The following is a 56,578-nucleotide window of genomic DNA, read 5'->3' on the forward strand; positions in this document are numbered from 1 at the left end:
TCAGACAAACCTGAGATCTTCAACGTATGTTTCGCCGCAAACACAGTCGCAAAAATCGACTTAACATAATAACATAACCGTCACCCATGTCCCCGAACAAACGTCAACCATCTCTCCAGGACAAACACGTAGACCCGGGATCCATACCCACAAACCTGCCGTCTAATGATTGAACCGCAAGTACAAATCATCCCACTTCGGGTTCAGACCTTCAATCGCATCAATCTTCCAAACCCGGCGCCACCGCTTCACTTGCTTCTCCCGGCGGATCGCGTCACTCACATCCCTGAACTGCTCAGAATAAACCAGCTTCAAAACATCAAATTTCGCGGTAAAGCGACACCTAACCTTGCTCTTATGCTCATAAACCCGACGCGCAAGGTCATTCGTCACACCAGTATAAAGCACTCCACGCGGCTTACTCGCCAATATGTACATGAAGTAAGACATGGAAGCAGTTTGACCATCACAACACGCCCCCACAATCACCCAAACACACCATCATCATTTGAGGGACCACCCCATAGATCCCGGCTCAATGGCAGGGAAGATAACGGTGTTGCGGCGGCGGCCAGTGACCAACCAACCGAGACACTTTTACGTGGTGTCCATCAACAGTCCCATTCAATTGCTGCCACCTCGGCGAAGCAAAACTCCGGAATCCCATGTAACATAGGTAATAACCTAAAGATTGCAGGGAGTAAGTCTCATATCCGTCTCACTCATTTCGCAATATCAACTATGTCAGCTTCAATAATGGCAAAAGCTATATTCTTTGCTATGGGTTGCCATTTTACCTGATACTCGCCTTCAATGTTTAACAAGACATCTTTGCTGCCAGTTGGTTTGCAAACTGTTCCAGTCAAACATCGGTCAGACCGAAAAAAGCTATAGATACCATTGCTCAAACCGCTGTAGAACAACGGATCATCAACAACAATGACTAAATATGCACTCTGAACCCCAGCTTTCTTAAGCTGTTCAAGGAAAACTAAGTCCTTGCAAAAACTAAACATCTGTTCAGGGTACTGACCATTACGTGGAAACTTGAGCTCAATTGCAACCAGCAACTCACGCGTTTCACTTAGTACGCAGATATCTAGCTCTTTTTTAAAGAAGGCACTTTTATCAAAACCAAAATAACTAATATTTCGCTCAAACTGTACCACACTGTCGGGAAGTTGTTGCCTTAAGAAGATGCCCAACTCATGCTGAAGGCTAAACTCATTGTAGATTTCAACTTCAGCATTTTTTACAAGATTAAAAAATTCCGAGACATAAGTTTTCATCACCCTCCAATACTCTCACTACCGGATACTATCGAGCTATTGCTAGGATTAAGACCTGCCTTAACTTCCCGAATATCATTGAGTATCCTCAAGCCAATCTGTAGAGCTTCTTCTGCATATCCCTCTGGCACCTGCTGTGCATGAATTGCTGAGTTAGCAACATCATTTGCAAAACGAAATCCATCAGAAAGGTATTCCTTTTCAGGGTACCTCTTTAGGTACTCTGCCCATAGGTTGCGCAGTGATCTGAATTTAATGCTAGTCTTACGATTGATCGACGTGCGAGCTCCTAAGAGTTCACGCAACTCACTTTCCAAATTCATCCTGAGTTTAGCCAGAGCAAGGTGGCGATCATTTTCGCTCTCAGATAGAAATTCTCCGAACAAACTATCTGCATTTTTGTCCATTTCCGCAGAGTGTTCAGATATTTTCTCATAAGCTTGCTGTCCAACAGACAACGGCGGTAAATTGATTGTTGTATGTTGTGATATTTGGCTTGTTAAGGCCAGCAAATTAGAAGATTGAAGACTAAAATTACTTCTAGTCTCTTCTTTAAAAGTATCGATCTCTTTCTTCACTTCCGCTAGATTAGTCTCAAACTTAAAGAGTCCACCTAACGATAATGACTTAGAAAAAGGTAGCAAGAAGAGGAAAATAGAAAGCAAGGCTTGGAAAAATACGTGAGTATCAGAGCTTAAAGGGAAGCCGCCAGCTAAAAAAACAGACGCCCCCAAGATTGCAGCTAAGCTCCAGCAAATTACAAAAAAAAGAAATATCATACGCCGCCCCAATTTCCAAAAAAAAGCAATATACAGAACATCCCTACAGCAACTTATGGGAGAGTGCACGACCAATACGACTCCCCCACCATGACCACATCCCGCCCAAAACACGGCAGCACGCGCGCAAAAATGCGACTTATTTAAAAACTTACGCTTTTCTTGCCCAATCGCAGCGATTTGCGGTTTCCTATTAACCGGAAATCGCGTTATCTAAAGACATCATTAACTTTAAAGCGGGTTCTGCTTGATTGGTCTGACCAGACAAAGAGAAGCCGCTTTGCTTTAGATGTACGCAGGATAATGGCACGCGACTACGATCCCTACAGTCTGTCGAGCCCACAGGTTTACCTGTGGCGCATGATTATTTTTCTGGTTCTGGCAGGCTTCATCGCCTTTGTCCTGATCGGGCAAATCACCGCAGCCTTCATGGCAAACCCCGCATTGAACGGCCTGATCGTAGGCGTCGCAGCACTGGGTATACTTCTGTCGTTCAGGCAGGTCCTGCGAATTTTCCCGGAAGTATCATGGGTTAACGGCTTCCGCCTCGGCGATCCCCGCCTTGAGGTGCGCCGCCCGCCTATCCTTCTGGCGCCAATGGCAACCCTGCTTGGCAACAAAGCAGGCGACATGACCATCTCGCCAACCACCATGCGCTCTATGCTCGATTCCATAGGCATGCGCCTGGATGAATCCCGCGAGATCTCACGCTACCTCACCCGCTTGCTCATTTTCCTCGGTCTGGTCGGTACCTTCTGGGGGCTGATGCAAACCGTGAGCGCCGTGGCAACCACCGTCAGCACGCTGAATGCAGCAGGCGGCGATGCCAACGTGCTGTTTGAAGATCTGGTCTCCGGCATCACCGCACAGATGACCGGCCTCGGCATCGCGTTCTCCTCCTCCTTGCTTGGTCTGACCGGTTCCCTCGTTCTGGGCTTCCTCGACTTGCAGGCAGGACAGGCCCAAAACCGCTTCTATCAGGAGCTGGAAGACTGGCTCTCCACCTTGACGGATATCGATCCGGACGAACTGGGCAACGGCACATCTGCCGATATGGCTGCAGATCTGCGCATCACGCTCGACAAGCTGCGCAAATCCATGGAAACAAAAGGCGCTGAGCCGGATGACAATTCCAACGCCGCCATGAGCAAACTGGCAGAAGGCATTCAGGGCCTTGTCCAGCACGTGCGCTCCGAGCAGAAGATGATGCGCGAATGGGCCGAGGCCCAGTCCATGCAACAGCGCCGGATTGAACGCTTCCTGAAAACGCTCACCGCAGAGGTAGAGCGGGAGAAGGAATAAAGCATGGCTGGTGTACGCACACGCAGGTCTCAAAACAGCTCAGAGGATTACTGGCCGGGTTTCGTGGACGCCATGTCCGCGCTCCTGCTGGTGTTCATCTTCCTGCTCTCCATCTTCATGATCGCGCAGTTTTTCCTCAGCCAACAGCTGTCTGGCCGGGATAAGGTGCTCAACCGCCTCAACCACCAAATCGCAGAGCTCACAGAGTTGCTGGCGCTGGAAAAGGCGAGTGTTGGAGATCTGGAGTCCACCATCTCCTCCCTGCAATTGGGGTTGGATCAGACAGCAAATGAACGGGATCGTCTTCAGGGCCTGCTCAACGAACGCTCCGGCCAGATTGACGAGGCAGGTGGCGCACTGGCATCCCTGCGTGCAAAGTTGGAAGGCGAACAGCAGATCAGCGATAAGGCTCTGGCACAGGTAGAACTGCTCAACCAGCAGATCAGCGCCCTGCGCCGCCAGATCGCCGTGCTGGAAGACGCACTGGACGCCTCTGAAACACGCGACAGAGAAAGCCAGACCCGCATTGCGGACCTTGGCAAACGGCTCAACGTCGCCCTCGCCCAGCGGGTGCAGGAACTCTCACGTTACCGCTCAGACTTCTTTGGCCGCCTGCGCGAAATCCTCGCCCAGCGTTCTGATATTGAAGTTGTTGGCGACCGCTTTGTGTTCCAGTCCGAGGTGCTGTTCTCCTCCGGTGATGATGAGGTCAACCCGCAGGGCAAAAACCAGCTAGATATCCTCGCAAGCGCCATTTTGGAACTTGAGGGACAAATCCCATCAGAGATCAACTGGGTCCTGCGCGTGGATGGCCACACAGATGCCCGCCCCCTCTCCGGCACCGGCCGCCTGCGCGACAACTGGGAACTCTCAGCCGCCCGTGCAATCTCGGTGGTCAAATACCTCATTGCCAGAGGCGTAGAACCAGACCGCCTGGTCGCCGCCGGCTTCGGCGAGTTCCAACCCCTCAAAGAAGGCACCACCAATGAGGCCAACGCCAAAAACCGCCGCATCGAGCTAAAGCTGACACAGCGGTAAAGGGCGATACAGATAGATCAAAAACAGGCGTTTGAGCATCCCTCAAGCGCCTGTTTTTTTGTGCACGTGGAAATAGGTTTTATTGATGCAAAACTGCCGCCCCTCAGGGCCACTGAACAACCGATGTGCGAATAACGCCGACATTCGCTGCATCCTAATAGTTCTGCTACGCAAGTTGAAACTGTAACGTGAGGGCCTAAGCGGCCATCCAAGTACTTCTCACTGAGGTTGAAACAGGCACACCCAAAGGCTTTTACAGTCACCCTTATGAGAGATCTGGAATTACCTAGCTGACCAAAAACGACTTGTTACACCCGCTAAGACCGGTGGTATTGCGTATGGCCACTAAGCCATTTTGGTTGGAATTACCCAACTGACCAGAAGGAACTGACGGCACCCCTCTTGTGGAGAGATGCCGTAAAGAGAATGTTCTAAACTAGATTTCGGCACAGGCAGAAAAGTGAGCATTCGCTGTCTCTAGATCAGCCAGAGGCGTGAACATTTCAAAATCAAACGGACGCCGTGCTTCGTTCTTTTGCACTTTCACAGGCCAATTCTGCGTAACAAGCGCGTCTTTACCAATCGCCACAAAATCACACTCATCTTGTATGATCATTTTTTGTGCGATTGCAGGATCACCCAGGCCGCCATTCGCTATGACAGGTAAACCGGTAAGATTTTTTGCATGTGCAGCTAAAGACGCTCCATGTTGAAATGCCGAGGCCTGAGCAGCAAATTCTGTAGTGTGCACGTAATCAGCACCACTCGCTTCAACCGCCTCGAAGATAACCTTTGCGTCGTCTTCTTGTCCTGCCCATTTGTGCTCGAAGTCGTTGACCTTGCTCTGTGATAGACGTACGCCAACCGTAAAGTCGCCCCCGACAGCATCACGAACAGCTTCTAGAACCTCGCATGTCAGTCGGGCGCGTTCAAACATGCCTTGGCCGTATTGGTCACCACGCTGGTTTGCGTAATCGGTTAGGAACTGATCCAAAAGATAGCCGTTGGCACTGTGAATCTCGACCCCATCTGCACCAGCTTCCTGAGCACGTTTAGCCGAGTCTGCAAAACCGCAAATTGCAGTCTTAATCTCAGAAACCGTCATTTCGGAAGGGGTAGGATACATACCAGAACCCCGATAAAACTCCATTTGATGACCTTTAGGCTGTACGGGGGAAGGGCCACGTGTCTCATTAGAGAAGCGATTAAATTGTGACAGGGCACCAGCATGCATTAATTGCATAATTATTTTTGCGCCTGTTGCCTTCACGCCTTTGATTAACTCAGCCCAACTTGCAGCTTGCGTTTTATCAGTGATCCCCGGCTGGAACTCGTATCCCTGACTAAAGTGTTGGTCAGTGTAGACACCCTCGGTAATGATTGCTCCAAAGCCACCCTTGCCAAATCTCTCATAATACGGCTGCATAAGAGGGCCAACGCAGCCTGAAGCACTTGCACTGACGCGCGTCATTGGAGCGACAAGAGTTCGGTTGCGTAGCTCTAGCTTCCCAAGTTTTGCGCTTTCGAATAACTGAGAGTAGGTCATGGTATCTCCGTTTGCTGGTAGTCAATCGGGTATACCTCTTCCTGCTAGTATGTTAATTGGATGCAATGACTAATCACCTTTTCCAATTCGTTATATAATGACAAGCGAGAACCTATCAGATCTACTCGGTATTTTTCGGGTTGTTGTTGACTCTGGAAGCTTTTCAGCTGCCGGACGCATTCTCAATATCTCACCTGCCTGGGTTGCCAAGCAGGTTACCCGGTTAGAGGCTGTTTTAGGCGCTAGCTTATTGATCCGATCAACCCGTGCTTTGCGTCTTACAGACGCCGGGCAGGAATGCTACCGAACCGCAAGTATTGTTGCTGATGAGCTGACATGGTTGAAGGACAAGCTTTGTGCAGACTCGAAGGCCATCACGGGCGTTGTACGGCTCAATGTGCCCTCAATAATTGCTCAAAATGTTATAGCTGAGCACATTTCTGAGTTTCAGATGAAATATCCGAGCATAAAACTGGACATAGTTGTATCTGATAGCTTTTCTGATGTCTTGAATGAGGATGTAGATATCATTTTTAGGGTCTCCAGAGCCCTTGAAGACAGTACAGCTGTTACACAGCAAGTTGCGTTTGTGCCACGAGTACTTTGCGCCTCAAAAGACTACCTTTCCCGTACTCCAAAAATTGAATCAAGCCATGACGTGAAAGGCCATAAAGCTCTTGTGTTCGATAGCCCGCAGAGTTCTTCTGAGTGGTTTTTGCGCTGTCGCGAGGGGCAGGAGTGGATTGCGCCAAACGTCGTGCTGCGTGCCAATAATAGTTTTGTTTTAAAACGAGCAGCGATCAGCGGCGCGGGTATCGCTTTTCTGCCTAAAGTGATTGTAGAAAGTGAACTAAGAACTGGTCAGCTGATCCATTTAGACCAAATAGAAGATGCTGACCCCTTTAAATTGTTCTTACTGCGCGCGCCCAGAAAACATCTTCCCAAGCGTGTTCAAATTGCATGGCGCTTTTTTGCCCAAGCTTGCAAAGACAAAACATAATGGGTGTAGCGCAGCAGTTGTGATGGAATGGCTGCCTCACCTACAACACTCTCAGGTCAAATTGACTTATTTATCCCTTAAGTACTGACGTCACACACTCATTGATCGTTTTTGTACTAGCACCATAAGCACGACAATGCTTTATGTTAGCTTCAACACAATGATAAGGTAGACCAAATCAATGGCAGATCGTTTTGAACGCCACCGCCAAGCGTGGACCCCTGAGGAAATTCGGAAGCTGCATTTGCTGGCGACAAAGGGGATGAGTTTAAAGGCCATAGCCAAAGCTCTCACGCGTTCTGAAGAATCCACCAAGAATAGAGCGAAGCAAGAAAAACTGAAGATCTCAAAAGCCCGCTGACTTCTTACGCTCAGGCTTTCACAAAAGATACTTTCTTGCCAGCCTCCGCTTAATTGATACTCAAAGCCCACCTCACCACACTCACGGACACTTTCTTCCCTCAATCCGGCTATCACACACCTTCACACCGGACAGATAACGCGACCACTTCACAATCTCCGCCTTACCCACCTTTGAGCGCCAGGACTTGATGACAAAGTAGGTACTGTCGTTACCCAGCAAAGCTTTGGTCAGCACTGTCTCACTTTTGGAAGCTGGCGTGGTGGTGCAGCTGGTAAGGAAGAGGCCAAACTCGTAGCCATTCTCACGCCCCTTTCTCACGAGACGCCCATCTTGCTGCTTGCAGATAGGACTCTTCACCTGCGTATATTGCTTCTCCAGTACCTTCATTGGTACTCGCCGGGAAAAATGAATCTGAACGGTCACCATGTCCTTCCAGCTCTTCAGAGATTGTCCGCGAGGGATCATCTCAGAAACCAGCAGACCATTCTTGTTTTGTGAAAAGGCGACCTTGTAGCCCTCAGGCATCCCCACCAGAAGGTTTTCGTTCTTCAGGTCAGAGGCAAACGACAAACCGCTCGCAATAAGCAATGAAAATACAGCACCAAGCAATCTACGCATAAGAGCAGTTATCCAATCAATCAGGAAATGAAGTGATGCTACATCATAGCCTCAAACCTCAACAAGGGGAGTAACTTCCCTGATGGAGGAGGCCAGCGTTCAGCCAACGAATGTACGCCATCCCGACCTGTATAGCGCAATCAACACAGCAACGCGGCCAGAACGTAAAAAACGCAGAATAACGCAAAGTTTCACATAGCAGCGCAAACACGAAAAAAGCCGCTCCCCAGCAGGCAGCGGCTTTTCATGTTATCCAACAAAGGCAGGGCAAGCTCTTTTAGAGTTATGCCCCTTCCAAGCGCGTTCCGTTTGATTGAGTTCAATCAAATGATAAGAATTCGCTCTAAAGGCGCTCTTAGCGCTCGTCTTCGTCCTCATCGCTGTCACCAGTGGATTTGAAGTTCGCGAACACAGCATCTGCATCCACAGCTTCTTCAACTTCACGGGTCTTCGGCGCAGGTGTCGCAAACGCAGCAGCCATCGCTTCTTCGCTTGTTGTTTCATCAACAGGCAGAAGGGATTGCGGCTCTTCACCTTCAACCGGTTTCGGAGCGTTCTTCGCAGCTTTCTCAACTTCGATGTCCAGCTCAATCTGAGAACTCAAACCCAGAGTGACCGGATCCATCGGATCAAGATGCGCAGAGTTCCAATGCGTTCTCGTACGAATTGCTTCAATCGTTGGCTTGGTTGTGCCAACAAGACGCATGATCTGAGCATCAAGCAGCTCAGGATGGTAACGTACAAGCCACAAAATTGCGTTCGGACGATCCTGACGACGCGAAACAGGGGTGTAACGAGGACCTTTGCGCTTGTTCTCTGGAACACGCACTTTGGACTCGAAAATCTGCATACGGTAGCGCGGATCGTTTGACGCTTTTTCAATTTCGTCACGGGTCAGCTGACCTGCCAGAACAGGGTCCATACCCTTGATGCCCTGAGCAGCTTCACCATCAGCGATCGCCTTCACTTCAAGCGGATGCAGCTTACAAAACGCAGCAATCTGATCAAAGCCAAGAGCGGTGTTATCTACCAACCATACGGCTGTTGCCTTTGGCATAAGCGGCGCGTTGGACATTGTATAAATCCCTCCTGAGTGCTCCACAGCCTAATCAAAGGTGGCGAAGCCGAATTCCATAAGAGTTTTTGGGAAACTTGAGCGCACTATACGCTCACATTTTCCCAAAAGCAAACCAGATCAACACGGGCCTCCACCATCTTTAGGAAACCTGTGAGAATTCAAAACCGGCCTATGCACTTTCCCTAGCCAACCTTGAGGATGATCTTTCCGATATGGCCGGAACCTTCCATCCTGTCATGCGCGGCCTTTACATCGCTGATATCAAAGACCTTATCCAAAACCACTTTGACGCGGCTGGTTTCCAGCAATGGCCAGACCTTCTCACGAAGAGCCTCAGCGATCTGACCTTTATACGCGTTGGTCCGTGGCCGCAGTGTTGAACCGGTGTGCGTCAGCCGCTTCATCATTAATCGGCTAAAGTTGACATTTTCCGAAGGCCCATGAAGCGTCGCAATCTGGCAGATACGCCCGTCAACTGCTGCAACAATCCAGTTCTTCTCAACGTAATCACCGCCAACCATATCAAGGATCACTTCAACCCCCTGCTTAGATGTGATGTTACCAATCTCTTTCACAAAATCGGTCGTCCGGTAGTTGATCACATAGTCCGCCCCAAGCTCGCGAACCGCCTGTGCCTTCTCATCAGACCCAACCGTCGTAAACACCTCAGCGCCGAAGGCCTTTGCCAATTGAATGGCTGTTGTCCCGATCCCGGAAGACCCGCCATGAACAAGGAACTTCTCACCAGACTGAAGCCCCAAACGGTCAAACACATTGGACCACACCGTAAAGAAAGTCTCCGGAATGCCGGCAGCTTCCTCCATAGATATCCCCGCAGGCACATGCAGAACATGCGCAGCAGGCGCAACACAATACTGCGCATACCCACCACCCGGCGTCAGCGCACAAACCCGCTCCCCTAAGCTGTGAGAAGCAACCCCTTCTCCCAACTCCACAATTTCACCGGAAACTTCCAATCCCAGCAAAGGAGAAGCCCCGGGAGGAGGCGGATATGCTCCCGTCCGCTGAATGACATCCGGACGATTTACCCCCGCCGCATGAACCTTGATCAGCACCTCGCCGACACCAGGCCTGGGCACATCTACCTCTGCAATTTCAAGGACTTCCGAACCCCCGACACCGTTCATTACAACGGCTTTCATTTGTGCTGAACGATCATCTATTGTCATAAGTTGCCTCGATTTTTGCAAATAGCGAAACTGCTGCTTGCTCACCTTCTCAATTAGGTAAAGAATAGTAGCCAACAAGTGCCCGTCTACCCCACCAAAGGTGAATTCTCGCTTTTTTGATATCGAGAATTCCCCAAGGCAAACACAAGGAGTACATAACGCTATGGGTTTATTCGATGATGATGACACACCTCACCCAGCAACCTCCGGGGTAATGGTGGGAGAGCCCCTCACGAACCTTTCAATCCACGAATTAAATGAGCGTCTTGAGCAGCTTAAGGCAGAGATCGTGCGCGTTGAGAATGAGATCGAAACAAAATCAAGCGCAAACTCATCAGCCGAAAGCTTCTTTAAGTAATCAAACAAAGTTTAAAACAAAAACTTACTCAAATTCATATAAATGCAAGCTACAAATTGCAAATAAATGAATTGGATACTTATAGTTTACCTATCATTAACCATTTTAAATTAGAACTTAGTTATTCCAGTTGATCTGGAGCCAGAGTGAACATTCACTCTGCTTGACGCCTCCCTGTTAAAACACCTCAGAGCCGCACCGATGCGGCTCTTTTTTTCTGCTCAGGCAACACCCAGTCCCGGTTTAATCACTCTATTCACAACCATGAGTTGGCACGGGCTTTGCTCCGCTCAGATTGAAGTAAGATCTCTTGCTCCATTTCGAGACAGTTTTATTCTTTCTAAAAGGCTCACTTCAATTTTCGAGCCGTAATTGTTTCAGACTGGGATTTTAAAGGACGCGAGTGAGAGAAACCTAACGCAGTTATTGAAGGGATTTTTAAGATGGGTGAATTCAAAACTGAAACAGGGCCAGAGAACACCTTCAACTTCGCTCAACGGCTCATGTCCTCCCATCCCTTCACGGAGCTTTTCCGCGAAGGGATGGGCCTTATTGAAGACACTGCATCCTATCTTGATGGTCCGGGCAGGAAACAGAGCAAAGCTCTTGGCTCCGCCGCGTCTCTCGCTTACGCAACCGAGTCCATGCGCCTCACCACACGCCTCATGCAGATGGCCTCCTGGCTTCTGCTGCAACGGGCAGTCAATGACGGTGAGATTGTACAAGCAGAAGCTCAGAATGAGAAAAACAAGATCCGCGTCGATAATGCGACCAAGGAAATGCAGAACCCGGCCTGGCCAGACCTGCCTGAAACACTTCGCACCCTGATCGAAACCTCATTCCACCTGCAAAGACGCATCAAGCACGTCGATAGCATGCTCAAGGAGGAGCTCCTGCGCGAGCAAGCGGCAAACACCTCCAATCCAGTAGGTGATCAGCTCTCTCAAATCACAGCAGCTTTTAAATAGCCTGAGAAGTTTCGCTAGCGTCAAACTCCGCTAGCAACCCTGCGCACTCCTCAAACGCGCACAAAAAAAACCCGAAGCAAACGCTTCGGGTTTTTTAATTTCGCAAACTTCAGAGCAATTATTTGCCCAGGAAGCCACCAAACTTGTTGGTGAAGCGGGACACGCGACCGCCACGGTCCATGAGCTGACGGTCACCACCAGTCCATGCTGGGTGGGAGCTCGGATCGATGTCGAGCTGCAGGGTGTCACCTTCTTTACCGTAAGTAGAACGGGTGGTGAATTCGGAACCATCAACGAGCTTTACAGTGATGGTGTGGTAATCTGGATGAATGTCCTGTTTCATGACTAAACTGTCCTGTCAGCAACGGCTGAGCCGCCTCAATCAAAAGATGGGCTTAGGGCTGGCCTGAAGCATCGGTAGAAAGAAGCCGCACTTTTCCAAGAACGGCACAATTGTGAAGGGGTCTATACCCCATCCAAACCGAGGAAACAAGAGGGTACAGCCCGCAGAAAACCAGAGAAAGCGCTTGCAATTAAAACTATCGGGACACATCTACTGCATCATACGATAAACTTAAATGATTTCGCAGATATCCGGGGGTGGCATGAGCCAGCGGGACTCAAACAATCGGGAAAAGACCTTGCGTCCACTCGCAACACTTTTCCCTTATCTTTTAAGGCACAAAGCCCGTCTGGTTCTGGCAACCTTTGCTCTGCTGGCGGCAGCTGGCCTTACTTTGGTACTGCCAATTGCCGTCCGCTACATGGTTGACTACGGTTTTACCGGCGACAACCCCAACTTGATTGATGATTATTTCATTGTCATTATTTTTGTAATCGCGCTACTCGCCCTCACCAGCTCTCTTCGTTACTACATGGTCATGATGATTGGTGAGCGAGTCGTAGCGGACTTACGCTCTGACGTGTTCCGTCACCTCACTTATTTATCCCCCTCATTCTACGACAAAACAAAGTCCGGTGAGATCATTTCGCGCCTGACAGCCGATACAACCCTCATTCAGTCAGCATTCGGAGCCAGCGCATCTATTGCTCTTCGACACCTGCTGATGTTCGCTGGTTCGACAACCCTGATGGTCATCACCAGCCCGCGCCTCTCATTATTTGTGCTGCTTGCGATCCCACTCATTGTCTTGCCTCTGCTTGGCTTTGGCCGTGCGGTTCGCAACAGAACCAGCCATGCACAATCCACTCTGGCAAACGCAATTGCTTACGCAACAGAAGCACTTGGTTCCATTCGCACGCTGCAGGCTTTCACCAATGAAAAGAGCGTTTCAGATCGCTTTGCAGGAGATATCGAGACAACCTATGAAGTTGCTCTCATTGCCACCCGCGCCCGCGCATTCCTGATCGCTACAATCATCCTGATCATCGCCTCAAGCATTGTGGCAGTACTCTGGGTTGGCGCACTGGACGTGATTGATGGCCGTATGAGTGGCGGTCAGCTCACACAGTTCCTCATCTATTCCATCATTGCTGCCGGGGCTATGAGCGAACTCTCTCAGGTATGGGGCGAACTGGCAAAAGCCGCTGGCGCAGCAGACCGCATTACAGGACTGTTGCATGTCCCATCCGAAATCAATGCACCAGCCAATCCAGTCACTCTCCCCTCTCCTGCCATTGGCGAGCTTGAGTTTGATGATGTCGACTTCCATTACCCAACAGCAAAAGAAGCTGGCGTTCTGGAAGGTTTGAACCTCTCCGTCAAAAAGGGCGAAACAGTTGCGATTGTCGGCCCAAGTGGCGCAGGCAAGTCCACTCTGTTCCAGCTCTTGATGCGATATTACGATCCGGTTGCAGGTAAGGTCACACTCGACGGCATCGAACTGAACTCTGCTGATCCACGAGACTTACGCGAGCACATCGCTCTGGTCCCTCAGGACACCGCTATTTTCGGCAGCTCAATTGCAGAAAACATCGCATTTGGCAAAGAGGTCGCGTCCAGAGAGCAAATTGTTGAAGCTGCAAAGTTCGCGTTGGCTGATGACTTCATCAACAACATGAAAAACGGCTATGACACACTCATTGGCGAGCGTGGGGTAACTCTCTCAGGAGGCCAACGACAGCGCATCGCGATCGCTCGTGCCATTCTGAAAGACGCCCCTGTTTTGCTGCTGGACGAAGCCACCAGCGCACTGGATGCCGAAAGCGAGACCATTGTCCAAAAAGCCCTCGATAAGCTTATGGAAGGCCGGACCACACTGATTATCGCACACCGTCTGGCAACGGTCCTCAAAGCAGATCGTATCGTTGTGATGGACGGTGGGAAGATCGTGGAAGAAGGCACCCACGACACACTGGTCGCTCAAAACGGCCTTTATGCAAAACTCGCCAGAATGCAGTTTGAGATTGGAGCAGAAGCGCTCAACTCTCAGGAAAAAGCAAGCTAGAGCGCACTCCAGAAAAGCGTATCTGGCTTTCAGACAAAACACTCATAAAAAAAGCCGCGCTTGCATCAAGCGCGGCTTTTTCAATTCTATTTGCGAAGCTTACTCAGGCTCACTCACATCCACTGTATAGTTCAGCGGCATGCGCGCACCATCAGCAAAAATGGTCTGCCCGGAAACATAACTTGCATCTTCTGAAGCGAGGAACGCAGCAATGCTGGCCACTTCAGCAGGTTGTCCCAAACGACCAAGCGGCGTCCGGGAAAGAACCGTTTCCATCTTGCTCGCATCCTGCACAACGCTCTTGAGCATCTGTGTCTCAATGGAACCAGGCCCAATACCGTTTACACGAATGCCGTGCTTTGCCAACGCCACAGCCGAAACATGCGTCAGCTGGTTCAAGCCACCCTTGGAGATCGTATAAGGAACCTGATCAGGGATCGCCAAAACACTGTTTACGGAGCTGATATTGATGATTGAGCCAGCAGAACCGCCCTCTTCAACTTTCTCGACCATATGCCGTGCAACAGCTTGAGAGCACAGGAATGCCCCCTTCAAGTTGACACGTAAAACCCGGTCAAAATCATCTTCAGAAAGCTGAAGAAAATCACCAGCTGCTGTAATGCCAGCGTTATTAACCAGCACATCAATGTCGCCAAACTCATCCAGAGTGTTTGCAACCATATTGCGCACATCAAGGCGAACGCTGACGTCGCAATGGCAGAACGCCACATGCCCAAACTCGGAAAGAGCTTCCTGAGCCGCTTCACCGGCCCGCTCATCGGAGTCGGAGATCATGACTTTGGCGCCATCTTCCAAAAAACGCTGCGCAATAGCGTAACCGATGCCTTGAGCGCCACCGGTTACAATCGCAACTTTCTTCTCTAGTTTCACTTTGAAGATACCTCTGGCAATGCCGAAATTTCGCCGACCATAATCTCAAAGCCTAAACATGTCGATGCACTTCTCCAGTAAAACTGCTTAGTTCCTCTGAATTTAGCTAACAGATGCCACCCCACGAACAGAGATCGCTTCAGCAATTTCCTCGAGAATAGCAGGGTCATCAATTGTTGCTGGCATCTTGAACTCTTCACCATCTGCAATCTTCCGCATAGTCGCTCGAAGGATCTTGCCAGACCGTGTTTTTGGAAGGCGCTCAACGGTGATCGCCAGCTTAAAGGCAGCAACAGGACCAACCTTTTCACGCACCAGAGCAACCAGCTCTTTCTCAATCACAGCAGTCTGTTTTTCAACGCCACTCTTCAAAACGACAAAACCACATGGCAACTGGCCCTTGAGATTGTCGGCAATCCCAATCACGGCACACTCAGCCACATCCGGGTGCTCAGAAAGAACTTCCTCCATGCCACCCGTAGACAAGCGGTGCCCAGCCACGTTGATGATGTCATCGGTACGAGCCATGATGAAGAGATAGCCGTCATCATCCATAAGACCAGCATCTGCCGTCTTGTAATAGCCGGGGAACTCTGTGAGATACGCTTCCTTGAACCGGTCATCAGCATTCCAAAGCGTTGGCAGCGATCCCGGCGGCATCGGTAGCTTCACAACAATGTTGCCCAGCTCACCCGCTCCAAGCTCATTCCCTTCATCATCAAGCACGCGCATATCATATCCCGGCATCGGGACAGTGGAACTACCCAGCTTGATAGGCAGCTTACCAAGGCCAAGAGGATTACCAGCAATGCACCAGCCAGTCTCTGTCTGCCACCAATGATCGATGACAGGTACACCGAGCAGGTTTTCTGCCCATAAAATTGTATCCGGATCAGCTCGCTCTCCTGCAAGGAACAGCGAACGCAGCCCAGCAATGCTGTACTTCGCCAGCTCCTTACCTTCCGGATCTTCTTTCTTGATCGCCCGGAAAGCGGTCGGTGCGGTAAACAGTGAAACCACGGAATGCTCTGAGATCACCCGCCAGAACGCGCCAGCATCCGGCGTTCCAACCGGCTTACCTTCATAAAGAATAGTCGCGGCCCCATGAAGCAGCGGCGCATAAACGATGTAAGAGTGACCAACCACCCAGCCCACATCAGAAGCAGCCCAGAACACTTCACCCGGATCAATACCGTAAAGGTTTTCCATGGACCACTTGAGCGCAACCATATGCCCGCCATTGTCACGCACCACGCCTTTCGGCTGTCCGGTCGTACCAGAAGTGTAGAGCACGTAAAGTGGATCAGTCGCAGCAACAGGAACACATTCAGTGGTCATCTTCTCGGCCACCGCAGTTTCCATCAGCGCGCCCAAATCAAAGTCACGGCCTTCAATGAGGCCAGCAACCTTTTGCTCGCGTTGCTGAATAAAACAGAAATCAGGTTTATGGGAGGACAGTTCAATGGCGCGGTCCAGCAGCGGCTTATACTCAACCACACGCCCCGGCTCGATGCCACAGGACGCGCTGATGATAGCCTGAGGTTTGCAATCTTCAATACGAACAGCAAGCTCTTGAGCCGCAAAACCGCCAAATACAACAGAGTGGATCGCACCAAGCCGCGCGCAGGCGAGCATCGCAAACGTCGCTTCAGGGATCATCGGCATATAGATCAGCACCATGGTGCCTTTTTCAACGCCCTTCTCACGCAGCAGCGCTGCCATAGCTCCCACTTGCTCTTGCACATCAAGATACGTGTAGGTGCGCTTCTCACCAGTAACAGCACTGTCGTAAATGATCGCTGGCTGTCCCGGACGGCCATGCTCTACGTGGCGATCAACACAGTTGTAGCAGGTGTTGCACTCACCGCCGACAAACCATCGTCCATATGCGCCTTGCGAAGCATCGAATGTCTTGGTGTAGGGCGAGAACCAGTCAATGCCCTTAGCAGCTTCATCCCAGAAGGCTTCTTTGTTTTCTTTCCATCCATTGTAGATGTCGTGGTATCGGCTTGTCATAGCTGCTCTCCTCCCATGCACCCCTGCATAGTACCTGTCCACAGGTTCGGCTAAGACTGGGCCCTGAATGCCCTAAAGGCAAGTTTTGCTATATTAGAAAATCGGCTTATAACTAAAGATGACCATATAGTTTTCAACCCGCCTATTTCTTAGTTTCCTCTTAAATAAAAAGGACTTGCCTGCACTCCTGCGGGAAACAAATCATGCTGCCAATTACTGATCCCTTCTTCTACCTCTGTGCAATACCTGCTGTTTTCATTGTTGGCATGGCCAAAGGAGGATTCGGAGGCGGCCTCGCCCTTGTCGGTGTGCCGCTTATGTCATTGGCAATTCCACCTGTGCAGGCAGCAGGAATACTCCTCCCAATCCTGCTGGTCATGGACGCAGTCGGACTTTTCTCATACAGGGCAATCTTTTGCAGGAAAACACTGGCCATTCTTATACCAGCTGGCCTGACAGGAACTCTGATCGGCTATTTTGCGGCAGCCTACATCTCTGAAACCCACATCAGACTGGTCACTGGCGCAATCGCTTTGGTCTTTGTGCTCGATTATTGGTTCAACAATAAAGCCAACAAACCGCCAAAGCCGCAGAATGTTCTTTTAGGAGGGTTCTGGGGCACAGTTTCTGGCGTCACCAGTTTCATCGCACATGCAGGCGGAGCCCCATTTCAAATGTATGTCTTGCCGCTCAGACTGGCACCACCAGTCATGGCAGGTACCGCAGTCATCTTCTTTTCGGTCGTAAATTTCTCAAAAGTGCTGCCTTACTTCGCCCTTGGACAGTTTGACGCCAAAAACATCGCGACATCTCTTGTATTGCTACCGCTCGCCCCTCTGGCGACACTGGCAGGAATCAAGATCGTAAAACACATCAACAAAGAGCTGTTCTACAAGATCACGTATGCAGCCCTGTTTGTTATCGCACTCAAACTGATTTGGGATGGCGCATCAGGCTTTTAAGACATGTTATACTATGCAGAGATAGGGCGTAGATAAGCCATCAGCTACTTGAGTTATCAGTCGCGCTCACCCAAGCCATCATAAAGCACACGCTTGATCAGACCAAACGGCCCGTCGACCTCAAAAGCAGCATCCGGCATTGTCTTCCAGGTCACTCGGTTATGAAAGAAACCAGAAGGATCAGTCAGATCCAGATCTCCACGCGCGGGCGAAACAATCCGATACCGAACTTGCTTTGCATTATAGGCATCTGATGGATTGCCTGCATATTCCGAGCTTGGCGGCTGCCCTTCGACCCACGAGAAGAAGTAGGTACGCAGCTGATCTGCCATACTGCCTGTCGAATTGAGCTGACCGAAGTTGAGTTGGAGCCCGACAACCAGACAAACAGCTGTCGATATGGCCCAAAGATACCAATGATCACGGAAGTGATTCAAAATGACTGCACGATTGAGATACAGCTGGATCAGAACAGGGAACGCCACCAACAAAACAAACCACTGCGCATCCTGTGATCGCTGTGGTCCGAGGGTGAAAATATAACCCGTCAGAGCCACGGTAATCGCGCAGAAAACCACGCCAAAGAATAAGGCGATCTTCCCCTGTCGATTTGGTGTCACTACGGTCATGCGAGCCCTGCTTGTTCATCACTCGCCGTATCAAACGGGTCGCGATTTATTCTTTTATCAGACAGGTCTACATTACAAATCGAAAGGCAAACGGGGAAGACTTCTGAGGTGTTGCAAATTGTCGCGAGCGTTTGTCTTGCCCAAAAACGCAACAAGATTTCACCTTTGCCGTTAAGTTAAGGCACCAGTTGCAACCACCGCATTTAAAATCGCCGAATATATCGACACCAATCCACAAAACATCTCAAAAATACTTATAGATGAAAGTCTAATAACAAGAAGATCCTCAGACTAACATCTAAGTCATCTGAACTACCCCCTACGCCTATACTCAGATATATCAAAATATGCGACACTCTTAATTCCAAGCTCTTCATCGGAGCCAATAACTATCTTGGGAAAGCTGATAGCCAGTTCAACGGATCTTCGCAGTTCTCTTGAGCGGAAGTTGAATGCCTGGGGAATTTCATGAAAAACAGTAGTCCAAACACATCATATTTCGACAAAGACCTCCCAAAAACTGAAGCAAATTACACGCCATTAAGCCCACTCAGTTTTTTGGAGAGAGCTGCAAAAGTTTTTCCAAGCCACACAGCCATCATTCACGGCAAGATTCGCAGGTCCTATAAGGAGTTCTATGAGCGCTCTATTAAACTCGCGAGCGCCCTGGAAAAGCGTGGTATCGGCAAGAATGACTGCGTGTCTGTTATGCTGCCCAACACACCGCCCATGCTTGAAGCTCATTACGGCGTACCAATGGCTGGAGCCGTTCTCCACGCACTCAACACCCGCCTCGATGCCGCTATCATCGCATTCCAGCTAGACCATGCAGAGAGCAAGCTCGTAATCGTTGATCGTGAGTTCTCGAAAGTCATGGCCGAAGCATTGGAACTGGCAGCGGTGAAGCCGGAAGTGGTGCTTTACGACGACAAAGAATTCCCTCAATCAACGCCCGCAATTGGAGAGTTGGAGTACGAGGAACTGATCGCCAGCGGTTCCGCTGATTTTGACTGGCAACTTCCCGCGGATGAATGGGATGCAATCACGCTCAACTACACGTCGGGTACAACAGGAAACCCGAAAGGCGTCGTTTATCATCATCGTGGTGCCTATCTTCTCGCGCAAGCAAACATCATCACAGCAGCCATGGGCAAAAAACCGGTTTATCTCTGGACACTGCCAATGTTCCACTGCAATGGCTGGTGTTTCCCATGGGCCTTATCCCTCGTTGCCGGAACGCATGTCTGCCTTCGTCAAGTACGACAAGCCCATATCTGGAATGCCTTGGCAGATGAGAAAGTCACGCACCTCTGCGGTGCTCCAATCGTGATGTCCACGCTGCTCAACACCCCCGAGGACCAAAAGCGTAACCTCACCCATGATGTCGAGTTTTTCACCGCCGCCGCACCACCACCTGAAGCTGTTCTTGCAGCGATGGCAGAGGAAGGTTTCAATGTTACCCATCTCTATGGGCTGACAGAAGTCTACGGCCCAGCCGTCGTCAACGAATGGCATGATCATTGGAATGAACTTCCGGCATCAGAACAAGCTGCATTGAAAGCCAGACAAGGCGTCAATTACGTCGCTTTGCAGGATCTCGCTGTTCTCGACCCCGAAACCATGAAGCCAGTCCCTGCTGATGGAGAAACCATTGGTGAGGTCATGTTTAAGGGCAATGTGGTAATGAAAGGGTATCTGAAGAACCCCTCCGCAACACAGGAAGCCTTCAACGGCGGTTGGTTTCACTCTGGAGATTTGGGCGTTCAGCATGAAGACGGATACGTCCAGCTCAAAGACCGCTCCAAAGACATCATCATCTCAGGAGGTGAAAACATCTCATCCATTGAGATCGAGGAAGTCCTCTACAAACACCCGGAAATCTCATCAGCAGCAGTGGTTGCCCGTCCCGATGACAAGTGGGGCGAAACTCCCTGTGCATTTGTGGAGCTGAAAGAGAACAGCAGTGTGACGGAAGACGATATCGTAACCTACTGCAAACAGCATCTGGCCAGCTTCAAATCACCAAGAACTGTTGTCTTCACAGACCTGCCGAAAACCTCAACAGGCAAGATCCAGAAGTTCGTACTGCGCGAAGAAGCAAAAAAGATCGGCTGACCCTAAACAAAAAATGCGCCGCTAAAAGCGACGCATTCTCTATTCGGTTAAGAAAAAGGAAGCTACCCTGTCACTCGTATTCGCGAGATCTCATCCTTAAGCTTCAACTTTTGCCTTTTTAGATTGCCTAGTTCGATCTCATCCATCGAAGGATGGTGCTTGGCTGTTTCCAGCTCCCTCTCAATGGTAGCATGGCGGCGTTCCAGCTCAGTCAAATGCTCACGGATGGACATAGGTTTTGATCCTCCTACATTGTCTCTGTTACAGGTGGATGATGGCACCATTTTATTGAGTTGTCGAACTATGATTAGCTGTTTTTTTGGGGCCTCTACAACGCGAGATCGCTAATTCATGAAAAACTTAGGGAACTTATAAATGACCCAGTAAATTTAATGGGTTTCATATTCCACTCAAAAGAGAACTTCACTAAGTATTCAACCCTATATATACGCTGCGTAAATCCGTCATGAGACAACACTTCCTGTAAAAATCGAGAGACTCTTGTTCATCACCGCTGCACATTCGGTATACTGTTGCCGAGCGGTGAATTGCGACAACGCGCCCCACCAGATTTGATCAATGATGGGTCTCGTTGCACACAGACCGATATGTGTCATGTGAGGACAAAACGATGACGGAAGATACTCTCGATCAGGATAGCAAGCGTTCCGAGCTCGCTGAGTTGCGACAGGAGCATCGGGATCTTGATCATTCCATCGAAGCGCTCATTGAAACGGGACGGGCAGATGTTCTCCAGCTGCAACGCTTAAAGAAGAAAAAACTGATGCTAAGAGACCAGATTCAGGTACTGGAAACACAGCTCTTACCTGACATTATTGCCTAAATTAGAGGCAGAGCTCTAACCTTCGTATACTATTGGCATTTCTTGTTGTAATTGGCTTGAAACACGCCGTGTTATTTCTATAATCCGCGCTTTCTTCCCAGACGCTCAGAGGGTGCCCGTTTTATGAACCGCACAGACCAGCCAGAAGTCGCTATCATCATGGGAAGCCAATCCGATTGGCCAACCATGAAAAATGCTGCAGATACGCTAGAAGCACTGGGAGTTTCCTATGATGCTCGCATCGTCTCAGCTCACCGCACCCCGGACCGTCTGGTAGAGTTTTCCAAAACAGCAAAAGAGAACGGCTTCAAGGTTGTTATCGCTGGCGCTGGCGGAGCAGCCCACCTTCCGGGCATGGCTGCATCCATGACACCGCTGCCAGTGTTTGGTGTTCCAATTGAGTCGCGCGCCCTTAAGGGACAGGACAGTCTCCTTTCCATCGTTCAAATGCCAGCAGGCATTCCGGTCGGCACTCTTGCCATTGGTCGTGCAGGTGCTGTCAACGCAGCATTAATGGCAGCTGCTGTTTTGGCACTCAACAATCCGGAGATCGCTGCCAATTTGGATGACTGGCGCGAGAAGCAAAGTCAGGCAGTGGCAGAGAAGCCAGTCAACCCGGAAGAGTAAGAGTTTCAGAGGCGCCCACTTGCAGGCGCCTCATTTGTATCAAGCCGCCCCTAACATCTGGCCCCTAACATCTGGAAAGTTTTCGAAATGGGTTCCACACTAAGTCCTGGCGACACGATTGGTATTTTGGGTGGAGGCCAGCTTGGCCGCATGATCGCGCAAGCTGCCAGCAGGATGGGCCTGAAGTGCCATATCTATTGCCCGGATGAAAACAGCCCCGCTTTTGAGGTCTCAGAAAAGAAGACCGTTGCGACCTACGAAGACGAACAAGCACTCACCCAGTTTGCGAAAAGTGTTTCAGTCGTCACTTATGAGTTCGAAAATGTCCCCGGCGAGACAGCCCGCATTCTGGAGCAGTTTGTTCCAGTTCGCCCCGGCCCACATGCACTGAAAGTTTCCCAGGATCGCCTGGCAGAAAAGACATTCCTCTCAGAAGAAGCGGCAACGCAGGTCGCTCCCTTTATAAAAGTCGACACGCAGGCAGAGCTGGAAGCTGCGCTCATGGAGTTGGGCGGCCAGGGTGTACTGAAAACGCGCCGTTTTGGATATGATGGCAAAGGCCAGATCATGATCCGTACACCTGAGGATATCGAAGGCGCCATGAGCAAGCTTGGCAATCAGCCATCTATCCTTGAAGGTATCGTCCCGTTTGAAAAAGAGATTTCCATCATCGTCGCGCGTGGCGTGGATGGAACGGTCAAATGCTATGATCCGGCGGACAATTACCACAAGAACCACATTCTGAAGACCTCCAGCGTGCCTGCAGACATCCCGGCAGAAACCGCTCAGAAAGCCATCGATATGGCAACCCGCATCGCTGTTGCGCTCGATTATATCGGAGTGATGGGTGTAGAACTGTTTGTCGTCAGAGACGGCGAGGCTACAGAGTTGAAGGTCAACGAAATAGCGCCACGCGTTCACAATTCAGGTCACTGGACAGAAGACGCTTGTCCGGTTTCTCAATTTGAACAGCATGTTCGCGCTGTTGCAGGCTGGCCGCTTGGCAGGCCAACCCGAGCACACAACGTCATTATGGAAAACCTGATTGGTGATGATGTGAACTCATGGGAATCAGCACTGCTGGAGCCAAACGCTCGCCTGACGCTCTACGGTAAAGCAGAGACACGGGAAGGCCGCAAGATGGGCCACATCAACCGCCTCTCCCCAAAATCCTGATCGCGTTATCCTACAAAGAAAAAGCCCCGAAGATCTATTCATCTTCGGGGCTTTTTTCTTATTTCAACCAGACTATCCTAGCCTCACCAGACCAAGTTGATCGCGTTTTTGGAACCGGATCAACAACAGGATGCCGGTGATAAAGAGACCACTGGCCAAACCAACCCAGATCCCTTCTGGACCCCAGTTAAAGGTGAACGCCATCACGTAGGAAAGCGGCACACCGATAATCCAGTAACCAATCACCGCAATCACCATTGGTATTCGCGTATCGGAAAGACCGCGCAGAACACCACCAGCAACCACCTGAATACCATCAACAACCATGTACACTGCTGCAATAAAGACCAGCGGCACGCCAAGGCGGATCACATCAACTGCGTCTGGATTGCTGGTGTCCAGATAGAAGGAAATCAGTGTGTCAGGGATCGCAACAAACAACACTGCACCAAGCAGGCCAATCACAATAGACCAGATCAGTGCGACCCAACCGGCTCGCGTAATAGCATCAGCATCACTACGGCCAGATGCGATACCAACACGCACCACAGCAGCGTTTGCAAAGCCAAGCGGAATCATGAACGCAATACCAGAGAGCTGAACTGCAATACCGTGAGCAGCAAGCTCAAGTGTCCCGATCCACCCCATCATCAAAGCGGCAGCTGCAAACAGCCCCACTTCAGCAACCAACATGAGGGAGATCGGCCAGCCAAGGCGCAGAATTTCGAAGAACGCTGGCCAGTCAGCACGCCAGAAGCGAACGAACACCTCATACTTGCGAGATTTCTCTTCCCACAACACATAGGCAATCAAAATCACACAGGATGCCAACGCAGTCACTACAGACGCAATCCCGGCACCTAGAATGCCAAGTTGAGGAAAGCCGTAATAGCCAAAGATCAACACATAATCGAGAAGCGCATTGACCACAGCACTCACCACGGTCGCCCACAAAACAATCTGCGAACGTTCAATACTGGTAAGGAAGCTACGCAGCGCCGCCACAAAAAGGGATGGATACATCGACCACTGCACAATGCGCAGATAATCCGCAGCAATGGCAGAAACTTCTGCGTCCTGCCCAAGAGCCAGCAAGAGGCTCTCACCGTTCCACAGCACGACCATCGCAAAAGTCGTATAAATGAGCGAAATCCAAAGGCCCATGCGCGAAGCACGCCGCACATTCCGCACGTCGCCTTTACCTTCGGCTCTGGATGCCAATGGCATAACGGCTTGCAAGAACCCAAGTCCTGCCAGCCATGTCAGAAAGAACAACTGCAAAGCCAGCACAGATGCTGCCAGCTCTGTTGCGCCAAGCCAACCGATCATCAATGCATCGGTGGCATTAATTGCCATCTGCGCAAGCTGCGCACCGATCAAAGGCAATCCCAAAATAAGCGTTGCATTGGACTCCCCCCACCATGCAGACATGGATGTGGGTTTGGCAACGCTGGTGCTTTCAACCCGCGTCATCATAAGCTCCTGAAGAAAAGGGCATGGAGCCCCTCCAGAACTTGAGCCTCTCAAGAACATAAACAAGGCTGGGTCGTGCAATTGACCGCAGTGCCTCGCTGGGAGGAAACTTCCTATCATAGAAACAGACCGACAAAGTCCCAGTGGCTTCTTGCCTAAGCAATACCGCTAGTGAAAATGTCGATTACGCTACTTTGCAAAACTCTTCAGGAATGTCCAGAGGAATAAAGCAAGGCGCATTATCACCGCCATAGACCATGATGTGTCCGCAAGGCACTTCATACCAACCTTGCCCGCCCTTTTCCAAAGGCTCGGAGACAACACTCAAGTTGCTGTTATGTAAGCGGTAATACAGGCTTGGAACGATCTTATCGCTAGAGCAACGCACAGCATAAAGACGCTCGCCATCAGTCAAGGCCATCGCTACACGCAATGGAGCAATGACATCATTGCAACGCATAATCTCAAGTGTTTTCGTGAACACCTGTTGCACAGCCCCCACAGGATCAACATCCAGACCATGACTTAACATGGCAAGAAACAGTGCTTCACTGTCCGTTGTACCCTGCCGGTAACGATAAAAGTCGTCGCTGATCAAGCTCTCAATTTGGCGGCGGATATCATCATACCCTCCAATCTGCCCGTTATGCATGAACATCCATTTGCCGACAGCAAACGGATGACAGTTTGAACGGGAGGTCGCAGTGCCCGTAGATGCGCGCACATGAGCAAAGAACAAAGAGGACTTGAGGTGCTTGGTGATACTCAGAAGGTTCTCATCACCCCACGCAGGCTGCGTATCACGATAAAGACCCGGCTCTGACTTGTGACCGTACCAACCAATCCCAAAGCCATCACCATTGGTGTTCACCTTGGCTTCCGCACAATGCAGGCTCTGCGCAATCAGAGAATGATTGGGCATTGAAATCAGCTCTTCCATGAAAATGGGAGCTCCACGGTACGCAAGCCAGCGGCACATTACATTATTCTTTCTTCTGGTCGATTACCCAAATGAGGTCATTAGAGTATGCATGATCCATCAGCACGTATAAACCCCTTCCCTATAACTAGAGTAACGAGTTTTCTCAGGGATCGTTCCGTGGACCTAAAGAGAGCCCTCCACTCACAGCTCTCGCGAGTAGGATGGCCTCTCTCGACTCAGTTTCGAAGTCGGACATGACGAACGACGTTTGAAGCAAATTCCATTCAAATTTCCACCTCGATTTCCACTGTTCAGAAAAGCTCCTGTGACTTTTTTCAGCAGCAAAAGAGAGACTCAACCATACGCAATCAAAGGTTGCATTTTTTCAAAATAATTTCACACGTGAAGTTACAATGCATTTTGAAAGCATTTTTTACTTATCTTTTACTTCACGGACGAGCGTGCCAATGCGCCATTTTGAAGAAAATGAGCGTACGCTGCTGAGATTGCCTTGTCCCACAAGAGGTATTCCCCCCTTTCCCATCTATAAATTAACATAGATTCTCAAGTAAGGAGGTAGACAGCCCCCACGCAGTCTGTTAGTTACCCCGTCAAGAAGCGACGCATCAGCGGCGACGGTGTTCTTGTGACCCGTGCATATGCGCTAAGTGTTGCTATCAATCATTTCATCTATGTCGTTCTGGATACGTAATCCAGAATGCTCGAAGGTAAGGATAAACGCGTGCAGGTTCTCGTTCGCGATAATAACGTCGATCAGGCGCTTAAAGCGCTTAAGAAAAAGATGCAGCGTGAAGGCATCTTCCGTGAAATGAAGCTTCGTGGCCACTACGAAAAGCCATCTGAAAAGAAGGCTCGCGAAAAGGCAGAAGCAATCCGCCGCACTCGCAAACTGGCTCGCAAGCGCGCACAGCGTGAAGGCCTGTTGGTCGGCAAAGGTCGTCGTTAATCCGGCGGCACTCGGGACATCACGCAGCTAAGGCTCAACTATGTTTGACGAAAAGCGTGTGAGCGGACCGAAGCTAGAATTCAGAACGGACTAACCGGCAAACCGGTTGGTCCGTTTGTTGTTTTTGCTGGTTCATTTGACCTTTTTTTGCCACACTAAAGTGTAGGCTATCGTGTCATTGCAAGGACTCTTTTAGAATGGGGCACATTCTCGTGAACAATAAACTGGCTAAAGGCATTTGTGCGTGTCTGCTCGCACTTGGCGTTGCAGCATGCCAATCCAACTCATCTGGCCTTGTTTATCAGAATGTTCCCATCGACAAAGCTGTTGGCTCTTCCTCCAACATCGATAGTCTGAGTGCCGTTGTTGACGCAAATCCAACGGATGCCGACGCCTACAACAAGCGCGGTATTGCATACGCAAAAGCTGGGCGTCTTGATCAGGCCATTGAGGACTTCAACAAGTCTCTTCAGCTGAGACCAAACTCTTATCAGGCTTATGCAAACCGAGCTTTGGTAGAACGCCGCAAGGGCAACACGTCTCAGGCAGTTCAGGATTACAGCTCAGCACTTTCCATCAAGCCAGATTACGTGAAGGCCCTGAACGGACGCGGCAACACCTACCGCTCTATCGGTCAGAACACAGCAGCACTTCGTGATTACAACGAAGTCATTCGCTTGAATTCCGGCGATGCACAGGCCTATCACAACCGCGGCCTCATCTATCAGGCACAAGGTTTACAGGAAGCAGCTCTCAATGACTTTTCATCTGCTGTTGGCCTGAACTCCCGCGCATATTCACCTCTGATCGCGCGCGGTGTAACTTACCTTTCTCTGAGCGATCCAAAATCTGCACTCAAAGATTTCAATGCAGCGATTGCGCTTAACGGCAAGTCCGCATCTGCTTGGGCGAACCGTGGCCGCGCCGAAGAAGCGTTGGGGCAGGTTACAGAAGCACGCCAGTCCTACAGCAGAGCACTGCAGATATCTTCGACAAACCAGATTGCGAAGGAAGGCTCTCAGCGCCTGTCAACGTCTTCAGGCGTTCCGCAAGCTTAGGTTCGCCAACATATCGCTTCTAAAGGCCGGATACTCCGGCCTTTTTTATTGCCTTGTTGCCGAAGATATCGACAGCATCCAATTAATCTCATCACGCCAGTCAATCATGCGAATGGGCGTCCCGTGAGAGCCCGTTTCGAATAGCCGAAAGCGCACCGGATACCGCTGGGTTTTGCCAATGGCTGCCTTAAACAACTGATATTGCTTCTCCCAGCTGTAGACCCTGTCAGCACTACCGTGGCCAAACACAATCGGCACGCCTACCTTATAGGCTTCACTGGTCAACAATCGTCGATCCGTCGCTCCGCCCAATAATATGAGACCGGACAGCGGCCCAGCAACACCGGCCTGATCCGCAAGCCCATAGCAGACCTGTGACCCCATGGAACCACAGGCCACAATCACTTTGGCCTGTGGGGCCTCTTTCCGGTATTGCGCAATCAGCTCGCGAATTTCCTGCGTGCCTCTAGGGCTTTCAATCTTCACATCAGGAGACAAAAAAACGCCATTGTTCCGCACCATCAGGTTTTTCAAGCGATTGAAGTTACCGCCAAACGTCCAATCAGCATTCCCCTGCTTTCGATTGCCCCCCTTACCATGCAGATAAAGCAGCAACAGCTTGGTGTCGGTATCAGGTTTCCCAACTCGGATGTGCTTGCGCTTGTTACCCGCAAGCACAACTGAGCGCTCCCGCACATGCCAGGCAGGCCTGCTGGAAACATATCTCCCTTCAACCCGCCGCTCTGGTATTTCATCCCGGTCCCGCAAATCACGCTGGATCTGATAATCAAGCCGCAGGAACGCCCCGTCCATCGCCTGATCCAGAACCCGCGGATAAGCAAACAGCTCGTCTTTATAAGGCTTCAGCTCAAACCCGGTGGCCTGCGAGACCAGCAGAGCTGACGTGAATAAGCTGCCAATCAAATACTCAAAGATCCTGAAGTTGCCTCGCATGCAGCACCTCCGAAATAGTGCATCACTTAAGGTTTCAGGTAATCATACATTACCCGGCCATAAGGTAGCGTGAGGTCCGTAATAAAATGAACACCGCCGAGTGATTTAAGCATTGGCAGTTCGGCCACTGGCGCATTGGCATGATGGAACAATTGCAAACTCGCCGGACCTGACCACGCGCCCTTCACCGTCACATCAGACGCCTCATAAGCAACCAGCTGAGCGATAGCCAAAGAGCCGTCTACATCTGGAATAAGCTTCAGATTCACCTGAGTTTTCTGAAGCTTCTTGAGGATTGCATCGGGATGACACTGCGTGCCATGCTCAACATCATAAAGAAGGTGTTGGTACTTGTACCCCATGGTCGCAATAGCAATCGTCACATCGTCAAAAACCAAATGGCCGGTCAATGTTGCTCCCGATATACTCAGCTCTGGATGGCCTAGCTTTTTCGGAAAACCCCAGATCTCACGCCCACCAAAAATCGGCGGAGTATCATCAAGAAACATTTGCTGAGTGAAGTTCACAGGGTGATCTCCAAACTTGGCTGGAATCACGATGCCAGACTCGGTGTAATCTCCAAATCCAGCAGAATCGGGCATACGGATCACTTCAAACATCACCGTGTTGGAACCATCCGGCTCCAAAGGCTCAGGTAAAGCTTCACGAATAGCGTCAGGGTCACTTTCATAGGAGACCACAAAAAACTCGCGGTCGATAAACCTGTATGGCCCCTTGGGATAAGCAGGAGAAGCAATCGGCATAGAAGCCTGTTCAAGAATATCGGCAATTTTCATGGACCACCTCGATCATGAAAGAGTGTGAACCGCGGCCAAATCACAGCCAGCGCGCTCTCACCATAAGCACCGATATTTTGGATGTTGCCCCTTGGGTTTTGGGGTGACACTTTCAGAGCTCACCCCAAACACTTTTTTAATCAGCTTGTTACGTCAATTTCTTTGAAAGTAGCCAGTGGAGCTTTTTCGCGGATAACCCAGTTCAACGCACCAAGCTCCGCTTTTAACGTCGGATGAACCAATCCCAACACGCGCAGTTCACTCGCTCCAGTGCCCGAATGGGTTTGATTTACACGGCTTGCGATATTGAGTGTGGTTGTTGATTGATCAACACTCCAGCCAACTCGGTCACCAGCAACAAAGGCAACCTTACGCCCCGTTCTGGTCGTACCAATCGGAATTCCCTCAAACAGCTCAACAGAAGCAAGACGTTCTGTATCAATATGATAATCAGCGATCATCATCAGACCCAACAGATAATAATATCCCGCCTCTTGAGAAAGCCCCTGCCGGCTTGCCTGATCAACCAGATCACTTCGCCCTCGAACACCTTTCAAAGAGTGTAGGCTTGCGACAAAAATCATCTTTTCACCGCGCGTCATAGACGTAGCGCTCAGGAATGCTCGTGTGCTGCTCTGGCGAATAGCCATCTCACCAAGCATCTCGCGCATCGTCTCATCAGCAACGGTCGGGCTGGCCTTGAGGGCCTCACTGAAGTTGGTTGTCGCCAGAACTCCACTAACCGCCGTCCCAACACCACCCGGAATAAACACAGTTGCAAGATTGGTCAGGCGGTTGGAAGTCGCATAGGCCCAGGCAGCCTTATCAAGCGCGTCAGAGAGTGGAGGAAACGTCGTGTAAGGGTCTACATTCGCTGCAACAGCAATATAGCGCCGGGCTCTATCTCGCCCTACTACAGCCGCAGCAACACTCTCAACCGCAGAAGTCTTCTTACCACTTTCTTTGGAAGGAGCAGTCGCTCCGGAATTCCCAGTAATGGTGTTCACAGTCCCATTCAGCAACAGGCCGACGCCATCAGCAGTGGAACTCAGTGTCTCTTTGGGAGAGGTTACAAGACTGCCGAGAAATGTCAGAGGCTTGGCAACGGCAGTCACAACGCCCTCACCCGCTTGAGAAACCGTATCCAGTTCTTGAATACCCTTCAGCGCATGCAGTTCATTGATGCGCTTTTTCAATGTCGCCGTACCACGCACCTTATAAGTCTTGCCATGAACCCTGAGGCTGTAAACAAGCAATGTCCCATTCCGCAACACCGGCGGCACGATCTCGTAGTTGCTACCACGCGCAGAAACGCCTTCTTCCTTCAGGATCTGGGAGAAACCAAGATCAGTCGAGGCAGAATGAGATGGTGATGAGACAACTGCAACCACGATAAAGATTGCAAGCAGCAAGGAACAGCGCAGAAGAACGCGAACAGTTTGCGCAGTAGACATATGATACCCGAACTCAGAACAACTCTTACTAAAGGCTCTATTCTTCAATAATGATCAGAAAAGGGCAGCGCCTCTGGCAAATTTCGGGGTTGAAACGAAAAATCGCAGAAGCACACTGCTCCTGCGATTCTCAAAACCTTTGAAACCTGAAGGTTTCTTAGATTGTCAGCACAGCTGTTACCACACAAGCAAGCAGGAATACGATTCCCGGTACAACGTGCGATCTGTCACCAGACGCCATGCCAACGCCAACTGCAATCACTGTTGCGATTGTAGTGATGCTTGCCCAAACCGTCCCGGCAGTACCACCAAATCCAATCATTGCAATAACGAGTACAAATGTGAGAGCTGCAAGAATTCCAACCTTTGAGAAGTTGATAAAGTTCTTGTAGGTCTTCTCGTGTTCCTCATAGTCCATAACAGACGCGCTCCCGTCAGCCATGCTTCCCCCTCGAAACAAGTAGTTTTCCTGATACGAGTCTTTAACATCACATGGTCCGGTGACGCAACTTCCCTAAAGAACCGCTCTGGAAATAACCTAGGTGCCGGGGATAATTCCAACGGCCTGAGTATGTGCCTCAATCTTCGCCAGTCAAACCACATAAGTCCAGTTGGTTCTTTTGATGGGAACTCAACGCATCCAGCTCAAACCCATCAATCTGCTTATTAAACAGTTGATGGAAGTTAAGCTCTGCTCGTAAGTGAAGGAATACAGATCCAAGCCCAATAGCCGCCCGGTCCATAAAAACAAAGTAACGAGGTATTTTCACCGGCCCCAGCTCTTTGAGGGACTGATGCACACGAAACGCCTCTTGCCGCCCATAAGCCGCTGGAGAAACACCATCGGCAATCGAGCGTACTCTATCGCTGAGCAACGGGCCAAAAATAAAACTCGCCCAGATATTCAAAGTCTCAATAAGCTCAGTCGTCAGTCCATCAAAACCCCATGTCTCATAAGCAGCAACCACGCGGTCCTGATCATCTTCAAGCAGACCGTGATACAGATCCACCACGCCTTGCACGAAATCTGGAGGGAAGATGCGCACACATCCGTAATCCAGCAAATTCACACCAGCCGGCTCTCCGCCATCCTCAAAGATCGTGTAGTTACCAAGATGGGGATCGCCATGGATCACACCATAATGCGCAAACGGGTGCCACCATGCCTTGAACATCACTTGCGCAATCTTGTTACGCGCCTCCAGCTTTTCTTGTCGATAGGCCAGAAGCGGACGTCCTTCCAGCCAGCTCATGGAAAGCAACCGCCGCGTTGACAAATCTTCAAACACTTCTGGAATCTGGATCTGCTCATCTGCAGCAAAAACATTGGCATAGAGCTTTGAATGCCGCGCTTCCCGTCGATAATCCAACTCTTCCCGCAATCGGTCACCAACTTCCTTCGCAATTTCAGAAGTCTCGATCGCAGGCCTAAATCGTCGATGCAGAGCAAGCAACATGTCGAACTGATTCAGATCAGCTTCAACCGCACTATCCATATCCGGATATTGAAGCTTACAGGCCAGCATCGCCCCATCCTGATCATACGCTCTGTGCACCTGACCAAGAGAAGCCGCTGCTGCAGGCTCCTTCTCAAACTTATCAAACCTGCCTTGCCAGCCCGGGCCAAGCTCTGCCCGCATGCGTCGCTTAACAAAAGCCCACCCCATGGGAGGTGCATTTGCCTGAAGGCTCGCCAGTTCTGCTGCATATTCAGGAGGCACGGCATCAGGAATCGTTGAAAGAAGCTGCGCCACTTTCATTAACGGTCCTTTGAGTTCGCCAAGGGATTCTGCGATGGAAGCTGCATTCTTCGCAGGGTCTTGATCCCAGCCGAAGAGCTTGCCAGCTGCAAGCTTGGCTGCAATGCCACTCATATTTCCACCAACCTTGGCATAGCGGCCAAGGCGGGCGGTCATTCTGTTTGCTTCCCGGTCACGAGATGAAGGCATATGGGGTTCCTGCGGCTCACACTCTTATTGCAATATATAGTGCACTGCAAAACCTAGCAGAAAACGCAGAGAACCCAAGGGCACTTTTGGAGATTACCTAATCACATCTTTGCTCAGGCTTGCTCAACACTCTCCACAAACTCCAGCTCAAGCCTGCACTCAACGGCGTTACCATGAGAGGTAACAAACTCCCCCCGACCAGAAACGCCTTCAAATCCTCCAGTCCCGGAACCGGGCACCACAGTCATCGAAGAGCGAACAGTCTGCGCAGCAAACACCCCGTTCTCCTCAACGAGGAACGTGCCCTCACGCGAACCGTATCGACCGGAGACCTGTGTGTACCCTGAGTATTTGCCCTCTTTTTCAGCTACATAGGCCAGAAGGTAAAACATGTTCACCTGCCCAACAATTTCTCCGCTGACGGGGCCATGAGCACGAACCGACGTGATCTTGCTCATCTTGGAAAGTTTTTTTGCAGTCTCTTCCTTCCATTCTTCAACTTTGTAGGTGCATTTAATCTTTGCCATGTTCAGCTCCTTGCATTCAGAGCGGAATACCTACTGCGTCAAAATTAGAAGGGCTTGTAAAAGCGCGACAGCTGCTATCTTTTACGCCTATGCCAAATCAGGATGACACCTCAACTCAGATCAGCGGACTGCTAAACCAGCAACGCAGCCTCCAGCACTTCAATCTGGACTGGCTCACCCCAGCTGAACCATTGCAAGATGCCATCGAATTCTATTGGCTGGTCACATGGGACCTTCGAGGCAAGCCTCCATATAAGCAAGCTAACCTGCCCCACCCATCTCAACATATTGTCATCGACACCTTGCAGACGACAGGCGTGTTTGGCATCAACACAGGCGTATTCCATTATTCCTTGCAGCAGAAAGGCCGGGTGTTTGGCGTGAAGTTTCGTCCAGGAGCCTTCGCAGATTTTTTCAGATACAACCCCTCTTCGCTCCTCAACACCCACGAGAACATCGAGCCGTTTCTCCACATTTCCGAACAAAAACTAGTTTCACAGCTAGAATCTGCAGATGAGCCAACCGCATTCGCTGTTCAGATGGACAACCTCCTGACTTCACATAAGCATCCCTTGACATCTAAAGCGAAGGATGCCCGTGCACTCGTCGATACCATCGCGACAACGGACGAGGTCAGTAATCTGAAAGACCTCTCCAGAACTTCAGGTTTCCAGCCAAGAACAATCCAACGCCTCTTCCAAAGCCACGTAGGCGTTCATCCCAAATGGGTGATCGAACGTTACCGCATGTTGGCTGCTGTTGACGCTATCAACAAAGGGCAAGACCTCAACCTGACAGATCTGGCCCACTCCCTGGGCTACTTCGACCACGCCCACTTCAGCAACGCCTTCAAGAAACTGACAGGCCACACACCAAGCCATTACTTGCCAGAGTCTCAACCAGTTTAAACACGTTCTTCTGCAACCATATCAAGCGCTTGTGCGATAGTTGATGCATGCGCTTTGATGCCTTTGTAGTCCAGCTGCTCTGCGGTCAGCCCAAGCAACTGTGTTTTTAGGCCTTGGGCCAGCTGGTCACCATCCGGATGTTTTAGTAGGCTATGAACAGGATCGTGGTGAACCCTGATGGTGAAGAGGATGTCGCCGCTGTCCGGCAGGCGCCTCAATGTCTGCTTCTCGACGCGCACATAGAGTTGTTCAAATGCCAGATCGGGCTCGCAGAGAACTTCATCGCGCAAACCTGAAACCGGATGGTGTAGCTCCGTGTCCGTATACAGAGACCAGTTCAGTCGCCAAACTGGCTTATCTACCTCCAGCCTTTCAAAGATACGCTGAACCATGAGCCCCATACGGTGCCCATTGAAGTCCGGCACCCCTTCATGGATCGCACTCATAGAGCCGCCAAACTTTTCCGCCAATGACCAACTGGAAGGAAAACACAAGCTCGCTGCGACAAGCCTATACCCGTCATAACCTTTGCGCATCAGCACTAGATCTTCCTGCACAAGGCGGGAAATCGCGAGTAATGGCGCCTCGGAACAGGACGATAGATCAACGCACTTCCCTGTATTCTTCACGATAAGAGAGTGATCAGAGTGAAGCTCATAAATGTTAGGAAACTGGGCAGGCAGATGAGCAACAAGGAGGTCTGCCGCTTCGCGCTGTGCTGCCTCAGTATCCGCCTCAGCAGCAAACACAAGGGCTTCAGGGTCAGCGATGAGCCGCTCTTTTTCATCAAGGTGCTTAGCCAAAACCTCATCGGGCTCAATCCACTCTCTCAAGTCAAGAGGCTCGAGCCCAACGGTAAACGGCCTTTTAGAGCCGTCATAAGGTGTGTGAGCAAATCGCGACATAAAACACCCTCCCCACACAAAACATGCACCGGAAGGAGGACGTTCATCAACCTATACGAGTTACCCGAGCTCTTTCATGAAATGAGCAAACGAAATGATGCCTTCTGGCCACGGCCCCTGACCGCTCTCAGAATTGATATGGCCACTTTCACCAGCATCCTGCAATCGTGCATTCCAGAGCTTGGCAAGCTGCTCAGCACGCTCATAAGTGCAGTACGGATCATTGCGGCTCGCCACAACCTTGGCATGGAACGGCAACGGAGAGGTTGGAAACGGGCCAAAGCTATGCAACTCAGCCGGCACGCATGAGCTGTCATCAACATCTGCAGGCGCAACCAGATAAGCACCCTTCACCCAATTCTTGATGCGAGGCGCAGCATGAACCACTGCAGCAACACCAGCGGAGTGCGCAACAAGCACCACCGGACGCGTAGCTTCCTCGACCGCTTTCACAACAGCATTCACCCATTCCTCAAGGTCTGGCTTGCTCCAACTGCTCTGCTCAACGCGCCGACCAGTGGAGAATTTGGTTTCCCAACGGCTTTGCCAGTGGTTTGCGTCGGAGCCATGCAGGCCGGGGACAATGAGAATGTCCGCCTCAGAAATCTTCATAGGGTTCCTCAATACGTGGTCGTGCTAAAAAGTCTGGCAGCTTAATAGGACGAAAATACCCAGTTTTCAAAGCGCCAGCCCAATCTCCACGTTGATTACGCGCAGCTTTTCTACTGGCATGGTCCCAATCGTAGTTCACCATCCGCTCTTCAAAGGACCATCGCGTCCCAACCCGGGTCACAATCATATACCGCGCATGGGGGCTTCCAACTTCCATCGTATGTGCATGAGGCTTGTCATCATCGTAGGCTGGCAGCCCAACACTGCCTGCGTTCATCACGATTTGTCCGGTCGTTTCCAACCAGATGACCCGAGGGATATGGGAGTGCCCACAAACAACCAGCGGTGACGTTACATTTCCAACGTGCTCTAACACGTATTCCGGCGATGCAATTTTGGTGTGGTCCCCACAAAGTTCTTCGGTGAGATAAACATTATCAGCTGACGGCGTCCCATGGCACAGGAACACATTCTCGACATGCTCCATTTGCGTTGGCAGTTGTTTCAGCCACGCTTTGGATTCGTCAGAAAGCAGCGAATAAGCATGTGCATCACTTAGCCTCATTTTGGATTGGACATGGTCCACCAAGTGCCGGTCATGATTGCCGCGCACAGTCAGCCAGTTTTCCGCAATGAGGTACTGAGCCGTTTCCTCTGGCCACAACGGCCCCGAAACACAATCACCCAGATTAAACACCAGATCCGGTGACTTCCGCTTTATGTCGCGATGAACAGCTTCCAGAGCAGGCAGGTTACCGTGAATGTCCGAGATAACCGCAATTCTCATAGTCATGACTCCTGATCGGCATTAGTCCCATTAAAACTAAGAAGGACTATGTTGTCAGCGAGGTTCGCCCAGCAGTGTCAAAACATTGCCAAACGGATCATGAAAATGTGCAAGAACTCCACCCCAAACCTGCTTTTCAGGCGGGCTGGTAAAGGCAACACCCTTCTCACAAAGGCGCTCATAAGTATCGACAATGTCATCAACTTGAAGAGACGCGCCGAGAAAACGACCAATGTATTCTTGGTCTTCCTCGTTGTGTGCCTGCTCGATGATGAGCTCTGCATTGTCAAGCTTGGCACCAAACGCGCCAAGCTCTGGCATATCCCAGTTAAGAGGAAGGCCGAGCGTTTCGGCATAAAACTCCCTGGCCTTTTCGATATCACTCACGAAAATCCGCAGACCATAAAGCTTCATCTTCCCCTCCACTGCTGTGCACGGGCGCCTTAGGCTTCGCCAAAGACCCGCTTAAAGATCACATCGACATTCTTGGTGTGGTAACCAAGGTCAAAGCGCTCACGAATTTGCTCTTCAGAAAGATGCTTGCGAACGTCTTCATCCGCCAGCAATTCAGTCAGGAAGTCCACCTTCGCATCACCAGAAACCTGATAGCTGTCCCAGACCTTCATTGCATTGCGCTGAACAAGGCGATAGCTGTCTTCACGAGACGCACCAGCCTGTGTCAGTGCCAGCAAAATGCGCTGCGAGTGCACCAGACCACCAAGGCGATCCATGTTACCCATCATACGCTCTGGGTAAACCATCAGATTTTCCATAACGTTTGTCAGGCGTGCCAAAGCAAAGTCCAGCGTTACAGTCGCATCAGGACCGATCATACGCTCAACGGAAGAGTGCGAGATATCCCGCTCATGCCATAGTGCAACGTTCTCCATCGCAGGCAATGCATAAGAGCGAACCATACGAGCAAGACCAGTCAGGTTCTCGGTCAGTACCGGGTTCCGCTTATGCGGCATCGCAGAAGAACCCTTCTGGCCTTTGGAGAAGAACTCCTCAACTTCCAGAACTTCTGTGCGCTGCAAATGACGAACTTCAGTCGCTAGACGCTCAACGGAAGACGCAATCACACCCAGAACTGCGAAGAACATGGCATGACGGTCACGAGGAACAACCTGCGTAGACACCGGCTCAGCACCAAGGCCCAGCTTCTCAGCAACATGCTCTTCAACACGCGGGTCAATGTTTGCAAATGTGCCAACTGCACCGGAAATAGCGCAGGTCGCGATCTCTTCACGAGCCAGTTCAAGACGCTTCTTACAGCGATCAAACTCAGCATACGCCTGCGCCATTTTCAGACCAAAGGTCACTGGCTCAGCATGAATACCGTGGGAACGGCCGATAGTTACGGTGTCTTTGTGCTCATAAGCACGGCGCTTCAAAGCAGCCAGCAGCTTTTCCATGTCGGCCAGCAGAAGGTCTGCAGCGCGAACCAGCTGAACGTTGAAGCAAGTGTCCAGAACGTCAGAAGAGGTCATGCCCTGGTGCACAAAGCGTGCTTCCGGACCAACGATTTCAGCAAGATGCGTCAGGAACGCAATCACATCGTGCTTGGTTTCACGCTCGATCTCATCAATCCGCGCAATGTCGAAGGTAGCTGGACCACCCTTCTCCCAAATCTTCTCAGCAGATTCTTTTGGGATCACACCCAGCTCTGCCAGAGCATCACAAGCATGAGCTTCAATCTCAAACCAGATGCGGAATTTCGTTTCAGGAGACCAAATAGCGACCATGTCAGGACGCGAATAGCGCGGGATCATGCCAGTCCTCGTATGCGTTACAATTCTGTCGCAGGATGTAGCAGGACAGGCTCTCTAGAACAATGCCAGAAAGCTCCAGCAATGCCGAAAAAACGCGTTTTTTAGAGAATTCAACGTTGCTATGCGCACTATGAATATTTCTTCATCACCCGAAAAAAGAACCTGCAATTTTCAGTCAACTTGTCTGCAACGAAACACAATCAAATCCAGAATGGAAATCCCGCTTGGGTGGCATCTGTTGCATACTAATTTATGACCAACTTGAGCTCTGCAAAACATTCCTTATGCTGAGCATCTAAGACGTTTCAAAGTGGTTCTTGAGGGGGAAGTCACATGCAACTGGGTGCATTTTCAATCAGCCTGACGGTTAAAGACATTAAAGCGTCAATCTCGTTCTATCAAAAGCTCGGCTTCGCATGCGATCCCAGTTGTGATGGTACAGATGGCTGGGCGATCATGAAAAATGGCGAGACAATCATCGGGCTGTTTCAGGGAATGTTTGAAAAGAACATGCTCACCTTCAATCCAGGATGGGATCAGGAAGCACAAGCTCTCGATGAGTTCCTCGATGTGAGGGAGCTCCAAAAGCGCTTGAAAGCTGATGGCATTGAAGTTCACGGACAAGAAGCAGACGAGACCACATCTGGTCCAGCAAGCTTTACTGTGATTGATCCGGATGGAAACCCTATCCTGATAGACCAACACCGTTAGTGGGCAAAGGGTCAGCAGCAAACAAGAGAGCCAGCAAAGTCATATTATAACTCCGACAAACGTTGAGCTTCAGTAAGCTACTCAGTTCCCTCTACACTCCTCTCAATAATCCAGTGAGGTTTGTGAGTGACTGTGCCTTCAAGTGAATTAGCCAATACCAAAGCCTGTTACCTGGAGTTCAACACCCCGAACAGGCAAACGCATTTCATTGAAAGTGCATTCTACCTCCGCGACGATGGAACGCTCTCGGCCCAAAGCAAGGGCAACTTCGCCTCCCCCTATGCTTCGTTGCGGTTCGAACATTACGCAGACTATTCAGACACCCCACTCAAGCCGAAATACACACCTCCTAAACTGACAGCTTCACCTAAGAAACATCCGGTAATCGGCACCATATGGGGGATGAGGTTTAAGCACTTGCCACCCAAAACCATTCAGCATCCATCATACCGTATGCAAGAGCAAATCGCAGCCGTTCTCCAGCAACATACTCTGGCTCGGTTAAGTATCGAGGGCATCCATCAAACCCTTATCGAAATATGCGACCTCTTGATCTCGCCCGTACCCGATAACAGTTTGCCACAATATGCTGATGATCAGCCTGACAAGAGGTCAGAACGAACAGCGCGCCGTCATTTCAAAGCGCATATGGGTCTATCCCCCAAGCCGTTCGCGGGGCTCAATCGGTTTCACGAGGCTCTCTCTGATATTACCAGAACCAACACCTCACTCACTGATATTGCCTACGATCACAAGTTTGCTGATCAGGCTCATCTCAGTCGGGATTTCCGCGAAAAGACCGGCCATACACCAGCCCAGTTCCGACAAACCTGGCGCAAGACTGAAACTGTCCGTTTCCTTCAAGACTATAAGAGCCATCCCGCACTAAGACTTGGCATAGTTGCCACCTAACAGATTCAGATAGACATTTTCGGAGATAATATGAGTGAGTTTACGCCTCGATTTTCAGGCTACGAGAAGAAAGTACGAGACAGCTTTGCCCGCCAGCCAGCCATGGCCTCATTGGGTATTGAAATCGCCAATGTAGAACCCGGTATCGTCGAGCTGACCATGCCGTACAACAAGGATTTTACCCAGCAACACGGCTTCCTCCACGCTGGTATCGTCACCACAGCCCTCGACAGCGCAGCCGGCTACGCAGCTTTCTCTCTGATGGGCGAAGACGCTGCTGTACTTACTATCGAACTCAAAACCAACCTGATGAACCCAGCTGCGGGAGACCATTTCATCTTCAGAGCAAAAGTAGAAAAACCAGGCCGCACAATCACCTTCGTCAACGCCACGGCCTATGCAATTAAGGACGGCAGTGAAAAGAAAGTCGCCACCCTATCAGGCACCATGATGTCCGTCCGCGGCAGAACCGACGTTCAACAGTAGATCAGTGAGGCGAGAGCGGGCTGATCTCGCCGAGCAGGCTCCTGATGCTCTGAGTTATTTATTCACGCGCAAAACAAGTGAAGGTGCCATGCTTCCCTGCGCACCTGAAACAAAGCTGACTCCAGCGACATCAAATAGTTGCTTTCCATCGGAGGCTGTCTCTAACTCATTAATCCAGCTGGTTCGATTGACGCCTCCGGAAATCCTTACGCTCTTTGAGAAAGAACCCGCATCTCTTTTATAACCATCAAAGACATAGCTTTTAATTTTATCGTCAAAAAACCTGACGGAGCCGTACTTCATACTTGTAGCAAAATAACATGTCGGAGAAGCCTCAGTTGCATCTGCTGACTTATATTCTCCAAGAACAAGCACACTGTCGCCATTTCGAGAGCGATACGCTTTCGTAGTCTTACGATTAAAATTCCGGCTCTCAGCGATCGAAACCAATGGGAGATCACCACCTGAAGAGGAAATCACCTTCCAGCCTTTGGCCTTAAGGTATCTTTCTCGTTCTTTCGCATTCGAAGAAATACATGCTTTTTCAAAAAGCCCCCATATTTGCAAGTCAGATTCTGAAGCCGCGATATCAGATTGGAGTCCACCTCCACACGCACTTAAAACCACAGTGACAATTAATGCTCCAAAACTTCTCACTATCGACATGAGGTTCTCCGCTCTCAAAATACCAATGCGGCTACTTCACTTGACCTGACAAGTCGTTTCGGAACCTTTCCAGAACCCATGACTTATCGTGTCGCATTTGACGGGCACTTTCTGCGCAACCCCTACTTTCAACACATCAGCCTTTTTGCCAAATGCTTGTCGCATGCCTGCCTCAACTGTTTTTTTCAGACCTGCTGCACTATGTCGGTTCTCCCATCCAAAAGGGATCACGGTTACTGTGCCCGGTGCAAAGTCACCCACATATGTCGCATCTTCCAGCCTTAGTACGCGTTTTCGTTGCCCATACGCATTCCCAGAGCTTCCATAAACAAATGCGTATTTTCCAGAGCGGGTATTCTGTGAATTGATGATTAAAAAATGCTCATTTTTGTACTTAAAGACAACTCGAGGACTGCCGAAAAAACTGACGAATAATTTGCTATTATTGCTGTTTTTGTCGCTCTGACAATCTTCAAACCGACCTTCAGTGTCTACTTTACAAAACACAGCTGACTTATCTAGCTCCACGCTGCCAAAGCGCCACACAATATAGTTCTTATTTGGATCAATCGGAAAACCATCTAACTGCCATTGAAAGCTGGAGAAGGTGCCACAAGCTCCTACAAGAAGCGTAAGGATAATCATTCCAAACCATTTGCGCATATTCCGCCCCTGACATCATCAGTATGGCTTCACTGTAAATGCAAATGCTGTTAGCTAGTGCCTATGATTTCTGATGGAAAAGATCACTTAGCTTGGGAAAACGTCCTTATCCCCCCAAAAAAAGGCGAGAGCCAAAGCCCCCGCCTCCTAATTCAAACTAGATAGACCTTACGCCTTATCCATCTCTTCCAGCTCATCAATAAAGCGCTCGATCACGGCAAGGCCTTTCTGCCAGAAGGCAGGGTCGGTTGCGTCCAGACCGAATGGCGCCAGCAGTTCACTGTGGTGCTTGGTGCCGCCCGCTTTCAGCAGATCGAAATACTTCTGCTGGAAGCCATCCTCAGCTTCTTCGTAAACCGCATAGAGCGAGTTCACGAGGCAATCACCGAAGGCATAGGCGTAAACATAGAACGGCGAATGGATGAAATGCGGAATGTAGGTCCAGAAGTTCTCATAGCCGCCTTCTAGGTCAATCGCCTCACCGAGGCTTTCTTCCTGAACACCCATCCAGATCGCAGATATCTGCTCAGCGGTCAGCTCGCCTTCCTTACGCAGCTCATGCACCTGACGTTCAAAGGTATAGAATGCAATCTGACGCACAACCGTGTTCAGCATGTCTTCCACTTTGGCAGCCAGCATGATCTGACGTTTTTCAGGTGTCTCAGCCTTTGCAAGCAGGTCCTTGAAGGTCAGCATCTCACCAAATACTGAAGCGGTCTCAGCCAGTGTCAGCGGGGTCGGCGCCATCAGCGCACCATTTGGCGCTGCAAGAACCTGATGAACACCATGTCCAAGCTCATGCGCCAGTGTCATCACATCGCGGATTTTGCCCTGATAGTTGATCAGCACAAACGGGTGTGCGCTTGGCACGGTTGGGTGAGAAAACGCACCTGGTGACTTCCCCGGACGGGATGCAGCATCAATCCAGTTTTTATCGAAGAACTGCCCTGCAATTTCGGAAAGTTCTGGTGAGAATTTCGCATAAGCATCCAGAACGGTGCCTTTTGCTTCATCCCATGGAATATCGCGCGTGTCAGCCTGCGGCAGCGGCGCGTTACGATCCCAAAAATTCATTTTCTCAACGCCAAGCCACTTGGCTTTCATCGCATAATAACGGTGCGACAAACGCGGATAAGCAGCGCGGACTGCATCAACCAGCGCATCAACAACTTCACGCTCAACACGGTTGGCAAGGTGGCGGCTGTCAGCAATATCATCAAAGTTATGCCAGCGGTCGTAAGTATCTTTATCTTTCGCCAGCGTGTTCATGATCAGCGTAAAGATGCTCAGATTTTTGCCGAACGTTTTCGCAAGCGCTCCAGCAGCCTTCTTGCGCATGTCCCCATCAGGTCCTTGCAGCAAGTTCAAGGTCTGCTCAATGGAAAGCTCGTCACCATCAATCTCATAACGAGAACCAGAAATTGTCTCATCAAACAACCGGTTCCAGGCGGCAGCACCGGTCACGTGCTTCTCATGAAACAGCTGCTCAATTTCCTCACTGCGCTCATGCGGGCGTTCTTTGCGCAGGTCTTCCAGCCAGGGGCGATAATACGCCAGCTTTTCAGAGTTCAGCGCTTTTTCCAGAACCTCGTCTTCAATCTTGTTCATCTCAAGCGAGAAGAACAGCATATGAAGGCTCGCAGTCGTCAGTTTTTCCTGCACATCGCCATAAAATTTCTGACGAGCTGGATCTGTTGTGATGCTGGTGTAAGCCAGACCGGCAAAAGAGCCGATACGCCCCATCAGATCTTCAAGTTCCTCATAACGACGCACAATTTCGGCGAGCTCATCGCCAGAACGTGTTGCAATTTCAGCAAGCTTGCCTTTGCAGTCTGCTTCAAACTGCTCTGCCAGTTCTTTCGCACGCGCCATATCCTGATCAATCGCAGGATCATCAATAGAGCTGTAAAAAACTGAAAGGTCCCACTCCGGCAGTTCACCAAGGGCAGAGCCTGCCGTGGCTGCATCAGCGCTTTGATAGGTGATGGAAAATGGAGTGACGTGCTTGAGTGTCATATGAGCGTCCGATTATGGGATGGCATTGCGCCAGAAAAGAAACCTGAGGTCTGCAAAACAAGTTCTGCAGTACACTGTTTTAATATGCGTCCAATCCTTACACATGCAATGGCGTCTTTTAACAAGATCCCCAAAATGAAGTGGGCAATTTGTTTACCAAATTAGGTGCAGGATGACCTGAATTGGCACACTATGCATTACTGCCCAATCGATTTGAAGGGATTTCCCATGGCACAGCGCATTTTGATCGTAGATGACGATCCGGTCCAACGACGCTTGCTGGAAGAAGCCGTAAAGCGGTTTGGGTACCGTTCTAAAAGCTGTGTCGATGGTCGCGAAGCGCTGGAAATCCTTACAGGAAGCGCCCAATCAGAAATCGATCTGGTCATCCTTGATCTGATGATGCCAGAAGTGGATGGCTTTCAGGTTCTGAAAGAAACCCGCGACGCTAAGAATGCAGTCCCTGTCATTGTTCAAACAGCCAACGGCAGCATTGAAACTGTCATCGAAGCTATGCGCGCTGGTGCACAGGATTTCGTTGTAAAACCAAGCCGCCCTGAGCGCTTGCAAGTGTCCATCACCAACCTTCTCAAAGTTGCGACGCTGGAAGGTGAACTCACCCGCATCCGCAAGCACACAGAAGGCACCCTCACCTTCGACAATATCGTCACGCGGTCTGAGCCGATGGATCGTGTCCTACGACTGGGCGAAAGAGCTGCCTCCTCCAACATTCCGATCCTCATTGAAGGCGAGTCTGGAGTTGGTAAAGAGCTGATTGCGCGCGCTATTCAAGGTTCCAGCGAGCGCCGGTCCAAGCCGTTTGTCACCGTAAACTGCGGCGCTATTCCAGATCATCTGGTGGAATCCATTCTCTTCGGTCACGAGAAAGGTGCATTCACCGGCGCTGTCGATAAACACATGGGCAAGTTTCAGGAAGCCAGCGGCGGGACCCTCTTCTTAGACGAAGTCGGCGAGCTCCCACTGGAAGTACAGGTAAAACTCCTGCGAGCGCTGCAAGAAGGGGAAGTTGACCCAGTTGGCGCACGCAAACCGATAAAAGTAGATTTCCGCCTGATCTCAGCGACAAACCGACGTCTGATCGATCAGGTAAAAGAAGGTAAGTTCCGGGAAGATCTGTATTATCGCCTCAACGTCTTCCCAATTTGGATCCCTCCCCTACGAGATCGTAGTGAGGATATTCCTGAGCTTACCCGTCATTTCCTTGCGCGTTTTGCTGCAGAAGAAAGCAAGCCTCAAGTCACGGGCATCACATCTAACACGGTCAATATGCTTAAGAGTTATGACTGGCCTGGCAACATTCGCCAACTTGAAAACGCAGTATTCCGCGCCGTTGTCCTGTGCGATGGTCCAAGCCTGACATGCGATGACTTCCCGCAAATAGCTCAAGCGACTGATACGCCAATGAGTTACGCGGCAGCACCGCCTGCCGGAAACAAAGAACCGCAAGCTGACGTCTATTCTTCATCCCTAAGTGTAGCGAGTAAATGGGAGGAACAGCAGGACGAACGATTTCTTCAGGTCGAGGCCGTTTCAGCCTTCGACGCGGAGCAACCTCCCTTTGGATATATGCGATCACTCGATGGCGAGGGCCACGTGCGTACGCTCATCAGTGTTGAAGAGGAAATGATCCGGACAGCAATCTCCCATTACGGAGGCCGCATGACCGAGGTTGCCAAGCGTTTGGGCATCGGGCGCTCAACGCTTTATCGCAAGCTGAAGGAATATGGTCTGGAAGAAACTCCGGAAAGCAAAACTGCGCACTAAAGCTTAGTTTGCAGGATGGTTGGAAGCGAATGAGTAAGCCTCGCGCAAGCCACAGGCACGCGTGCATCTCAATAAATCGATAAAGCATAGCGACTAACAAAAAACCGTGGGTTTAAGTTCATATCACTGATCCTTGAATTTAAAACATCACGCTGTCGTGCTATCTCAAAACGCATTAGTGTATATGCGTAATAAATATAAGTTTGGGCAAAACAACACTCTTAATTTTTGAGGCACTCTTCTTGTGCCTATAAAGATCAAAGAGTTATCAGGTGGGTAGTCATAAATGTTTGGTAGAACGAGCACATCAGCATTGCTCGCAGGGGCAGTTATTGCGCTTTCGTCAACTATGTATTCTGCGCAAGCCGCAATTCCTGACAATTTTGACGAGCAGCTCGAGCAAGTAAACCTCGCTCAGTCAAATCCTGTTGCGCAGGAAATTCAGCAGGCGCTTAGCAAAAAACACCGCCGCCAGAACTTCCATGCAAAACGCGAAGCAGCTGCCGCAAAACTGTTCTACGAAAACAGAAGCTTCCAGCCCGCCTGGATCCTGAAAGGCAAGCTCTCCACCAGTGCTTTGTCCGTTATGGAAACTCTGCAATCAGCCGATAAAGAAGGCCTGCACGCCGCCGACTACCCGGTGCCAGCAGCAGGCTTCAATGCAGATGGCAAAGCAACCCCAGAGCAAATCGCGGAAGCAGAACTTGAGCTGACCCACTCGATCCTCAAATACGCAGAGGATGCCCAGGCTGGCCGCGTCAGCCCCTATGCGATTTCCGAGGACATTACCCTTCGTCCGGAAAGGCCAGACCCGATTGAAGCGCTGACATCCATAGCGCACTCGGTTGCTCCGGCAAAAACTCTTGCGGCCTTCAACCCTCCGCATCCAGAATACAAAGCGCTGAAAAAGCAGCTTGCCGAACTAAGAGAACACACTGAAAATGGCAGCCTTGAAAAGCAAGTTGTCATTCCAGCCGGCAAAGTCCTGAAAGTTGGAGTAAAAAGCTCCCGCGTTGCCGTTCTTCGCGAACGCCTGAGTGTTCCGACAGTTGAATCTCAAATGAACGTCTATACGCAGGATCTGGCTTATGCCGTTGAAGCCTTCCAGGCTGCAAACGGCTTGCATCCAGATGGCGCGGTTGGCCCACGCACACTGCTTGCCCTCAATGGGCGCGTTAGCGGTGACCCAATCAATGACGTTATTGCAAACATGGAACGCTGGCGCTGGATGCCGCGCGAGCTGGGCGAAACCCATCTGCGCGTGAATATTCCAGAGTTCATGGTTCGTTTGAACATGGATGGCTTTGTTCTTTATGAAACCCGCGTCGTTGTTGGAAAACGCTCCAACAAAACACCGGTCTTTTCAGACAAGATGCAGCATGTGATCGTAAATCCATACTGGAACGTCCCATACTCCATCGCATCAAAAGAGCTTTTGCCGGAACTGCGCGCAAGCAACCCACAAAGCTACCTGCAAAAGGGCAACTACGAGATCGTGTATGGCGGCAAGATCGTTGATCCTCGCCGTGTGAACTGGGATGCCGTGACCTTCAAGCAGATCCGCATCCGTCAGCGTCCGGGACGCGGCAACGCGCTAGGCAAAATCAAGTTCATGTTCCCGAACAAGCACAACGTGTACTTGCACGACACACCGTCCAAATCGCTGTTCAACCGGTCTGAGCGCGCCTTCTCACACGGCTGTGTCCGCGTGCAGAACCCGTTTGAGTTTGCTGACGCCTTGATGGCCACGCAAAACACGATGACAGGTAATTACATCCGCTCACTTGTCGGCAAGAAGCAGACCCAGGTGAATTTGCAAAGGGATATCCCGGTGCATATCTCCTACTTCACCGCATTTGTGGATGAAGCTGGAAAGCTGCAAAGACGTCCGGATATCTACGGGCATAACCAGGCGACGATCGACGCTCTGAATCTTTAAAATTGTCACTATCCACATGTATCCACAGTAATATGACGACTTATGCGTGCGGATTCGCGCGCATTTGTCGCATGTAAATAGCGGATTCTGGCAAAAAACTTGGATTGTTGCCGTGAAGTCACTAGTTCGCGTTAATTGTAACTAAAGTAAAGGCTCATTAACCTTGTCCGCACTAGATAAAGAGGTGGGGCTCTGGGGTAAGGTTTTAGCCGATAACGCGAAAGCGAGATTCAATTGCGTGACATGATTGCATTCGGGCGCTCGGACTTTGGTAAACGTCTGCCTGGCATTTCAGTGCTGGTCGCAGCGGTTCTTTGTGCGTTCTTCCTCACCTCAATTGCTTCGGCCAGTGCGAGCACACGCACGCTCAAGCTGTACTTCACCCACACGAAAGAGCGGGCGGAAATCACCTTCAAGCGGAATGGCCGCTATGACAAAGAAGGCCTTCGCAAGCTCAACAATTTCCTTCGGGATTGGCGCCAAAAAGAGCCAACGAAAATGGATCCTGAACTGTTTGACCTCATCTGGGAAGTTTACCAGAAAGCAGGCACAAGCAAGTACATCCATGTTGTCTCCGCTTATCGGTCGCCTAAAACCAACAATATGCTCCGTAAGCGCTCCAGCGGTGTGGCTAAAAACAGCCAGCACACCAGAGGCCGCGCAATGGACTTCTTCATTCCCGGTGTAAGCACAGCCAAACTACGTGCGCTTGGTTTGCGTCAGCATGTTGGCGGCGTTGGCTACTACCCGCGCTCAAACACGCCGTTTGTTCACATGGACACCGGCTCTGTACGCCATTGGCCACGCATGAGTCGCTCTCAACTGGCAAAGGTATTTCCAAAGGGTGACACCATTCATGTCCCTTCCGATGGAAAACCAATGGCGCGTTACAAGCAGACACTTGCTGCTGTAAAACGGAAAGATTCAGGCCGCTCAACCAGCGTTGCCAGTCGTTCCACGTCATCGTCAAAAGCAAGTGCCCGGGCAAGCTCGCCCAACAGTGGCGGAAGCTTCTTCTCCCGCCTGTTCAGCAATTCAGGCAGTAACGAAGAAAGCAAACCGGCACCAACTCCGGCAACAAAAGCACCAAAAGTGCGTGAGCCAGATCCAAGCCGCCGGGTAGAAACCGAGTTCAACGCTATTCCGCAGCCTAAAGTGGCATTGCTAGCAACTCAGCCAGCAGCAAGCCCGGTTCCAGAAGCAGCTTCTCCTGCTGTTTTGGCTTCAGCAACACCATATGCAAAGCCACAGGATGAGAGTGAGGTTGCGCCTGCACCAACGGAGCAGAATCTCAATCTGTTTGCCTCCGCTCGTCCGCGCATAAAACCGCAACAAATCCTTCAGGTCGCCGCTTTGCCGGCGGCCACCCCTGCAGCTCAAAAGCGGGCTCAAGTCATTCCACCAAAAGTGGAAACACCAAAGGATGGCATTGCAGCGATCATTGCAGCAACTGGCGAGCAAACACCTGACAGCCTGCGTCCTCTTGTAGGCGCACAGCTTGCCTACGCCTCTCCTGCCGCAACTGCAGATCTACCAAAGAGCAAGTTCAACAAAAAAACTGCGCTCTCCGCACAGGCACTCTTCGCAGAGCAGCGTCTGCCAGATTTGATGCCGAAATCACAACCAGCTCAACAGACTGTTGTGACAAAGGCCCCGGTCTACGGATCACCGTTGGTAGGTTTCCATTCAGCTCCAGAGCCAAACGCAGTGCTGATGCTTGATCCTACATGGACAGCAAGAAACCGTCGTACCATCACCATGCAGCATCCAGACCAGAACCAACTGGCAGTTCTGATGAGCCCTGTAACAACGGTTTTAAAGGACGCTCTGACCCAAACGCCATATCGCTCAATTCGCAAACGGATCAACCGCGGATCAGCAATCGCATGGCTGGACTCAATCTACACAGGCGAGATGAAAGTCTCCTCCAGATAGGCATCACGTTGTAATGAATGCTCGGCAGCGCGGCATCTAAATGCCGTGAAAGCATTCCCCTGCCCTCAGCTAGCTCAGCCTATATCAGCAAAGCCAATCAGCACTGCCCGCTCGGGCACCTCTCACCACTCCAAAACCACGAAAAAAGGCCCCTCACCGCAGTAAGGAGCCTCTTTCAGAATTCGTGCTAAGAAGCAGCTCGCGCATACACACGCGCTGCTCTCACCAGTTGGAGCGCTTATGCGTCTTCCATTACTGGGCCAGCCATGCCGAGCGCATGCAGGTAAAGATCGAGGATTGCCTCTTCTTCTTCACGCTCATGCGGCTTACGCTTACGCAAAGAAACGATTTTGCGCATCACCTTCACGTCAAAGCCGTTACCCTTAGATTCCGCGTAAACATCCTTGATGTCATCCGCGATAACTTTTTTCTCTTCTTCAAGACGTTCAATACGTTCAATAAATGCGCGCAGCTGATCTGCTGCTACACCACCGGCATCTGACATATGAAATCCACCTTACGTTCGTGCGAAACACCATTAACCTTGTTGTCTTGCTGCCAGAACTGAGCACACGGGTCAACCGCTCACGACCTCTTTTCAGCAACCTTTACAGGTTCTGGGGGATGAACTGAATTTCAATGGGAATATAAAACAGTTGCCTCAATTGCCGCACAATCTATTGGCACTCACCTGACGGAAATTCACCTTAGCATTGTGGCCTGTTTTCTCTATCTGACATTCATTGTCAGGTAGCCCCTACAGGTTGCCATAAAAATAAGTGCCGCTACGTACGCATTGATACCGCAGTCAAAACATACTCACAATTGTCCAAAGATAAATCTGCGCGACAAATTCGCCAGCTAAATATATCAGCGAACCAGCCTGCTAACTAAAAGTCTTCACTCGGAAATTTAAGATAACAAATTCGAGATTTCCATTCAGCGGAACATTTGCCTCAATCAAAACCCGACAAAGTGTCGCAGCATCAAGAAACAACTTTCGGCTCCGCTACGTAATACGAGTTTTGCTAATCTCCTGATGCTCATTATTGAGCGGTCCAAACCGGACAATTGTCCGAAATGATGTTTATCTCTTTGTCTTATCTTTCAAAAAATCACAGCCAAAAAAGGGAGGAACTGTGGGAGGTAACACTGTTTTTTGGCTTTTCGCTTGATTCCATGTAGAACTCAGGCCAATAAAGATATTCAGATTCCTAGAGGTAAGGTCCGACTTTTGGATCATATTTCAAATGTTGACGGGGGTCGTCCACACTCATCCAGAGTAAGGGTGGCGCAACCAAAGCATGACATGTCGGGTTTAAGCCAATTCATCATCCTGCCGTTTTTGCATGGTCAATGGTGAGCTGGGGCAACGTTCTTTACTCAGAACAACCTGTATTACCCTTTAGTCGTGCTCGAAATCACGTCGGCCATGGGCTGAACCACGTTGACAAGGGCATCAACTGAACGCATTAAACTGCCGTTTGTAGCTGTACATATGACTGTTATGAGAACATCCAGAAACGACTTCGCATCTGCTGTAATAAACCGTTTTCGGAAAAATTCACTGGCTCTTGCCTGTGTTGCTTTTGGAGTTCTGAGCTTTCAGCAGATCCCCTCTGCTAAAGCGGACTTTCGTGCATGCAATAAGACCGAAAGCACAGTTAACATCGCAATAGGCTACCGCGATGGCGCCGATTGGATCACCGAAGGATGGTGGACCATCGACAAAAACACCTGCGACACACTGGTGTCCGGGGACTTGGCGTCACGCTACTATTACTTGTACGCAGTACAAACGGATCAAAATGGCGAATGGGATGGCAAGGCGTATATGTGTGTACGTCAAAAAAAGTTCACCATTCGCGGTATAGAAGACTGTGTCGCTCGCGGTTATGAGCGAACAGGTTTCTTTGAAATAGATACAGGCGAGCAAAGCAGCTGGACGGTCCAGCTGACGGAGCCGGTAGAGCAAGGAACAGGTGGACGATGAAGCGTAATAGACGGGTCAAAATTCTAGCAACTCTCGGCCCGGCGTCTTCCGAAAAAGAAGCAATCAAAAAGCTATGGCTTGCAGGTGCAGATGTTTTCCGCATCAACATGAGCCATTCCTCCCACGAAGTTCTCAACAATTTGGTTGGTCGCATCCGCGAAGTAGAAGCAGAAGTAGGCCGTCCAATCGGCATTCTCGCTGACTTACAGGGTCCTAAACTGCGCGTTGGCACTTTCGCAGATGACGCAAAGCCAGTTCTAGAAAATGGCGCAACCTTTGTTGTAGACGCAAACGACGCTCCAGGTGACGCATCCCGCGTATACCTCCCACACCCAGAAATTCTTGGCAGCCTCGAAGTTGGCCACCGCCTTCTTGTAGATGATGGCAAAGTTTGCCTGCGTGTAACTGAAGCGTCTCCACAGCGCTGCGTGACCACTGTTGAAGTGGGCGGTAAGATCTCCAACCGTAAAGGCGTTTCTGTTCCAGATACAGAGATCCCTGTTGGTGCATTGACCGAAAAAGACCGCGCAGATCTTCTTGCAGCTCTCGATGCAAAAGTTGACTGGGTCGCACTGTCCTTCGTACAGCGCCCAGAAGACCTCATCGAAGTTCGCAACACCACTCAGGGCCGCGTTGGCGTTCTGGCAAAAATCGAGAAGCCTCAGGCAATTGATCGTCTCTCTGAGATCATCGAGCTGTCCGATGCAATCATGGTTGCCCGTGGTGATCTTGGCGTTGAAATGCCACTTGAGCAGGTTCCAGGCCTTCAGAAGCGTATGATCCGCGCATGCCGCAAAGCTGGTAAGCCAGTTGTTGTTGCAACGCAGATGCTTGAAAGCATGATCACGTCTCCTGTGCCAACCCGCGCAGAAGTTTCTGACGTGGCAAATGCAGTGTTTGAAGGTGCGGACGCAGTGATGCTTTCCGCTGAATCAGCTGCAGGTGACTTCCCGACGGAAGCCGTTACAACCATGGACAAAATCGCCGTGGAAGTTGAGCAGGACGAAAACTACCGTTCCATCATCCACGCTCAACGTACAGAACCAGAAGCAACCGGCGCTGACGCAATCACTGCTGCAGCTCACCAGGTCGCTGAAACTCTGGATCTGGCAGCGATTATTTCCTACACCGCATCTGGTGGTACAGCACTGCGCGCATCCCGCGAGCGTCCTGCAACACCAATCATTGCGTTCTCTCCTGAAATCTCCACAGTTCGCCGCCTGACCATCGGTTGGGGTCTGCACTGTGTTGCCAATCAGGATGCTGCGACTGAGGAAGACCTCATCGACCGCGCATGCTGCCTTGCAAACACCGAAGGTTTTGCAAAGCCAGGTCAGCGCGTTTTGGTTTCCGCTGGTGTTCCATTCGGCACCCCGGGTTCCACAAACATGCTGCGTATCGCATTCGTGGGTTCCAAAGACGCTTAAGTCGTCAAAGAACACATCTTAAAGCAATAAAAAGCCCGTGATTTCGTATCACGGGCTTTTTTCTTTCAATCGATTAAATGAGCTTGCTCCAACGCAACGAACTTCACAAAACACATCCTTGCTTTAAAACGCCCATTTGAAGTCTGTGAGCCATTCACTCTCACTCCAAAGACGACGAGCAACCTCTGGGTTCAGCGCATGGCTAGCGATCTGCGCTTTTCCAACCGGTCCAACAGTCTCCATGCGCTTTGTTGGGCCATAGTAGCCATTCGGCTCAACTTCCACTCCAGCCGCAGCAAGCACCGTTGGCAGCGCACCTCGCTCAGCAGACTGCGCGAACATGCTATTCATCCACTTATACGCCATGTTCATCCAACCTGTAGGACCAGTACTCTGCAAATTAGTGGCTGAATAACCTGGATGCCCCATAGCTACAAACGAAGCACTCCCCGCATCCGACAAGCGCCGCTGAAGCTCCAGCCCAAACATCAAAGTGGCCAGCTTACTTTGCGAGTAAGCTTTCATAGGCGCATAATTTTCACGCATCATCAGGTCGTTAAAGTTGATCTTCCCCATTTTGTGCACAAGGCTGGCAACTACAACAAATCTACCCTTTGCAGCTTCAACATTAGGTTTGAGCAAGCCTGACCATAGAAAGTGCCCCAGATGATTAGTCGCAAACTGCAACTCATACCCATCAACACTCTTCAACTCCGGTGTCTGCATAATACCAGCGTTATTGATGAGAGCATCAATCTTGGTGTATCGTGAAGCGACGATTTCCGCTGCATGGCGAACAGACGAGAGATCGCTTAAGTCCAGCTGGACCAGATCTACTCTTCCTTTCGCCTGAGTTCGCAACGCTTGCTGGGCAGCTGAACCTTTTTCAACATTCCGACAGGCAATAACAACATCACCACCCGCTTTCGCAAGCATCCTTGCCGCTTCAAGGCCAATACCGGAGTTACCGCCTGTTATGATATAAGTTTTACCCTCAAGAGAAGGCAGTTTATCCGCAGTCCAGTTGGATACTGCGCTGCTCTTGTTCACTGTGCTCATTAAATTCTCCAATGCGCGGCACCTGTTCGTGCTGCATAATAAAGTTGACAATAATTACTGAAATTGTCAACTAGGTAAACATGAAAACAAACTTTGATAAAAAGAAGGCATTGGGCGTTTTTGCTCAATATGGCTTCCGAAAGACCTCAGTCGGTGACGTAGCAAGCGCGGTCGGCCTCTCACGCCAATCGCTCTACAAAAAGTTTGGAAGTAAGGAAGAGTTGTTCCAGACCATAATCGAGGAGTATTCTGAAGAGGTTGGGCTCCAGGCACTGGATATTCTTGAAGAAAAGACCAATGACTCCAAATCTCGCATCCTACGCGCTTTGGACACGATCATAGGTCAGCATGTCGATCTGATGAGAAATTCTGTTCATGGCGCTGAGCTGGTTCAGATGGGTGAGCAGGTTATGTCTGCCGTTGGTAAGGGCATCATGCCTCGGGTCATGCTCAAAATTGCGGATGTGATCCTGGAGACGCATGAGAACCGAAGCAAAGAGCAGGCAGAAGACGACGCCTTCATCCTCTACACCCTCGCCAAGGGGCTCTCTCTAACGGTCTCAAACTATGCAGAATATAAATCAGGCATCACCAGAGCTGTAAACCGCCTGCTAGACTAAGAACCAGTAGTCTCTGAAAGCTTAGTGATACTGCCCCCACAGCTCCTCACGTAAGCTTTTAACAGCGTCCTGAGCATTCTCCAGCAACGGATAGATGCTCAGCACATGCTGAAACACTTCAAGTGCCTTATCGTTCTTTCCAGTTTTCCGAAGGATCATGGCAAAACCTGAGAGTGCAGGATAATGACGCGGCTCAATCCGAAGCACTTGCTCAATGTCAGCAAGTGAACGCCCCAGATCCTCTTTCAAGAAATATACGGTCGCCCGGCGGTTCCACCCTTCCACATACCCGGGATCTAAACGAACAACCGCGTCCAGCAAATCAAGCGCTAAACCGTATTCTTTCCCCTCAATGGCTTTAGCAGAACGCATCATAAGCAGATCAAGCGTATGACTCCCAGACTGCATGAAGAGGCTGTGTATGCGCCGTGAGATCGATTGCGCATTACCCAATGTATCCGCATCCCTCAGTTCAAGGAACAAGGCATCCAGAAGCTGCCCACGCGTGTAGTGAGCGGGTACACCATGCCCGGGTGCAGACCGCCCTATCTGAGCAGGACCGCCAGCAGGACCATTAAGAGCAGCCTCAGGGCCGGTATTGAGCTTAGGATGCCCCTTTGGCAGTCCACGAGTGACCTGAACCTCTACGGGACCCACAACAGCCACAACACGCTCAGAAGCACCTAAACGCTCCACCCCCACCACAAGCAGCAGGAAACACGCAAGCGCGACAGCACCACAAGAGCCAACACAACGCCTCAACCTGTCAGATTGTCGTGGAAAAGAGCCCCCTACCGAGAAACCGGAGAGCTGAAGTTGTGGAAACGTCGATGCCCCTGTGACGGAGCTGTTTGGGCGAGCAAACAAAAAAAACCGCATGGCAAAAGCATCTCACTTTTGCCATGCGGCTCGCAACTCTTAGAACCAAGGGTTTTTCGCGCTGTTTTAGTTTAAATCAGCGCAGAAAACTTAACCCTGACGTGCTTTAAAGCGTGGGTTCTTTTTGTTGATGATGTAAACACGACCCTTGCGGCGTACCATCTGGTTATCACGATGGCGGCCCATGAGTGCCTTAAGAGAATTCTTAATCTTCATTATCCTACCCCCGGTTAGGGTCAATTTTATAGGGATCCTGAAGTACCACGATCCGCCAGTGAAAAGAGGCGCTAAGCGCCTCATTAGTACAACCTCTGATCTCGCCGCGCTGCATTCTTACGAAGCGGCGCAGGACCAAGATCGAGGCCCGCTCCGCCGGATATACATCAACGATGTTAACCGACGAAAAATGGTGGGCGTGACAAGGATCGAACTTGTGACCCCTACGATGTCAACGTAGTGCTCTCCCGCTGAGCTACACGCCCGAAACTTTCAAAGAAGCTCGTCCGTCAGCGCTTAAACGCTGCGGTGGAGAGGCGTATAAGAGGAATTTTGAGAACGTGCAAGTCCAAAAATGGAAATTTGCTATCTCTTTCCACATTCACCCCTCAAAACTAACTAAACAAGCATTTTTTCCACTTCGCGTACCAAATCTTTTAAGTGAAAAGGCTTGGAAAGAACCTTTGCATCCTGAGGTGCCTTGGAATCAGGATTAAGCGCAACAGCAGCAAATCCTGTGATGAACATAACCTTCAGGTCCGGATCAAGTTGAGTAGCTTTACGAGCTAACTCAATACCATCCATCTCTGGCATCACAATGTCAGTTAGCAATAGGGCAAAGGGCTCTTCGCAAATACGTTCGTATGCGCTCTTTCCATTATCAAAGGAAACAACAGTGTGCCCAGCCTTCTCAAGTGCCTTGGACAAGAACTGGCGCATGTCATTATCGTCTTCCGCGAGCAGAATTCGAGACATGTTCGACAACCTTAAAACTCCAGGTGCAGCGACGGGGTTCTCTTTTCAGAGCACTCCCGTAAATAAATAGAATATGTCAGACGCACTCGCCCCTCGCAATCCGACAGATTCCGAATACTGTACGCTGTTAGGAACAGGAAACTACTCGGGAATACCTGTCAAAACAATAGGGACAAATGAAACAGGTTCACTTCTAAAGAGACTTCTGCGTAGTTTGAGGGTCCAGCGCCAC

At 50.4% G+C, this 56,578-nt stretch carries 56 protein-coding genes and 1 tRNA gene; 23 read left to right on the forward strand and 34 right to left on the reverse strand.

Annotated elements, in window-relative coordinates:
• Positions 1-162: 162 nt before the first annotated feature.
• The 3 genes from PsAD13_RS23440 to PsAD13_RS23450 form a co-directional block, all read right to left on the reverse strand.
• The gene (locus tag PsAD13_RS23440) at positions 163-450 is read right to left on the reverse strand and encodes a GIY-YIG nuclease family protein (RefSeq protein WP_063319634.1); all 288 of its coding nucleotides are present in this window, start codon (positions 448-450) and stop codon (positions 163-165) included.
• Positions 451-722: 272 nt separating this feature from the next.
• On the reverse strand, positions 723-1,289 hold the full coding sequence (locus tag PsAD13_RS23445) for a hypothetical protein (protein ID WP_063291037.1): 567 nt from the start codon (positions 1,287-1,289) through the stop codon (positions 723-725).
• Positions 1,289-2,068, reverse strand: a complete 780-nt coding sequence (locus PsAD13_RS23450) for a hypothetical protein (protein ID WP_063308196.1) — start codon at positions 2,066-2,068, stop codon at positions 1,289-1,291. The genes PsAD13_RS23445 and PsAD13_RS23450 overlap by 1 nt, the downstream gene beginning before the upstream one ends.
• Before the next feature lie 303 nt (positions 2,069-2,371).
• On the opposite strand from PsAD13_RS23450, the gene PsAD13_RS23455 reads away from it, so the two are divergent.
• Positions 2,372-3,370, forward strand: coding sequence for a hypothetical protein (locus PsAD13_RS23455; RefSeq protein WP_063301056.1), 999 nt, complete (start codon positions 2,372-2,374; stop codon positions 3,368-3,370).
• Positions 3,371-3,373: 3 nt separating this feature from the next.
• Positions 3,374-4,408 carry a peptidoglycan -binding protein gene (locus PsAD13_RS23460; protein ID WP_063319635.1) on the forward strand — a complete coding sequence of 345 codons (1,035 nt, stop codon included), beginning with the start codon at positions 3,374-3,376 and terminating at the stop codon, positions 4,406-4,408.
• A gap of 436 nt (positions 4,409-4,844) precedes the next feature.
• Here PsAD13_RS23460 and PsAD13_RS23465 read toward each other — a convergent pair whose 3' ends face one another.
• Positions 4,845-5,954 carry an NADH:flavin oxidoreductase gene (locus PsAD13_RS23465; RefSeq protein WP_063319636.1) on the reverse strand — a complete coding sequence of 370 codons (1,110 nt, stop codon included), beginning with the start codon at positions 5,952-5,954 and terminating at the stop codon, positions 4,845-4,847.
• 97 nt (positions 5,955-6,051) lie between these two features.
• On the opposite strand from PsAD13_RS23465, the gene PsAD13_RS23470 reads away from it, so the two are divergent.
• On the forward strand, positions 6,052-6,954 hold the full coding sequence (locus tag PsAD13_RS23470; RefSeq protein WP_063319637.1) for a LysR family transcriptional regulator: 903 nt from the start codon (positions 6,052-6,054) through the stop codon (positions 6,952-6,954).
• Positions 6,955-7,396: 442 nt separating this feature from the next.
• Here PsAD13_RS23470 and PsAD13_RS23480 read toward each other — a convergent pair whose 3' ends face one another.
• The 3 genes from PsAD13_RS23480 to PsAD13_RS23490 form a co-directional block, all read right to left on the reverse strand.
• Positions 7,397-7,936 carry a hypothetical protein gene (locus PsAD13_RS23480; RefSeq protein ID WP_063319638.1) on the reverse strand — a complete coding sequence of 180 codons (540 nt, stop codon included), beginning with the start codon at positions 7,934-7,936 and terminating at the stop codon, positions 7,397-7,399.
• Between the two features lie 355 nt (positions 7,937-8,291).
• Positions 8,292-9,011, reverse strand: coding sequence for a cell cycle transcriptional regulator TrcR (locus PsAD13_RS23485; protein ID WP_063312833.1), 720 nt, complete (start codon positions 9,009-9,011; stop codon positions 8,292-8,294).
• Positions 9,012-9,196: 185 nt separating this feature from the next.
• Positions 9,197-10,204 (reverse strand): NAD(P)H-quinone oxidoreductase, encoded by a 1,008-nt coding sequence (locus tag PsAD13_RS23490; protein WP_063319639.1) that lies wholly within the window; start codon positions 10,202-10,204, stop codon positions 9,197-9,199.
• A gap of 163 nt (positions 10,205-10,367) precedes the next feature.
• On the opposite strand from PsAD13_RS23490, the gene PsAD13_RS23495 reads away from it, so the two are divergent.
• Together PsAD13_RS23495 and PsAD13_RS23500 are read left to right on the forward strand one after the other, a co-directional pair.
• On the forward strand, positions 10,368-10,562 hold the full coding sequence (locus PsAD13_RS23495) for a DUF1192 domain-containing protein (RefSeq protein WP_063291043.1): 195 nt from the start codon (positions 10,368-10,370) through the stop codon (positions 10,560-10,562).
• 443 nt (positions 10,563-11,005) lie between these two features.
• Positions 11,006-11,530 carry a DUF1465 family protein gene (locus PsAD13_RS23500; protein ID WP_063319640.1) on the forward strand — a complete coding sequence of 175 codons (525 nt, stop codon included), beginning with the start codon at positions 11,006-11,008 and terminating at the stop codon, positions 11,528-11,530.
• 118 nt (positions 11,531-11,648) lie between these two features.
• Here the strand turns inward: PsAD13_RS23500 and rpmE are convergent, their stop codons facing one another.
• Entirely contained in the window at positions 11,649-11,873 is a 225-nt protein-coding gene (gene rpmE, locus PsAD13_RS23505; RefSeq protein ID WP_008551475.1) for a 50S ribosomal protein L31, read from the reverse strand.
• A 262-nt stretch (positions 11,874-12,135) separates the two neighbouring features.
• Here rpmE and PsAD13_RS23510 point away from each other — a divergent pair, with 262 nt between their 5' ends.
• Entirely contained in the window at positions 12,136-13,938 is a 1,803-nt protein-coding gene (locus PsAD13_RS23510; protein WP_208986902.1) for an ABC transporter transmembrane domain-containing protein, read from the forward strand.
• Between the two features lie 99 nt (positions 13,939-14,037).
• On the opposite strand, the gene PsAD13_RS23515 is transcribed toward PsAD13_RS23510, so the two are convergent.
• Both PsAD13_RS23515 and PsAD13_RS23520 read right to left on the reverse strand, forming a co-directional pair.
• On the reverse strand, positions 14,038-14,829 hold the full coding sequence (locus PsAD13_RS23515; RefSeq protein WP_063319641.1) for an SDR family NAD(P)-dependent oxidoreductase: 792 nt from the start codon (positions 14,827-14,829) through the stop codon (positions 14,038-14,040).
• Between the two features lie 102 nt (positions 14,830-14,931).
• A complete protein-coding gene (locus PsAD13_RS23520; RefSeq protein ID WP_063319642.1) occupies positions 14,932-16,845 on the reverse strand; it encodes a propionyl-CoA synthetase in 1,914 nt (637 codons plus the stop codon).
• A gap of 203 nt (positions 16,846-17,048) precedes the next feature.
• On the opposite strand from PsAD13_RS23520, the gene PsAD13_RS23525 reads away from it, so the two are divergent.
• On the forward strand, positions 17,049-17,807 hold the full coding sequence (locus tag PsAD13_RS23525) for a sulfite exporter TauE/SafE family protein (protein ID WP_057462022.1): 759 nt from the start codon (positions 17,049-17,051) through the stop codon (positions 17,805-17,807).
• A gap of 56 nt (positions 17,808-17,863) precedes the next feature.
• Here the strand turns inward: PsAD13_RS23525 and PsAD13_RS23530 are convergent, their stop codons facing one another.
• Positions 17,864-18,436, reverse strand: coding sequence for a hypothetical protein (locus PsAD13_RS23530; protein WP_063302778.1), 573 nt, complete (start codon positions 18,434-18,436; stop codon positions 17,864-17,866).
• 468 nt (positions 18,437-18,904) lie between these two features.
• Here PsAD13_RS23530 and PsAD13_RS23535 point away from each other — a divergent pair, with 468 nt between their 5' ends.
• Positions 18,905-20,551 carry an acyl-CoA synthetase gene (locus PsAD13_RS23535; RefSeq protein WP_063319643.1) on the forward strand — a complete coding sequence of 549 codons (1,647 nt, stop codon included), beginning with the start codon at positions 18,905-18,907 and terminating at the stop codon, positions 20,549-20,551.
• Positions 20,552-20,613: 62 nt separating this feature from the next.
• Here PsAD13_RS23535 and PsAD13_RS27460 read toward each other — a convergent pair whose 3' ends face one another.
• Positions 20,614-20,784, reverse strand: a complete 171-nt coding sequence (locus PsAD13_RS27460; RefSeq protein WP_082596622.1) for a DUF465 domain-containing protein — start codon at positions 20,782-20,784, stop codon at positions 20,614-20,616.
• Between the two features lie 398 nt (positions 20,785-21,182).
• Here PsAD13_RS27460 and PsAD13_RS23540 point away from each other — a divergent pair, with 398 nt between their 5' ends.
• The 3 genes from PsAD13_RS23540 to PsAD13_RS23550 all read left to right on the forward strand — a co-directional run bounded on the left by PsAD13_RS23540 (position 21,183) and on the right by PsAD13_RS23550 (position 23,198).
• A complete protein-coding gene (locus tag PsAD13_RS23540; protein ID WP_057462025.1) occupies positions 21,183-21,395 on the forward strand; it encodes a DUF465 domain-containing protein in 213 nt (70 codons plus the stop codon).
• A gap of 123 nt (positions 21,396-21,518) precedes the next feature.
• The gene (gene purE / locus PsAD13_RS23545; protein WP_008551529.1) at positions 21,519-22,022 is read left to right on the forward strand and encodes a 5-(carboxyamino)imidazole ribonucleotide mutase; all 504 of its coding nucleotides are present in this window, start codon (positions 21,519-21,521) and stop codon (positions 22,020-22,022) included.
• 87 nt (positions 22,023-22,109) lie between these two features.
• Positions 22,110-23,198: a 5-(carboxyamino)imidazole ribonucleotide synthase gene (locus tag PsAD13_RS23550; protein ID WP_063319644.1), complete on the forward strand. Its 1,089-nt coding sequence runs from the start codon at positions 22,110-22,112 to the stop codon at positions 23,196-23,198.
• A 72-nt stretch (positions 23,199-23,270) separates the two neighbouring features.
• Here the strand turns inward: PsAD13_RS23550 and PsAD13_RS23555 are convergent, their stop codons facing one another.
• Positions 23,271-24,671 (reverse strand): MATE family efflux transporter, encoded by a 1,401-nt coding sequence (locus PsAD13_RS23555; protein ID WP_208986903.1) that lies wholly within the window; start codon positions 24,669-24,671, stop codon positions 23,271-23,273.
• Positions 24,672-24,855: 184 nt separating this feature from the next.
• The gene (locus tag PsAD13_RS23560; protein ID WP_057462061.1) at positions 24,856-25,611 is read right to left on the reverse strand and encodes a class II glutamine amidotransferase; all 756 of its coding nucleotides are present in this window, start codon (positions 25,609-25,611) and stop codon (positions 24,856-24,858) included.
• Between the two features lie 724 nt (positions 25,612-26,335).
• On the opposite strand from PsAD13_RS23560, the gene rpsU reads away from it, so the two are divergent.
• Complete coding sequence (gene rpsU / locus PsAD13_RS23565) at positions 26,336-26,560, forward strand: 30S ribosomal protein S21 (protein ID WP_057462062.1); 225 nt, start codon at positions 26,336-26,338, stop codon at positions 26,558-26,560.
• Between the two features lie 212 nt (positions 26,561-26,772).
• Positions 26,773-27,618: a tetratricopeptide repeat protein gene (locus tag PsAD13_RS23570; protein WP_208986904.1), complete on the forward strand. Its 846-nt coding sequence runs from the start codon at positions 26,773-26,775 to the stop codon at positions 27,616-27,618.
• 45 nt (positions 27,619-27,663) lie between these two features.
• On the opposite strand, the gene PsAD13_RS23575 is transcribed toward PsAD13_RS23570, so the two are convergent.
• From PsAD13_RS23575 to PsAD13_RS23600, 6 genes are all read right to left on the reverse strand, one after another.
• Entirely contained in the window at positions 27,664-28,572 is a 909-nt protein-coding gene (locus tag PsAD13_RS23575) for an alpha/beta hydrolase (protein WP_208986905.1), read from the reverse strand.
• Positions 28,573-28,598: 26 nt separating this feature from the next.
• Positions 28,599-29,369, reverse strand: a complete 771-nt coding sequence (locus tag PsAD13_RS23580) for an acetoacetate decarboxylase (protein WP_063290251.1) — start codon at positions 29,367-29,369, stop codon at positions 28,599-28,601.
• Between the two features lie 140 nt (positions 29,370-29,509).
• Positions 29,510-30,823: a hypothetical protein gene (locus PsAD13_RS23585; protein ID WP_063302784.1), complete on the reverse strand. Its 1,314-nt coding sequence runs from the start codon at positions 30,821-30,823 to the stop codon at positions 29,510-29,512.
• Positions 30,824-30,980: 157 nt separating this feature from the next.
• Positions 30,981-31,265, reverse strand: a complete 285-nt coding sequence (locus PsAD13_RS23590; RefSeq protein WP_208980563.1) for an aa3-type cytochrome c oxidase subunit IV — start codon at positions 31,263-31,265, stop codon at positions 30,981-30,983.
• Positions 31,266-31,401: 136 nt separating this feature from the next.
• Positions 31,402-32,772, reverse strand: a complete 1,371-nt coding sequence (locus PsAD13_RS23595; protein WP_063319647.1) for an AarF/ABC1/UbiB kinase family protein — start codon at positions 32,770-32,772, stop codon at positions 31,402-31,404.
• Positions 32,773-32,885: 113 nt separating this feature from the next.
• Positions 32,886-33,299 carry a DUF3224 domain-containing protein gene (locus PsAD13_RS23600; protein WP_063302786.1) on the reverse strand — a complete coding sequence of 138 codons (414 nt, stop codon included), beginning with the start codon at positions 33,297-33,299 and terminating at the stop codon, positions 32,886-32,888.
• Between the two features lie 89 nt (positions 33,300-33,388).
• On the opposite strand from PsAD13_RS23600, the gene PsAD13_RS23605 reads away from it, so the two are divergent.
• A complete protein-coding gene (locus tag PsAD13_RS23605; protein ID WP_063302787.1) occupies positions 33,389-34,207 on the forward strand; it encodes a helix-turn-helix domain-containing protein in 819 nt (272 codons plus the stop codon).
• Here the strand turns inward: PsAD13_RS23605 and PsAD13_RS23610 are convergent.
• From PsAD13_RS23610 to purB, 5 genes are read right to left on the reverse strand one after another with little or no spacing between them, the layout of a single operon-like run.
• The gene (locus PsAD13_RS23610; protein ID WP_063319648.1) at positions 34,204-35,112 is read right to left on the reverse strand and encodes a DUF3445 domain-containing protein; all 909 of its coding nucleotides are present in this window, start codon (positions 35,110-35,112) and stop codon (positions 34,204-34,206) included. The two genes, PsAD13_RS23605 and PsAD13_RS23610, sit on opposite strands and share 4 nt — an antisense overlap.
• A gap of 60 nt (positions 35,113-35,172) precedes the next feature.
• Positions 35,173-35,724: an alpha/beta hydrolase gene (locus PsAD13_RS23615; RefSeq protein ID WP_063290258.1), complete on the reverse strand. Its 552-nt coding sequence runs from the start codon at positions 35,722-35,724 to the stop codon at positions 35,173-35,175.
• A complete protein-coding gene (locus PsAD13_RS23620; RefSeq protein WP_063319649.1) occupies positions 35,711-36,511 on the reverse strand; it encodes a metallophosphoesterase family protein in 801 nt (266 codons plus the stop codon). Before PsAD13_RS23620 ends, PsAD13_RS23615 begins: the two co-directional genes overlap by 14 nt.
• Positions 36,512-36,565: 54 nt before the next feature.
• A complete protein-coding gene (locus tag PsAD13_RS23625) occupies positions 36,566-36,925 on the reverse strand; it encodes a VOC family protein (RefSeq protein WP_057462038.1) in 360 nt (119 codons plus the stop codon).
• Between the two features lie 29 nt (positions 36,926-36,954).
• Positions 36,955-38,283 (reverse strand): adenylosuccinate lyase, encoded by a 1,329-nt coding sequence (purB, locus tag PsAD13_RS23630; protein ID WP_057462039.1) that lies wholly within the window; start codon positions 38,281-38,283, stop codon positions 36,955-36,957.
• 333 nt (positions 38,284-38,616) lie between these two features.
• On the opposite strand from purB, the gene PsAD13_RS23635 reads away from it, so the two are divergent.
• The 3 genes from PsAD13_RS23635 to PsAD13_RS23645 all read left to right on the forward strand — a co-directional run bounded on the left by PsAD13_RS23635 (position 38,617) and on the right by PsAD13_RS23645 (position 40,392).
• Positions 38,617-38,994 (forward strand): VOC family protein, encoded by a 378-nt coding sequence (locus PsAD13_RS23635; RefSeq protein WP_063319650.1) that lies wholly within the window; start codon positions 38,617-38,619, stop codon positions 38,992-38,994.
• A gap of 126 nt (positions 38,995-39,120) precedes the next feature.
• Positions 39,121-39,906, forward strand: coding sequence for a helix-turn-helix domain-containing protein (locus PsAD13_RS23640; RefSeq protein WP_063319651.1), 786 nt, complete (start codon positions 39,121-39,123; stop codon positions 39,904-39,906).
• A gap of 30 nt (positions 39,907-39,936) precedes the next feature.
• Complete coding sequence (locus PsAD13_RS23645) at positions 39,937-40,392, forward strand: PaaI family thioesterase (RefSeq protein ID WP_063319652.1); 456 nt, start codon at positions 39,937-39,939, stop codon at positions 40,390-40,392.
• A gap of 54 nt (positions 40,393-40,446) precedes the next feature.
• On the opposite strand, the gene PsAD13_RS23650 is transcribed toward PsAD13_RS23645, so the two are convergent.
• The 3 genes from PsAD13_RS23650 to PsAD13_RS23660 all read right to left on the reverse strand — a co-directional run bounded on the left by PsAD13_RS23650 (position 40,447) and on the right by PsAD13_RS23660 (position 43,737).
• On the reverse strand, positions 40,447-41,058 hold the full coding sequence (locus tag PsAD13_RS23650) for a hypothetical protein (RefSeq protein ID WP_063319653.1): 612 nt from the start codon (positions 41,056-41,058) through the stop codon (positions 40,447-40,449).
• 36 nt (positions 41,059-41,094) lie between these two features.
• Positions 41,095-41,721, reverse strand: coding sequence for a hypothetical protein (locus PsAD13_RS23655; protein WP_084404804.1), 627 nt, complete (start codon positions 41,719-41,721; stop codon positions 41,095-41,097).
• A 168-nt stretch (positions 41,722-41,889) separates the two neighbouring features.
• Positions 41,890-43,737 (reverse strand): M3 family oligoendopeptidase, encoded by a 1,848-nt coding sequence (locus PsAD13_RS23660; protein WP_063319654.1) that lies wholly within the window; start codon positions 43,735-43,737, stop codon positions 41,890-41,892.
• Positions 43,738-43,965: 228 nt separating this feature from the next.
• Between PsAD13_RS23660 and PsAD13_RS23665 the strand changes: the two genes are divergently transcribed.
• The 3 genes from PsAD13_RS23665 (at position 43,966) to PsAD13_RS23675 (ending at position 49,396) form a co-directional block, all read left to right on the forward strand.
• Positions 43,966-45,522, forward strand: a complete 1,557-nt coding sequence (locus PsAD13_RS23665) for a sigma-54 dependent transcriptional regulator (protein WP_063319655.1) — start codon at positions 43,966-43,968, stop codon at positions 45,520-45,522.
• 286 nt (positions 45,523-45,808) lie between these two features.
• Complete coding sequence (locus PsAD13_RS23670; protein WP_208980564.1) at positions 45,809-47,461, forward strand: L,D-transpeptidase family protein; 1,653 nt, start codon at positions 45,809-45,811, stop codon at positions 47,459-47,461.
• A 243-nt stretch (positions 47,462-47,704) separates the two neighbouring features.
• The gene (locus tag PsAD13_RS23675; protein ID WP_063302797.1) at positions 47,705-49,396 is read left to right on the forward strand and encodes a DUF882 domain-containing protein; all 1,692 of its coding nucleotides are present in this window, start codon (positions 47,705-47,707) and stop codon (positions 49,394-49,396) included.
• A 238-nt stretch (positions 49,397-49,634) separates the two neighbouring features.
• On the opposite strand, the gene PsAD13_RS23680 is transcribed toward PsAD13_RS23675, so the two are convergent.
• The gene (locus PsAD13_RS23680; protein WP_057462047.1) at positions 49,635-49,901 is read right to left on the reverse strand and encodes a DUF2312 domain-containing protein; all 267 of its coding nucleotides are present in this window, start codon (positions 49,899-49,901) and stop codon (positions 49,635-49,637) included.
• Positions 49,902-50,903: 1,002 nt separating this feature from the next.
• Between PsAD13_RS23680 and PsAD13_RS23685 the strand changes: the two genes are divergently transcribed.
• Both PsAD13_RS23685 and pyk read left to right on the forward strand, forming a co-directional pair.
• Positions 50,904-51,389: a DUF1036 domain-containing protein gene (locus PsAD13_RS23685; RefSeq protein WP_208860363.1), complete on the forward strand. Its 486-nt coding sequence runs from the start codon at positions 50,904-50,906 to the stop codon at positions 51,387-51,389.
• Positions 51,386-52,816 (forward strand): pyruvate kinase, encoded by a 1,431-nt coding sequence (gene pyk / locus PsAD13_RS23690; protein WP_057462049.1) that lies wholly within the window; start codon positions 51,386-51,388, stop codon positions 52,814-52,816. The genes PsAD13_RS23685 and pyk overlap by 4 nt, the downstream gene beginning before the upstream one ends.
• Positions 52,817-52,939: 123 nt before the next feature.
• Here the strand turns inward: pyk and PsAD13_RS23695 are convergent, their stop codons facing one another.
• Positions 52,940-53,875 (reverse strand): oxidoreductase, encoded by a 936-nt coding sequence (locus PsAD13_RS23695; protein WP_208986906.1) that lies wholly within the window; start codon positions 53,873-53,875, stop codon positions 52,940-52,942.
• An 80-nt stretch (positions 53,876-53,955) separates the two neighbouring features.
• Here PsAD13_RS23695 and PsAD13_RS23700 point away from each other — a divergent pair, with 80 nt between their 5' ends.
• The gene (locus tag PsAD13_RS23700; protein WP_057461810.1) at positions 53,956-54,495 is read left to right on the forward strand and encodes a TetR/AcrR family transcriptional regulator; all 540 of its coding nucleotides are present in this window, start codon (positions 53,956-53,958) and stop codon (positions 54,493-54,495) included.
• 21 nt (positions 54,496-54,516) lie between these two features.
• Here PsAD13_RS23700 and PsAD13_RS23705 read toward each other — a convergent pair whose 3' ends face one another.
• The 4 genes from PsAD13_RS23705 to PsAD13_RS23720 form a co-directional block, all read right to left on the reverse strand.
• Positions 54,517-55,374 carry a hypothetical protein gene (locus tag PsAD13_RS23705; protein ID WP_208986907.1) on the reverse strand — a complete coding sequence of 286 codons (858 nt, stop codon included), beginning with the start codon at positions 55,372-55,374 and terminating at the stop codon, positions 54,517-54,519.
• 90 nt (positions 55,375-55,464) lie between these two features.
• Complete coding sequence (gene ykgO / locus PsAD13_RS23710; RefSeq protein WP_054662728.1) at positions 55,465-55,590, reverse strand: type B 50S ribosomal protein L36; 126 nt, start codon at positions 55,588-55,590, stop codon at positions 55,465-55,467.
• A gap of 191 nt (positions 55,591-55,781) precedes the next feature.
• Positions 55,782-55,856 (reverse strand) — tRNA-Val (locus tag PsAD13_RS23715).
• Positions 55,857-55,989: 133 nt separating this feature from the next.
• Entirely contained in the window at positions 55,990-56,346 is a 357-nt protein-coding gene (locus tag PsAD13_RS23720; protein WP_008551455.1) for a response regulator, read from the reverse strand.
• Positions 56,347-56,578 lie beyond the last annotated feature (232 nt).

This window comes from Pseudovibrio sp. Ad13, assembly GCF_001623225.1.
GTDB lineage: Bacteria > Pseudomonadota > Alphaproteobacteria > Rhizobiales > Stappiaceae > Pseudovibrio.

Coding starts and splice junctions, on each gene's coding strand:
- PsAD13_RS23695 (WP_208986906.1), bottom strand. CDS start 53,875: ATGAGCACAGTGAACAAGAGCAGCGCAGTATCCAACTGGACTGCGGAT.
- PsAD13_RS23510 (WP_208986902.1), top strand. CDS start 12,136: ATGAGCCAGCGGGACTCAAACAATCGGGAAAAGACCTTGCGTCCACTC.
- PsAD13_RS23560 (WP_057462061.1), bottom strand. CDS start 25,611: ATGGAAGAGCTGATTTCAATGCCCAATCATTCTCTGATTGCGCAGAGC.
- pyk (WP_057462049.1), top strand. CDS start 51,386: ATGAAGCGTAATAGACGGGTCAAAATTCTAGCAACTCTCGGCCCGGCG.
- PsAD13_RS23525 (WP_057462022.1), top strand. CDS start 17,049: ATGCTGCCAATTACTGATCCCTTCTTCTACCTCTGTGCAATACCTGCT.
- PsAD13_RS23470 (WP_063319637.1), top strand. CDS start 6,052: ATGACAAGCGAGAACCTATCAGATCTACTCGGTATTTTTCGGGTTGTT.
- ykgO (WP_054662728.1), bottom strand. CDS start 55,590: ATGAAGATTAAGAATTCTCTTAAGGCACTCATGGGCCGCCATCGTGAT.
- PsAD13_RS23660 (WP_063319654.1), bottom strand. CDS start 43,737: ATGACACTCAAGCACGTCACTCCATTTTCCATCACCTATCAAAGCGCT.
- purE (WP_008551529.1), top strand. CDS start 21,519: ATGAACCGCACAGACCAGCCAGAAGTCGCTATCATCATGGGAAGCCAA.
- PsAD13_RS23675 (WP_063302797.1), top strand. CDS start 47,705: ATGATTGCATTCGGGCGCTCGGACTTTGGTAAACGTCTGCCTGGCATT.
- PsAD13_RS23635 (WP_063319650.1), top strand. CDS start 38,617: ATGCAACTGGGTGCATTTTCAATCAGCCTGACGGTTAAAGACATTAAA.
- PsAD13_RS27460 (WP_082596622.1), bottom strand. CDS start 20,784: ATGTCCATCCGTGAGCATTTGACTGAGCTGGAACGCCGCCATGCTACC.
- PsAD13_RS23655 (WP_084404804.1), bottom strand. CDS start 41,721: ATGCGCAAATGGTTTGGAATGATTATCCTTACGCTTCTTGTAGGAGCT.
- purB (WP_057462039.1), bottom strand. CDS start 38,283: ATGATCCCGCGCTATTCGCGTCCTGACATGGTCGCTATTTGGTCTCCT.
- PsAD13_RS23490 (WP_063319639.1), bottom strand. CDS start 10,204: ATGACAATAGATGATCGTTCAGCACAAATGAAAGCCGTTGTAATGAAC.
- PsAD13_RS23665 (WP_063319655.1), top strand. CDS start 43,966: ATGGCACAGCGCATTTTGATCGTAGATGACGATCCGGTCCAACGACGC.
- PsAD13_RS23575 (WP_208986905.1), bottom strand. CDS start 28,572: ATGCGAGGCAACTTCAGGATCTTTGAGTATTTGATTGGCAGCTTATTC.
- PsAD13_RS23495 (WP_063291043.1), top strand. CDS start 10,368: ATGGGTTTATTCGATGATGATGACACACCTCACCCAGCAACCTCCGGG.
- PsAD13_RS23460 (WP_063319635.1), top strand. CDS start 3,374: ATGGCTGGTGTACGCACACGCAGGTCTCAAAACAGCTCAGAGGATTAC.
- PsAD13_RS23520 (WP_063319642.1), bottom strand. CDS start 16,845: ATGACAAGCCGATACCACGACATCTACAATGGATGGAAAGAAAACAAA.
- PsAD13_RS23590 (WP_208980563.1), bottom strand. CDS start 31,265: ATGGCTGACGGGAGCGCGTCTGTTATGGACTATGAGGAACACGAGAAG.
- PsAD13_RS23530 (WP_063302778.1), bottom strand. CDS start 18,436: ATGACCGTAGTGACACCAAATCGACAGGGGAAGATCGCCTTATTCTTT.
- PsAD13_RS23450 (WP_063308196.1), bottom strand. CDS start 2,068: ATGATATTTCTTTTTTTTGTAATTTGCTGGAGCTTAGCTGCAATCTTG.
- PsAD13_RS23700 (WP_057461810.1), top strand. CDS start 53,956: ATGAAAACAAACTTTGATAAAAAGAAGGCATTGGGCGTTTTTGCTCAA.
- PsAD13_RS23670 (WP_208980564.1), top strand. CDS start 45,809: ATGTTTGGTAGAACGAGCACATCAGCATTGCTCGCAGGGGCAGTTATT.
- PsAD13_RS23455 (WP_063301056.1), top strand. CDS start 2,372: ATGGCACGCGACTACGATCCCTACAGTCTGTCGAGCCCACAGGTTTAC.
- PsAD13_RS23620 (WP_063319649.1), bottom strand. CDS start 36,511: ATGAGAATTGCGGTTATCTCGGACATTCACGGTAACCTGCCTGCTCTG.
- PsAD13_RS23555 (WP_208986903.1), bottom strand. CDS start 24,671: ATGACGCGGGTTGAAAGCACCAGCGTTGCCAAACCCACATCCATGTCT.
- PsAD13_RS23685 (WP_208860363.1), top strand. CDS start 50,904: ATGAGAACATCCAGAAACGACTTCGCATCTGCTGTAATAAACCGTTTT.
- PsAD13_RS23540 (WP_057462025.1), top strand. CDS start 21,183: ATGACGGAAGATACTCTCGATCAGGATAGCAAGCGTTCCGAGCTCGCT.
- PsAD13_RS23480 (WP_063319638.1), bottom strand. CDS start 7,936: ATGCGTAGATTGCTTGGTGCTGTATTTTCATTGCTTATTGCGAGCGGT.
- PsAD13_RS23550 (WP_063319644.1), top strand. CDS start 22,110: ATGGGTTCCACACTAAGTCCTGGCGACACGATTGGTATTTTGGGTGGA.
- PsAD13_RS23645 (WP_063319652.1), top strand. CDS start 39,937: ATGAGTGAGTTTACGCCTCGATTTTCAGGCTACGAGAAGAAAGTACGA.
- PsAD13_RS23605 (WP_063302787.1), top strand. CDS start 33,389: ATGCCAAATCAGGATGACACCTCAACTCAGATCAGCGGACTGCTAAAC.
- PsAD13_RS23615 (WP_063290258.1), bottom strand. CDS start 35,724: ATGAAGATTTCTGAGGCGGACATTCTCATTGTCCCCGGCCTGCATGGC.
- PsAD13_RS23680 (WP_057462047.1), bottom strand. CDS start 49,901: ATGTCAGATGCCGGTGGTGTAGCAGCAGATCAGCTGCGCGCATTTATT.
- PsAD13_RS23610 (WP_063319648.1), bottom strand. CDS start 35,112: ATGTCGCGATTTGCTCACACACCTTATGACGGCTCTAAAAGGCCGTTT.
- PsAD13_RS23580 (WP_063290251.1), bottom strand. CDS start 29,369: ATGAAAATTGCCGATATTCTTGAACAGGCTTCTATGCCGATTGCTTCT.
- PsAD13_RS23600 (WP_063302786.1), bottom strand. CDS start 33,299: ATGGCAAAGATTAAATGCACCTACAAAGTTGAAGAATGGAAGGAAGAG.
- PsAD13_RS23705 (WP_208986907.1), bottom strand. CDS start 55,374: ATGCGGTTTTTTTTGTTTGCTCGCCCAAACAGCTCCGTCACAGGGGCA.
- PsAD13_RS23485 (WP_063312833.1), bottom strand. CDS start 9,011: ATGTCCAACGCGCCGCTTATGCCAAAGGCAACAGCCGTATGGTTGGTA.
- PsAD13_RS23595 (WP_063319647.1), bottom strand. CDS start 32,772: ATGCCTTCATCTCGTGACCGGGAAGCAAACAGAATGACCGCCCGCCTT.
- PsAD13_RS23465 (WP_063319636.1), bottom strand. CDS start 5,954: ATGACCTACTCTCAGTTATTCGAAAGCGCAAAACTTGGGAAGCTAGAG.
- PsAD13_RS23445 (WP_063291037.1), bottom strand. CDS start 1,289: ATGAAAACTTATGTCTCGGAATTTTTTAATCTTGTAAAAAATGCTGAA.
- PsAD13_RS23585 (WP_063302784.1), bottom strand. CDS start 30,823: ATGTCTACTGCGCAAACTGTTCGCGTTCTTCTGCGCTGTTCCTTGCTG.
- PsAD13_RS23625 (WP_057462038.1), bottom strand. CDS start 36,925: ATGAAGCTTTATGGTCTGCGGATTTTCGTGAGTGATATCGAAAAGGCC.
- PsAD13_RS23650 (WP_063319653.1), bottom strand. CDS start 41,058: ATGTCGATAGTGAGAAGTTTTGGAGCATTAATTGTCACTGTGGTTTTA.
- PsAD13_RS23440 (WP_063319634.1), bottom strand. CDS start 450: ATGTCTTACTTCATGTACATATTGGCGAGTAAGCCGCGTGGAGTGCTT.
- rpmE (WP_008551475.1), bottom strand. CDS start 11,873: ATGAAACAGGACATTCATCCAGATTACCACACCATCACTGTAAAGCTC.
- PsAD13_RS23535 (WP_063319643.1), top strand. CDS start 18,905: ATGAAAAACAGTAGTCCAAACACATCATATTTCGACAAAGACCTCCCA.
- PsAD13_RS23500 (WP_063319640.1), top strand. CDS start 11,006: ATGGGTGAATTCAAAACTGAAACAGGGCCAGAGAACACCTTCAACTTC.
- PsAD13_RS23720 (WP_008551455.1), bottom strand. CDS start 56,346: ATGTCTCGAATTCTGCTCGCGGAAGACGATAATGACATGCGCCAGTTC.